General features: G+C 64.2%; 51 protein-coding genes and 1 pseudogene (1 of these 52 running past the window's edge). 31 read left to right on the forward strand and 21 right to left on the reverse strand.

Translation table 11 applies throughout. The annotated features are described in order from the left end of the window. Window positions 1-690: zinc-binding dehydrogenase (locus H290_RS0125935; protein WP_020109781.1), on the forward strand; the 690-nt coding region annotated here is incomplete at its 5' end. A 28-nt stretch (window positions 691-718) separates the two neighbouring features. On the opposite strand, the gene H290_RS0125940 is transcribed toward H290_RS0125935, so the two are convergent. Further along, window positions 719-2,125, reverse strand: coding sequence for an MFS transporter (locus H290_RS0125940; protein WP_051122211.1), 1,407 nt, complete (start codon window positions 2,123-2,125; stop codon window positions 719-721). Between the two features lie 486 nt (window positions 2,126-2,611). Here H290_RS0125940 and H290_RS0125945 point away from each other — a divergent pair, with 486 nt between their 5' ends. Continuing rightward, the gene (locus tag H290_RS0125945; RefSeq protein WP_020109783.1) at window positions 2,612-3,142 is read left to right on the forward strand and encodes a DUF1269 domain-containing protein; all 531 of its coding nucleotides are present in this window, start codon (window positions 2,612-2,614) and stop codon (window positions 3,140-3,142) included. A 96-nt stretch (window positions 3,143-3,238) separates the two neighbouring features. Next, entirely contained in the window at window positions 3,239-4,582 is a 1,344-nt protein-coding gene (locus H290_RS0125950; protein ID WP_020109785.1) for a sodium:proton antiporter, read from the forward strand. A 65-nt stretch (window positions 4,583-4,647) separates the two neighbouring features. Here H290_RS0125950 and H290_RS0125955 read toward each other — a convergent pair whose 3' ends face one another. Next, the gene (locus H290_RS0125955; protein WP_028463708.1) at window positions 4,648-5,328 is read right to left on the reverse strand and encodes a hypothetical protein; all 681 of its coding nucleotides are present in this window, start codon (window positions 5,326-5,328) and stop codon (window positions 4,648-4,650) included. 33 nt (window positions 5,329-5,361) lie between these two features. After that, window positions 5,362-5,919 carry a CsbD family protein gene (locus H290_RS0125960; RefSeq protein ID WP_020109787.1) on the reverse strand — a complete coding sequence of 186 codons (558 nt, stop codon included), beginning with the start codon at window positions 5,917-5,919 and terminating at the stop codon, window positions 5,362-5,364. Between the two features lie 311 nt (window positions 5,920-6,230). Between H290_RS0125960 and H290_RS0125970 the strand changes: the two genes are divergently transcribed. Continuing rightward, window positions 6,231-6,617, forward strand: coding sequence for an ankyrin repeat domain-containing protein (locus H290_RS0125970; RefSeq protein ID WP_020109789.1), 387 nt, complete (start codon window positions 6,231-6,233; stop codon window positions 6,615-6,617). A gap of 7 nt (window positions 6,618-6,624) precedes the next feature. On the opposite strand, the gene H290_RS0125975 is transcribed toward H290_RS0125970, so the two are convergent. The 4 genes from H290_RS0125975 to H290_RS0125990 form a co-directional block, all read right to left on the reverse strand. After that, a complete protein-coding gene (locus H290_RS0125975; protein ID WP_028463709.1) occupies window positions 6,625-8,751 on the reverse strand; it encodes a catalase in 2,127 nt (708 codons plus the stop codon). 242 nt (window positions 8,752-8,993) lie between these two features. Further along, a complete protein-coding gene (locus H290_RS0125980; RefSeq protein WP_020109791.1) occupies window positions 8,994-9,689 on the reverse strand; it encodes a type 1 glutamine amidotransferase domain-containing protein in 696 nt (231 codons plus the stop codon). A gap of 24 nt (window positions 9,690-9,713) precedes the next feature. Continuing rightward, entirely contained in the window at window positions 9,714-10,703 is a 990-nt protein-coding gene (locus H290_RS29830) for a DMT family transporter (protein WP_196809636.1), read from the reverse strand. A gap of 122 nt (window positions 10,704-10,825) precedes the next feature. Beyond that, window positions 10,826-11,875 carry a type III polyketide synthase gene (locus H290_RS0125990; protein WP_020109793.1) on the reverse strand — a complete coding sequence of 350 codons (1,050 nt, stop codon included), beginning with the start codon at window positions 11,873-11,875 and terminating at the stop codon, window positions 10,826-10,828. A 229-nt stretch (window positions 11,876-12,104) separates the two neighbouring features. Between H290_RS0125990 and H290_RS29835 the strand changes: the two genes are divergently transcribed. Genes H290_RS29835 through H290_RS29845 form a run of 3 tightly spaced genes read left to right on the forward strand, consistent with a single transcriptional unit; the run spans window position 12,105 to window position 16,163 of the window. Next, window positions 12,105-13,412, forward strand: coding sequence for a glycosyltransferase (locus tag H290_RS29835; RefSeq protein ID WP_036520357.1), 1,308 nt, complete (start codon window positions 12,105-12,107; stop codon window positions 13,410-13,412). Further along, window positions 13,397-14,947 carry a bifunctional 3-(3-hydroxy-phenyl)propionate/3-hydroxycinnamic acid hydroxylase gene (locus H290_RS29840; protein WP_020109795.1) on the forward strand — a complete coding sequence of 517 codons (1,551 nt, stop codon included), beginning with the start codon at window positions 13,397-13,399 and terminating at the stop codon, window positions 14,945-14,947. The genes H290_RS29835 and H290_RS29840 overlap by 16 nt, the downstream gene beginning before the upstream one ends. A gap of 19 nt (window positions 14,948-14,966) precedes the next feature. After that, complete coding sequence (locus H290_RS29845; RefSeq protein ID WP_155977096.1) at window positions 14,967-16,163, forward strand: lipase family protein; 1,197 nt, start codon at window positions 14,967-14,969, stop codon at window positions 16,161-16,163. Window positions 16,164-16,236: 73 nt separating this feature from the next. On the opposite strand, the gene H290_RS0126010 is transcribed toward H290_RS29845, so the two are convergent. Further along, window positions 16,237-17,205 carry an isopenicillin N synthase family oxygenase gene (locus tag H290_RS0126010; protein WP_020109797.1) on the reverse strand — a complete coding sequence of 323 codons (969 nt, stop codon included), beginning with the start codon at window positions 17,203-17,205 and terminating at the stop codon, window positions 16,237-16,239. A gap of 29 nt (window positions 17,206-17,234) precedes the next feature. Continuing rightward, window positions 17,235-18,410 (reverse strand): hypothetical protein, encoded by a 1,176-nt coding sequence (locus H290_RS0126015; protein ID WP_020109798.1) that lies wholly within the window; start codon window positions 18,408-18,410, stop codon window positions 17,235-17,237. Window positions 18,411-18,760: 350 nt separating this feature from the next. Here H290_RS0126015 and H290_RS0126020 point away from each other — a divergent pair, with 350 nt between their 5' ends. Genes H290_RS0126020 through H290_RS0126040 form a run of 5 tightly spaced genes read left to right on the forward strand, consistent with a single transcriptional unit; the run spans window position 18,761 to window position 23,475 of the window. Then, window positions 18,761-19,543 carry an ABC transporter ATP-binding protein gene (locus H290_RS0126020; protein WP_028463710.1) on the forward strand — a complete coding sequence of 261 codons (783 nt, stop codon included), beginning with the start codon at window positions 18,761-18,763 and terminating at the stop codon, window positions 19,541-19,543. Further along, window positions 19,540-20,424 (forward strand): ABC transporter permease, encoded by an 885-nt coding sequence (locus H290_RS0126025; protein ID WP_028463711.1) that lies wholly within the window; start codon window positions 19,540-19,542, stop codon window positions 20,422-20,424. Before H290_RS0126020 ends, H290_RS0126025 begins: the two co-directional genes overlap by 4 nt. 49 nt (window positions 20,425-20,473) lie before the next feature. Further along, a complete protein-coding gene (locus H290_RS0126030; protein WP_020109800.1) occupies window positions 20,474-21,526 on the forward strand; it encodes an isopenicillin N synthase family oxygenase in 1,053 nt (350 codons plus the stop codon). Between the two features lie 16 nt (window positions 21,527-21,542). Continuing rightward, entirely contained in the window at window positions 21,543-22,187 is a 645-nt protein-coding gene (locus tag H290_RS0126035) for a GntR family transcriptional regulator (protein ID WP_020109801.1), read from the forward strand. A gap of 43 nt (window positions 22,188-22,230) precedes the next feature. Beyond that, complete coding sequence (locus H290_RS0126040; protein WP_020109802.1) at window positions 22,231-23,475, forward strand: amidohydrolase family protein; 1,245 nt, start codon at window positions 22,231-22,233, stop codon at window positions 23,473-23,475. Window positions 23,476-23,564: 89 nt separating this feature from the next. On the opposite strand, the gene H290_RS0126045 is transcribed toward H290_RS0126040, so the two are convergent. Beyond that, complete coding sequence (locus H290_RS0126045; RefSeq protein WP_020109803.1) at window positions 23,565-24,767, reverse strand: PLP-dependent aspartate aminotransferase family protein; 1,203 nt, start codon at window positions 24,765-24,767, stop codon at window positions 23,565-23,567. Between the two features lie 110 nt (window positions 24,768-24,877). Here H290_RS0126045 and H290_RS29850 point away from each other — a divergent pair, with 110 nt between their 5' ends. Further along, window positions 24,878-25,858, forward strand: a complete 981-nt coding sequence (locus H290_RS29850; protein WP_020109804.1) for an NAD(P)H-binding protein — start codon at window positions 24,878-24,880, stop codon at window positions 25,856-25,858. A gap of 63 nt (window positions 25,859-25,921) precedes the next feature. Beyond that, the gene (locus H290_RS29855) at window positions 25,922-27,493 is read left to right on the forward strand and encodes an HNH endonuclease signature motif containing protein (protein WP_020109805.1); all 1,572 of its coding nucleotides are present in this window, start codon (window positions 25,922-25,924) and stop codon (window positions 27,491-27,493) included. Here the strand turns inward: H290_RS29855 and H290_RS0126060 are convergent. Then, window positions 27,490-28,353 carry a LuxR C-terminal-related transcriptional regulator gene (locus tag H290_RS0126060; protein WP_028463712.1) on the reverse strand — a complete coding sequence of 288 codons (864 nt, stop codon included), beginning with the start codon at window positions 28,351-28,353 and terminating at the stop codon, window positions 27,490-27,492. The two genes, H290_RS29855 and H290_RS0126060, sit on opposite strands and share 4 nt — an antisense overlap. 96 nt (window positions 28,354-28,449) lie before the next feature. On the opposite strand from H290_RS0126060, the gene H290_RS0126065 reads away from it, so the two are divergent. After that, window positions 28,450-30,078, forward strand: coding sequence for an AMP-binding protein (locus H290_RS0126065; protein ID WP_036520382.1), 1,629 nt, complete (start codon window positions 28,450-28,452; stop codon window positions 30,076-30,078). Window positions 30,079-30,136: 58 nt separating this feature from the next. Here the strand turns inward: H290_RS0126065 and H290_RS31355 are convergent, their stop codons facing one another. Then, on the reverse strand, window positions 30,137-30,292 hold the full coding sequence (locus H290_RS31355; protein WP_020109808.1) for a hypothetical protein: 156 nt from the start codon (window positions 30,290-30,292) through the stop codon (window positions 30,137-30,139). A gap of 410 nt (window positions 30,293-30,702) precedes the next feature. On the opposite strand from H290_RS31355, the gene H290_RS0126075 reads away from it, so the two are divergent. Continuing rightward, complete coding sequence (locus H290_RS0126075) at window positions 30,703-31,575, forward strand: universal stress protein (protein WP_036520384.1); 873 nt, start codon at window positions 30,703-30,705, stop codon at window positions 31,573-31,575. 6 nt (window positions 31,576-31,581) lie between these two features. Here H290_RS0126075 and H290_RS0126080 read toward each other — a convergent pair whose 3' ends face one another. Beyond that, complete coding sequence (locus H290_RS0126080) at window positions 31,582-32,862, reverse strand: DHA2 family efflux MFS transporter permease subunit (RefSeq protein ID WP_020109810.1); 1,281 nt, start codon at window positions 32,860-32,862, stop codon at window positions 31,582-31,584. A 37-nt stretch (window positions 32,863-32,899) separates the two neighbouring features. After that, the gene (locus H290_RS0126085) at window positions 32,900-33,448 is read right to left on the reverse strand and encodes an NADPH-dependent FMN reductase (RefSeq protein ID WP_369758849.1); all 549 of its coding nucleotides are present in this window, start codon (window positions 33,446-33,448) and stop codon (window positions 32,900-32,902) included. 36 nt (window positions 33,449-33,484) lie between these two features. On the opposite strand from H290_RS0126085, the pseudogene soxR reads away from it, so the two are divergent. Next, window positions 33,485-33,928 (forward strand): annotated as a pseudogene (soxR, locus tag H290_RS29860) (redox-sensitive transcriptional activator SoxR); the annotation flags it as partial. Window positions 33,929-33,988: 60 nt separating this feature from the next. Here the strand turns inward: soxR and H290_RS0126095 are convergent. Next, window positions 33,989-34,471, reverse strand: a complete 483-nt coding sequence (locus tag H290_RS0126095) for a VOC family protein (RefSeq protein ID WP_028463713.1) — start codon at window positions 34,469-34,471, stop codon at window positions 33,989-33,991. Between the two features lie 242 nt (window positions 34,472-34,713). On the opposite strand from H290_RS0126095, the gene H290_RS0126100 reads away from it, so the two are divergent. After that, complete coding sequence (locus H290_RS0126100; RefSeq protein WP_081631731.1) at window positions 34,714-35,718, forward strand: TauD/TfdA family dioxygenase; 1,005 nt, start codon at window positions 34,714-34,716, stop codon at window positions 35,716-35,718. Window positions 35,719-35,735: 17 nt separating this feature from the next. On the opposite strand, the gene H290_RS0126105 is transcribed toward H290_RS0126100, so the two are convergent. Beyond that, window positions 35,736-37,889: a molybdopterin-dependent oxidoreductase gene (locus tag H290_RS0126105; protein WP_020109815.1), complete on the reverse strand. Its 2,154-nt coding sequence runs from the start codon at window positions 37,887-37,889 to the stop codon at window positions 35,736-35,738. Window positions 37,890-37,917: 28 nt separating this feature from the next. Then, a complete protein-coding gene (locus tag H290_RS0126110) occupies window positions 37,918-38,751 on the reverse strand; it encodes an oxygenase MpaB family protein (RefSeq protein ID WP_036520387.1) in 834 nt (277 codons plus the stop codon). 156 nt (window positions 38,752-38,907) lie between these two features. On the opposite strand from H290_RS0126110, the gene H290_RS0126115 reads away from it, so the two are divergent. From H290_RS0126115 to H290_RS0126130, 4 genes are all read left to right on the forward strand, one after another. Further along, window positions 38,908-40,110: an MFS transporter gene (locus tag H290_RS0126115; protein WP_020109817.1), complete on the forward strand. Its 1,203-nt coding sequence runs from the start codon at window positions 38,908-38,910 to the stop codon at window positions 40,108-40,110. 27 nt (window positions 40,111-40,137) lie between these two features. Beyond that, entirely contained in the window at window positions 40,138-41,358 is a 1,221-nt protein-coding gene (locus H290_RS0126120; protein ID WP_028463716.1) for an arginine deiminase, read from the forward strand. 2 nt (window positions 41,359-41,360) lie between these two features. Next, window positions 41,361-41,735: a GntR family transcriptional regulator gene (locus H290_RS0126125; RefSeq protein ID WP_020109819.1), complete on the forward strand. Its 375-nt coding sequence runs from the start codon at window positions 41,361-41,363 to the stop codon at window positions 41,733-41,735. Between the two features lie 106 nt (window positions 41,736-41,841). Beyond that, window positions 41,842-43,524 (forward strand): BCCT family transporter, encoded by a 1,683-nt coding sequence (locus tag H290_RS0126130; protein WP_020109820.1) that lies wholly within the window; start codon window positions 41,842-41,844, stop codon window positions 43,522-43,524. 263 nt (window positions 43,525-43,787) lie between these two features. Here H290_RS0126130 and H290_RS0126140 read toward each other — a convergent pair whose 3' ends face one another. Then, the gene (locus tag H290_RS0126140) at window positions 43,788-45,410 is read right to left on the reverse strand and encodes a glycosyltransferase family 39 protein (protein WP_020109822.1); all 1,623 of its coding nucleotides are present in this window, start codon (window positions 45,408-45,410) and stop codon (window positions 43,788-43,790) included. A gap of 25 nt (window positions 45,411-45,435) precedes the next feature. Here H290_RS0126140 and rsmI point away from each other — a divergent pair, with 25 nt between their 5' ends. Continuing rightward, window positions 45,436-46,287 carry a 16S rRNA (cytidine(1402)-2'-O)-methyltransferase gene (gene rsmI, locus H290_RS0126145; protein ID WP_020109823.1) on the forward strand — a complete coding sequence of 284 codons (852 nt, stop codon included), beginning with the start codon at window positions 45,436-45,438 and terminating at the stop codon, window positions 46,285-46,287. Window positions 46,288-46,311: 24 nt separating this feature from the next. Here rsmI and H290_RS0126150 read toward each other — a convergent pair whose 3' ends face one another. Next, a complete protein-coding gene (locus tag H290_RS0126150; protein ID WP_231373841.1) occupies window positions 46,312-47,514 on the reverse strand; it encodes an aminodeoxychorismate synthase component I in 1,203 nt (400 codons plus the stop codon). A 48-nt stretch (window positions 47,515-47,562) separates the two neighbouring features. Beyond that, window positions 47,563-49,116, reverse strand: coding sequence for a methionine--tRNA ligase (metG, locus tag H290_RS0126155; RefSeq protein ID WP_020109825.1), 1,554 nt, complete (start codon window positions 49,114-49,116; stop codon window positions 47,563-47,565). Between the two features lie 60 nt (window positions 49,117-49,176). Between metG and H290_RS0126160 the strand changes: the two genes are divergently transcribed. Further along, window positions 49,177-49,608, forward strand: coding sequence for a TIGR03668 family PPOX class F420-dependent oxidoreductase (locus H290_RS0126160; protein WP_020109826.1), 432 nt, complete (start codon window positions 49,177-49,179; stop codon window positions 49,606-49,608). On the opposite strand, the gene H290_RS0126165 is transcribed toward H290_RS0126160, so the two are convergent. After that, window positions 49,609-50,457 carry an alpha/beta fold hydrolase gene (locus H290_RS0126165; RefSeq protein ID WP_051122212.1) on the reverse strand — a complete coding sequence of 283 codons (849 nt, stop codon included), beginning with the start codon at window positions 50,455-50,457 and terminating at the stop codon, window positions 49,609-49,611. Window positions 50,458-50,604: 147 nt separating this feature from the next. Between H290_RS0126165 and H290_RS0126170 the strand changes: the two genes are divergently transcribed. The 7 genes in view from H290_RS0126170 to H290_RS0126200 are tightly spaced (at most 48 nt apart) and all read left to right on the forward strand, a layout consistent with a single transcriptional unit that may run on beyond the window. Continuing rightward, on the forward strand, window positions 50,605-51,450 hold the full coding sequence (locus H290_RS0126170) for a PhzF family phenazine biosynthesis protein (RefSeq protein WP_020109828.1): 846 nt from the start codon (window positions 50,605-50,607) through the stop codon (window positions 51,448-51,450). Window position 51,451: 1 nt separating this feature from the next. Then, window positions 51,452-52,351: a TatD family hydrolase gene (locus H290_RS0126175; protein WP_020109829.1), complete on the forward strand. Its 900-nt coding sequence runs from the start codon at window positions 51,452-51,454 to the stop codon at window positions 52,349-52,351. Between the two features lie 46 nt (window positions 52,352-52,397). Next, the gene (locus tag H290_RS0126180) at window positions 52,398-53,519 is read left to right on the forward strand and encodes a resuscitation-promoting factor (protein ID WP_028463720.1); all 1,122 of its coding nucleotides are present in this window, start codon (window positions 52,398-52,400) and stop codon (window positions 53,517-53,519) included. 48 nt (window positions 53,520-53,567) lie between these two features. Further along, window positions 53,568-54,422, forward strand: a complete 855-nt coding sequence (gene rsmA, locus H290_RS0126185) for a 16S rRNA (adenine(1518)-N(6)/adenine(1519)-N(6))-dimethyltransferase RsmA (RefSeq protein ID WP_020109831.1) — start codon at window positions 53,568-53,570, stop codon at window positions 54,420-54,422. Window positions 54,423-54,437: 15 nt separating this feature from the next. Then, window positions 54,438-55,385, forward strand: a complete 948-nt coding sequence (locus H290_RS0126190) for a 4-(cytidine 5'-diphospho)-2-C-methyl-D-erythritol kinase (RefSeq protein WP_020109832.1) — start codon at window positions 54,438-54,440, stop codon at window positions 55,383-55,385. After that, window positions 55,382-57,196: an ABC-F family ATP-binding cassette domain-containing protein gene (locus H290_RS0126195; RefSeq protein ID WP_020109833.1), complete on the forward strand. Its 1,815-nt coding sequence runs from the start codon at window positions 55,382-55,384 to the stop codon at window positions 57,194-57,196. The genes H290_RS0126190 and H290_RS0126195 overlap by 4 nt, the downstream gene beginning before the upstream one ends. Window positions 57,197-57,209: 13 nt before the next feature. After that, window positions 57,210-57,671, forward strand: partial view of an enoyl-CoA hydratase/isomerase family protein gene (locus tag H290_RS0126200; RefSeq protein WP_028463721.1) — the beginning only. The gene runs 540 nt beyond the window's last position; only the first 462 of its 1,002 coding nucleotides appear in the window; the start codon lies at window positions 57,210-57,212; its stop codon lies beyond the right edge, outside the window.

Raw genomic sequence — 57,671 nt, forward strand, 5'->3', positions numbered from 1 at the left:
AATGGCGGCTACTCGGTCAATGGATCGTTCGGTACTCACATGTTGGTCGATTCACGATATGCACCCATCATTCCTGAGAACGTCGACCTGTCGGCGGTCGGACCGATCCTGTGCGCCGGTGTCACGGTCTACAAAGGGTTGAAGGTGACCGACACCCAGCCAGGTCAGTGGGTGCTGATCTCGGGCATCGGAGGCTTGGGTCATATCGCGGTCCAGTATGCGGTTGCGATGGGCCGGCGGGTGGTGGCGATCGACGTCGATGACAGCAAACTCGAGTTGGCCGAGCAGCATGGTGCCGAGGTGACGGTCAATGCCGCAACGGTCGACGATCCGGCTGCAGAGATCATCGAGCGCACCGGTGGTGGTGTCCATGGAGCGCTGGTCACCGCGGTCAACGCTCACGCCTTTCCCCAGGCGGTGGCGAGTCTGCGGCGCGGGGGGACGGTATCGCTCGTTGGTCTGCCGCCTGAGGAGTTTCCTCTCGACATCTTCACCACCGTGCTGTTCGGTCTCACCATCCGGGGTTCGATTGTCGGTACTCGCAGAGACATGGCCGAAGCACTGGACTTTTACGTCCGCGGCCTGATCCATCCCACCTACACGGTGCGGACGTTGCCCGAAATCAATGACATCTTCGCTGAGATGGGCAAGGGAGACATCAACGGGCGAATCGTCCTCGACCTCAACTGAACACAGCGATTGCTCGTTTGCCCGATATTTACTGCACCGTCGACTTGGTACGGGCCTTTTTCGACGGCAGGAACGCGGCGGCGAGCAGGCCGGCAAGACCGATGACCGCCAGGATGATCATCGCCAGTGCGTAAGAGCGGTCCGGTGACGTCAAGCCGGCAACCAGGACGGTGCCCGCCACCGCGGTTCCCAACGAGGAGCCCAGGTTGGAGATGCACCGGGACAAGCCGGAAATCTCGCCCTGTTGCTGTTCCGGAAAGGCGGACTGGACGACGTTCACCGATGGGGTCAGCATTGCCCCCACCCCGATGCCGATGAGCAAGAGACCGGGTACGAACGCCCAGGCTGTGTCCCAGGCGCGAACGAAAAAGAGCAGAACCGCAATGCCGGCAAGGGTTGTGGCGAACCCGGACATGATCAAAGTGCGTTGAGCGTAACGGGCTGTCAATCGCGCGGCGAACAGCGAGGCGGCCAGAATTCCGAGGGTGGCCGGGGTGAACACGATGCCGGTTTCGATTGCGTTGTAGCCGCGGACCACTTGGAGGAAGGCCGAGACCACGAACGAGATACCCATCAACAGCAACCATTGTATGTTCTGTGTGATCAGGGCGAGGTTGGATGTGTGGTTGCGGAGCAACGAGATCGACAGCAGGGGTTCCTTGCCGGCTCGTTCTCTGGAGGCGACGTACGCGAAAAAGACTGCTATGAGGATCAATCCGGTGGTGATCAGGAGGAACATCAGCGTAATATTGTTGTCCGCCTGGAGAATTCCCATCACCAAGCAGACCAGGCCGCCGGCGGACAGCGCAGCTCCCACGTAGTCGAATCGTCTGGTCGGATCCGGTGGCAACGGGTCTTTGATATGCCGGCTCAACACCACGATGACCACAATGATCAGTGCCTGGAAAACAAAAGCCGCTCGCCAGCTGATGCCGGTGGTGATCAGTCCGCCGATCAACGGGCCGGCAGCGGCGCCGATACCGCCCATCCCGGTGATTATTCCGAACGCACGCGCCCGGGACTTCATGTCGTGGAAGAGCAGCGTGGTGAGGATGTACACCGGGGGGATCAGCAACGCGGTGCCGACCCCCTCGAGGATCGAATTGCCGAGGATGAGAACACCGAGGTTGGGCGAGATGGCGCTGAGCAGAGCGCCGATTCCGTACACCACGAGGCCGGCAATGAAGCATCGTTTGCGACCCCACCGATCGGTCAGCTTGCCGCCGGGAATCATCAACGCCGCCATGACCAACAGGAACACGGTGATCGCGGTCTGAACGCCCTGAACCGTGGTGTCCAGATCCTCGCTGATGTCGTTGATCATCACGTTCATGTTCGAGCCGGCGAAACTGCAGATGAACTGAGCCAGCGCGAGTGGGACCAGCATTCGCCGCGCCGCGCTGGGCGGCCGTGTCGTACCGGGTGTCTGGGTCATCTGGTGAACTCCGTTGCGGATTGCATCGTTGGTTTGCCTCGTCGCACCGGTCATCATTCCCTACATCACGGTGATCCGCCGCACGACTGATTTCAGTGCCGGAAAGAGCGGTGCGTGGATCAAAATCAGTCCATACCAATGTGATTGGGCAAGGTTCGACCCAGCGGATCTCGCTCCGCCCAGAGGGCATCGCGTCATTCAATACTTGGTGTCGAAACGTCGTGTGACGAGTACGAATCTCCAGGGTGAAATCTGTACGAACGGACTGGGCCTTGCCGGATGACCGCGAAGCCACGGACGACGGCTGTCGGGATGGGTGGGAGCTGCACGGAGTCGTACCGGTGATTGACACGTGCTCACCCCTTTTGGGCGATGCGCACGCTGCCGTGGATGCAGAGGATGGAAGCCGGACTTCGCGAGCAACCGGATGACGACGCCACCTGGCGTCCACCGGCCCTGCGTCAACCAACATAACTGGAGGAAATCATGGCCCTCGATACATTCGCCCTGCTGGCGGCGATCTACAACTCGGAAGACGCCGCAATCGCCGATTACGACGCGGTACACGAGCTCTACACCGAAGCGGACCTGATCGATACCTACGATGCAGCGGTCATCACCCGAACGGACAAGGGCAAGGTCAAGATCGTCAAGAAGCACGAGCAGCCGACCCGGCAGGGCGCCTGGGGTGGCCTCGGCATCGGCCTGGTCGGGGGTGCGCTTGTTGCACTGTTCCCGGCCGTCGGGATCGGGGCGGGATTATTGGTGGGTGGCGCGGGCGGCGCCGGACTCGGTGCCCTCGGCGGGCATGTCGCGGGCGGGATCAGCCGGTCCGACCTCAAGGAGATCGGTGAGCTGCTCGATGAAGGGGACAGCGGGCTGATCGTCATCGCCGCGACTGACCTCGAGTCGAAGGTCGAGAAAGCCCTCGAACGCGCAGCCAAGGTCACCAAGAAGCAGCTCAAGGCGGATACCGAGCAGGTTGCCAAGGAGATCGACGAGGCATCCAAATCCTGAGAAATACACCGGCAGGTCCGGCCGGGGTGACACTGTAGTGGGCCAACGGTGCCTCGGTGTGCAGACGGCTGGGGCCGTCAGTCGGATCGGGGAGCCGTGAGCGAGCACGACGAGACCATCTTTTCGGCGATTCCACTGGTGCTCGTGGGCGCGGTGTTCGCCTATTCGTTCGTGGCCGCGCGGCTCGACCGGGCCCAGATCAGCGCTCCGATGGTTTTCGTGGCCTTCGGGGTCCTGATCGGGGCGAACGGTCTCGGGCTCATCAAGGTGGATCCGGGCGCCCACTGGTTGCTGACGATCGCCGAGCTCACCCTGGCCCTGCTGTTGTTCTCGGACGCCTCGCACCTGCGATTGCGCGACGTCGAAGGCGATTCGGGACCTCCGAGCCGGCTGTTGTTCATCGGGTTGCCGCTCACTCTGCTCGCGGGCACTGTGCTCGCGTATTGGTTGTTCCCGGATGGCGGCTGGGTGGTGGCCGCTCTGATCGCTGCGTTGCTCGCGCCCACCGACGCCGCACTGGGCGCCGCGGTCGTCAATGACACCCGGGTACCCGCCCGGGTGCGCCGGATCCTGAATCTCGAAAGCGGACTCAACGACGGCCTGGCCACTCCGGTGGTGATGGTGCTGATCACGGTGGTCGCGTCGGACGAGGGACTGCTCGGGGATCGCAGCTGGGTCGTTGAGGCCGCCAAGGCGTTGGCGATCGCAGTGGTGGTGGCGGTCGTCGTCGGTGGTGTTGGTGGCTGGCTGCTGCGCTGGTGCCGTGCACGTGGGTGGACGTCGCCGTTGTCGGAGCAGGTGGCGGTCCTGACGATGGCGCTGTTGTGTTATCTCGTCGCAGTCGAGATCGACGGCAACGGGTTCGTCGCGGCGTTCGCCGGTGGGATGGTTTTCGGGTTCGTGTCGCCGGCGCCGCTGCGGGCGCGGTCCGAGTTCACCGAGACCGTCGGGTTGTTGTCGTCCTATGCGGTGTGGATGGCGTTCGGCGCGGCCATGGTCGGGACAGCGCTGGAACACGCCACCTGGCGCACCGTAGTGATGGCGGTCGGTGCGTTGACGGTCGTCCGGATGGTGCCGGTGGCCATCGCGATGATCGGCCGCCAGTGGCGATGGCCGACGATCCTGTTCGTCGGATGGTTCGGCCCGCGGGGGCTGGCAACAGTGATCTTCGCGATGATTGCGGTGCAGGAGTTGGAGGCAAACGCGGTCACTGATCAGCTGGTCGAGGTCGCCTCGCTGACGGTGGTGCTGTCGATCCTCGCGCACGGCCTCACTGCGTCCCCCTTGGCGGCGCGGTATGGGCGGTGGGCGGCGACCCTTCCCGACGACGCACCCGAGCGGGTGGCGGTCACAGCGGTATCAACCCGGCGAGTGGTGTTGCATGCCGAACCGCGTGGCACAGAACCGAACTCACTCGACGATCGGCCCGAACAGCCGTAGACGAGGAGTACCGGGCGACGTCTGTGTGACGTCACCCGGTACTTCGTCGATGAAGTAGCTGTCTGTCAGCTTTTGTTGTTTGCGCGTTCCGTCTGGCGCTTGTTCTTCTCGGCGTCGGCGAGTTTCTCGATGTGATCGGCCTGACCACGTTTTTCGGCCGCTGCGTCGCGCTTGGCGGCTGCGTCCTTGGCCTTTTCCTGGGCAGCAGCCGTCGCTCGCTCTTCAGCCGCTTTGATCTTCGCCTGCTCATCGCGCTTGGCGGCTTCCGCTGCGCGCGTTCGCTGCGCGGCAACCTCGTCGGCTTTTCGTTTGGCCTCGGCCTTGCGTTCTTCAGCTTCGGCCGCAGCGGTACGTTTGTCGTCCTGAGCCTGTTGTTCGGCCTTCTGGACCTCTGCCTGCTTTGTCTCTCGCGCCACCTTTCGGTCCGCGATCGCGGCGTCTTGCTTGGCTTTCAGCTTCGCGGCGGCCTCTTGCCGCTTCTGTTCGGCGTCAGCGTCCAATTGCGCTGCGCGACCGAGGGCTTCGCTACGCTCGGTGAGCGCCAACCCACGTCGTTCGATTGCCGGATCCCCGAGGAAGCTCCCGACAGTTGCGTCGAGGACGCCCAACGATCGTTCGTAGATGAGTCGGGTGGGCGCCTCGGAATCCAACCGTGACACAATCCGGTCCTCGATGAGCCCCAACGGGAATCGGGCTATCTGGTACTGCATTCGCAGCACAACCAACGGTAGTTCGATGATCTTCATCTTCACTCTCCTGTATCTGTGGCTGCGGTCGTTCTATGGAAGGTCGGCCTGACGGGTGAGACTGTCTGCCTGACGACGAATGCGCTCGGCCTCGGCCTGTGCGCTGTTCGCGTCCTTTACCGACTCGCGATGTTCGTCGGCAGCATCGACCACCTCATCTGCGGCGTCGGCGAGTTCGGCCTTCTCCTCGGCGCGCGCCTTCTGCTTTTTCGCGTCGGCATCGAGTTCGGCCTGAGTCTGTTCGACCGCAAGCTTGCGCTGTTCGTTCTGCTCGGCCGCCCGCTTCTGAGAATGCTGTACGGTTTCGGCCACGCGCTCGACGGTCGCAGCTTCGGCTTCCACCTCCGCGCGCTCTTGCGCACCTTCGACTCGCGCTTCGTTGGCCTCGGATTGGGCCTGCTTGGCCTCCGCGTTGGCGACGGCTTCCACCGCATTGGCTTCTCTACGTTCTTGGGCCTGGGTCTGCTCCAGCTGCCCCTCGGCCGTCAGTGAATCGTTTCCGGTCACGGCGCCGGCAACTTCTTTGGCCTTGCCCTTGACCGAGTCGAAAAGGCCTTTGCGGGCCTGTCCGGCCCTGCTGTCTTCAGTCATCTGTTTCTCCCTTTGCGACATCGACACGGAGCCCCGTTTGAGACGTCCGTCGGGTGCCCACTGACTCGGGGGTTCCCCGTGTTGCCACGTTCGAACCACCCAACCGCCAGAAGTGTGATGGCAGTCACATGAACCCTCTTCCACCTGGGGACGCTATGACCGACGATCGGACCAACCGGATGGTGACGCCTCGCAGTGCGAAACTGGTTGCGCCGCAGCCGTTGAAGGTTCACCGGCAGCAGGGTTGATTGTCGTGGTCCCGGGGTACCTGCAGATCGGGCGGTGCCGCGTTGCCCTGTACGGAGGTAGCTGTGAATCTCACCGACGACGAACTCGAGCTCCTGCGCAGTGCGTTCGACTGGGCGCGACAAGGCGACGCCACCGCGCTGCAATCCTTGCTGGATATCGGCGGTCCCGTAGACCTGACCAACGGCCGCGGCGACACGTTGCTGATCTTGGCTTCTTATTACTGTCATCTCGAATCCGTCAAAGTTCTGCTTGCCGCCGGCGCTGATCTGGACCGGGCGAACGACAACGGTCAAACTGCCTTGGGAGCAGCGGTGTTTCGCCGCTGCGATGGCATCGTCCGGGCGCTGCTGGCGGCAGGTGCTGATCCGCACGCAGGCGCTCGATCAGCGATGGCCGTAGCCGAGTTCTTCGAACTCGACGATATGACCGCTCTGCTGACCGAGCGCTGACTCTCGCCTACTTCTTCTTCCTGGCCGTTCGTCGCTTCGGTGTGGTGCCGGCGGGCGGGACGGCTGAGCTCATGACGGCGGGAGCGCGATCCCAAGCGCGGTGAAGCCCTATTGCGGCGAGCATCTCATCGTGGAACGCCTTGACCGCTGTGCTGCCGATGACGACACCCGGGGCATCGGCACCGATACCCGAGGCCTCGAGCATCGCCACGCCGTCACCCCAGGCCCCCAGCGCTTTACAGTGCCGGAACGCCTCCTGGAGCAGGAGCACCACCTTGATATCTGAGGATGGTGCCGTGCCGGCGGCGACGACCAATGCGTCGAACTCGATGGAACGGACCGTCAGGAACGTTCGCTCGACGACCTGACGTCGTGCGGCCTTGCCGAGGACACCGCCGACGGGTGCGATGACGTGGACGGTCGCGCCGTGGCGCTCCGCGGCTGTTCTCAGCTTTTCGATGCCGGTCAGATCGGAGTTCTGGTCCGCGATCACGCCGATCTTGCGTCCCGAGATCGGTCCGGGATCGACGATGACCTGCGATAGCGCCGGCGATGTGATCACTTTGGACACCGGGTCGCCCTTTGGGGCCGGCAGTCCCAGGCCCGCAGCGACCCGCTCACAGAGGTCTGTGTCGACGTGTGCGAGCACCTGCAGCTCACGTTCCTTGATGGATTGCTCGAACACCTTGCCCAGCTCGAACGTGAATGCCTCGACGACATGGTCTTGTTCCACCGCTGTGAGACTGCGATAGAACATTGCGGGCTGAGTGAAATGGTCATCGAACGAGACCGGATTGGCTCGGACCGCTCGCCCTTCGATCACGCGTTCGGTCTGCACATATCCGCGATCGCCGTCACCGGCGTCGGCTGGTTCGCCGTCGTCAATGCTGTTGTCGCGGTAGGGCGCAAGACCGGTGTGGACGGCAGTCTGATGAAATCCGTCGCGGTGCATGTCGTTGACCGGAGCGTGCGGGCGGTTGATGGGCAGCTGCGCGAAGTTCGGTCCACCGAGCCTGGTGAGCTGGGTGTCGAGATACGAGAACAATCTGGCCTGCATCAGTGGATCGTTGGTGACTTCGATACCTGGGACGAGGTGACCGGTGTGGAACGCAACCTGTTCGGTTTCGGCGAAGTAGTTGGTGGGATTGGCGTCGAGGGTCAGCTTTCCGATCAGTTGAACCGGGGCGAGTTCCTCGGGAACCAGTTTGGTGGGGTCGAGCAGATCGATGCCCTCGAAAGTGTTGGTCCCGTCGTCGGGCATGATCTGGATACCGAGCTCGTACTCCAGCGGCGCCCCGGCCTTGATGCCATCGGCCATATCGCGCCGGTGGAAATCGGGGTCCACCCCGGCCGCGATCTGCGCTTCTTCCCAAACCAGTGAATGGACGCCCGCCACCGGTTTCCAGTGAAACTTCACCAGGCTTGTCGATCCGTTCGCGGCGACAAGCCGGAAGGTGTGGACGCCAAAGCCTTCCATGGTGCGGAACGACCGGGGGATACCGCGGTCGCTCATGTTCCACATGACGTGGTGGGTGGCTTCGGTGTGTAGCGAGACGAAGTCCCAGAACGAATCGTGTGCCGATTGTGCTTGTGGCAGTTCGATATCGGGTTGAGGTTTGCCGGCGTGGATGATGTCGGGGAACTTGATGCCGTCCTGTATGAAGAAGACCGGCATGTTGTTTCCGACCAGATCGAACGTCCCCTCGTCGGTGTAGAACTTGACGGCGAACCCGCGGGTGTCGCGGACGGTGTCGGCCGATCCGCGGGATCCCAAAACGGTTGAGAAACGCACGAACACGTCGGTCTTGCTGTTCTTCTTGGCGAGGAAGCCGGCCTTTGTGACCTTTCGTGCGTTGCCGTAGGACTGAAACGTCCCGTGGGCGGCAGCACCTCGTGCGTGGACGACCCGCTCCGGAATGCGCTCGTGGTCGAAGTGGGTGATCTTCTCGCGTAGGTGAAAGTCCTCGAGGAGTGTGGGTCCTCGGTCTCCGGCTTTCAGGGAATGGTGGGTGTCCGGCAAACGCAAACCCTGGGCAGTGGTCAGAAACTCGCCGTCCTGGGCCCGGTGATCAGGCGACCCGGTTGGACCGTTCGTTGCCGGGGCTGATTGATCCGGACGGGGTGTGGGAGGCATGGGCGCTCGGCTTTCCTCGAAGAGTGTTGCGCTGAACTTCAGACAGTCGGTGACGCGCAGCAATTCGCGGCGCGGATACCGGCTGCGGGCTGATCCTCAACCACGCATTGCCCCTGTACCCAATGAGCTGATTCTTACTCACCCGAATATCCGCACACGAGCCACCTATACGAAGACGAGCCACAGATATGCGGCTCGTCTTCGTATAGGTGGCTCGTGTGCGTGGGTGGGCGTGACCGGGGTCAGGGGAGTGCGGCGAGGACCTCTTTCGCCAGCGGAGCCGATGATGCCGGGTTCTGGCCGGTGAACAGATTACGGTCGACGACGACGTTCGGCTCCCAGGCTGCGCCGTGCTGGTAGTCGATGCCGAGTTCGATGAGGCGGTCCTGAAGCAGCCATTTGGCGTTGGCGGCGAGGCCGGCCTGCTCTTCTTCGGTGTTGGAGAACCCGGTGGCCCGGTAGCCGGCGAAGGTGTGGGATCCGTCAGGACGCGTAGCCGCGAGTAGCGCGGCCGGGGCGTGGCAGACCACGCCGAGCGGGCGGCCCGAATCCAGTGCCTCCGTGAGGAGTTGGCCCGACACCTCGTCGACCGCCAAGTCTTCCATCGGCCCGTGGCCGCCCGGGTAGAACACTGCGGCGTAATCGTCCAGCTTCACTGAATCCAGTGAGATCGGCTGTTGGAGCTCGGTATTCGATCGCACCTTGGCGGCGATCTCGTCGGCTCCGGCCTGCCCGCCGTTGACGTCCGGGCTCAGGCTGCCGTCATCGACCACCGGAACCACACCACCCGGGGTGGCGACGATCACCCGATGGCCGGCGTTCGTGAACTCTTCATACGGCGCCACATACTCTTCGGCCCAGAATCCCGTCGGATGCTTCGTCCCGTCCGCGAGTGTCCAGTGCTTGGCTCCGGTCAGGACGAAAAGAATGTCTGCCACGGTGTGCTCCTTTGCGCGTCGTGTTCACCCCGGTGTCTGCAGGGCACTTCCTGGTTCAAGGTCTTTGGGGCCGGTCGATATTCCTCGACGACCGCCGGCGTTGACGGCCACCAGCCCGGCGAGCAGCACGGTTGCGCCGATGAGCTGGGCGAACGCCATTGTCTGTCCGAGTAGCCACCAGGAGAACAGGGCGGAGGAGACCACCTCGACCAATGCGATGAACGATGCCGGGGTGGCGCCGAGCAGCCGGACGGCCTGAACCCCGGTGACGTACGCCAGGCTGGTGGAGATACCCGCCACCAGCAGGGCCACCAGCCACCAGGGAATCTCAGTGTCGGCGAGGACCACGGGGTCGGTGGCTGCAGACATCGGAAGCACACCGATCGCTCCCGCAACCGCGATCACCACGGTCCCCACCAACAAACCGCCGGCCGCCAACGCCAGCGGGTCCACGCTCTCGCCGGAGCGCGCGAAATCGTCGGTTGCCAGGATGAAGTAGGCGGCGAGCCCGACGGCCGCACCCATGGCCCACAACAGTCCGACGGGATCGACGTCCCCGATGCCCTCACCGCCGAGAATCACCAGCACCAATCCGCCGAGCGCCACCACGCATCCGAGTCCGGTGATCAAGCTCGGCCGACGCTTGCGGACGAGCCAGTCGTACCCGACCACCAAGATGATGCCGGAGTATTCGCAGAGCAGCGCGATCAGGACATCAAGGTAGCGAAGGGCGTTGAAGAAGCTCAACTGCACAACGGCCACTCCGAGAATCCCGTAGGCGAGCACCAGCAAGGGCGCGCGCCGCAGGTTCTGGATGAGGTGGCGGCGCATCAGAACCAGGGGAATCACGAGCAGAAGTGCCCCGAGCCCGAGCCGGACGGCGGTGACCGCGGCCGAGGACCAACCGCTGTCGATCAGTCCTTTGGCCAGTGGGCCAGACGTCCCGAAACAGACGGCGGAGGTCACTGCGACCAGTACGCCGTACGCCGGACGGGCCCCGGTGTCCTGGCGCATCATGCCTCCTCGATCGGTGATCAGTACATCACGCACGCCGCTCGGCCACCGGAATTTGCATCAGCCACCGGCAATGACAGGTGGCTGATGCAAAAACGTGTGGGCGACGGCGGCCCGTGCGATCAGAGACGGAAGAGCATGGTCTCCGCGGTCAGGCCCGGGCCGAAGGCCATCGCGCTGCCCAAACCGGTCGGGCCACCCTCAGCGGCTTGTTTCATCATCTCCGCGAGCACGAAAAGTACTGTGGCCGAAGACATGTTGCCGTAGTTCTGGAGGACGTGGCGTGACACGGCCAGGGCTTCGGGTTCGAGTTCGAGCGCGTTCTCCACGGCGTCGAGAATGGTTCGCCCACCGGGATGGATCGCCCACAGGTCGATGTCGGCGGGTGTGCGGCCACCCAGGATCAGCTTGAGATTCTCCGCGTTGAGCGCTTTGCCGAGCTGTCCGGGGACCTTGCCCGAGAGGACCATGTCGAAGCCCGCGTTGCCGATCCGCCAGGTGATCAGGTCGCGGGTCTCGGGGACCATGACCTGCTTGAACGAATCGAGTTCGAGGCCGGTCGCCTCCGCCGAGATGATTGCTGCCGCGCACCCGTCGCCGAAGATCAGGAACGACAACATCGACTCGAGGCTCTTCGGCTTCTGCAGATGCACCGAGCACAGCTCGACGCTCACGAGCAGGACCTTGGCCGACGGGTTCGCCCGGACGATGTTGTTGGCGGTCTTGAGTCCGGTGATCCCGGCGAAGCACCCCATGAAGCCGATCTGAGTGCGGTCGACGTTCGGGCTGATCCCGCAGTTCTTGATCAGGTCGTAGTCGATGCCCGGCGAGTAGAAGCCCGTGCAGGTGACCAGTACGAGGTGGGTGATCTCTTCGGCCGCATCGCCGAGATTCAGTCCCTCGACGGCCTTTTGGGCCAACTTGGGGGCCTTGTCCTCATACTCGATCATGCGGGTTTCGGTGTCGACGGCACTCGGGTTCAATCCGTAGAAACCTGCCGGATCCTCCACCGCCGACCACCGGTGGTTGATGTGCGCACGCTCGGCCATCCGCTTGAACAGCAGCATCTTGCCGCGTTCCTCGATCAGTTCCGGGGCGTACTCGATGAACATGTCGTGGCAGTCGAGTGCCGGCACCGCGGTACTGATCTGGTTGACGTAGGCAGTGGGCATAGAGGATCCAACCTTGTCTCAAAGTGGTGAGGGAGTCGCGCCATCGATATTGGGTCCGGCCTGAGGTAATGCTACCCTAAGACCGATATGTCACTAATCTAGGACGGATCGATCGACTTTGCAATACGGGTGTCCATCAGATGACTGAAAGGTCATGTCCGCCAAAGTGATAACGCTTGTTGTCATGTCACAATCGCGCTGTGTCGAGTAGGAGCATGGGTATGAAGCGATGAAGGCCGTCCTCTGTAGCGCCCCGCTGACGGGGCACGTGCAGCCGATGATCTCGATCGGCCGGCAGCTGGCCGAAGACGGTTGGGCGGTCACGATATTGACGGGACGTCTATTCCGTGACCGTGTCGTGCGGGCGGGTCTGGAGCACGTTGCACTTTCGCCGTCCTGTGATTACGACGAGCGAGATCTGGACGGGCACTTCCCCGGCCGGGCGCGGATGCCCGGTGTCCTGCGCGCGCGGTTCGACCTCGAGCACATGTTCGCCCGGGCGATCGCCGGGCAGCACGAGGGCCTCGCCGCATTGATAGAGAAGGGCGATGTCGACCTGGTGCTGGCGGAAAACCTGTTCCTCGGGGCGCTTCCGCTGTTGAGCGCGGGGGACCGGGACCGTCCTCGGGTCGGCGCGGTGTGTACGTCGCCCCTGATGGCCAACAGTGCGGACACCGGGCCGTTCGGGCCTGGATTCCCGCCGTCGACAACACGTTTGGGGATGCTGCGGAACCGGTTGCTCACGGCAGGATCCACATCGTTCGTGCTGCGCCGGGCGAACGGCATCGCCAACGACGCCGTCCGCAGTGCGGTCGGCCGCGACGCCGCGTCCTTCGTCCTGGATTGGCCGCTGCTCGCGGACGACGTCTTCGTTCTGACCAGCGCCGGGTTCGAATACCCTCGCCGCGACCTCGACGCGTCCCTCCAGTACGTCGGGCCGGTGCTGGGACGTGGAGGTCCCGAACCTGAACTGCCGGCATGGTGGGACCGCGTCGAGGGTCCCGAGCCCGTGGTGGTGGTGACTCAGGGAACGTTGGACAACGAGGACCTCGGCAGGCTCATCGAGCCGGCCATCGCCGGCCTCGCCGGCACTGATGCGATTGTGGTCGCGACAACAGGTGGACCACCGGCGACATCGGTCAAGGTCCGTGCGCCCAATGCTGTTGTCACAGAGTTTGTTCCATTCGATTTGATGTTTCAGAAAACCGACGTCCTGGTGACCAATGGCGGCTGGGGCGGTGTGCATTTTGCGCTCTCGCACGGTGTGCCCATGGTGATCGCGGGCTCGACGGAGGACAAGAACGAGGTCGCTGCGCGGGTGGTGCGCTCGGGCAGTGGCATCCGCCTCCGGACCACCAGGCCCGCGGCAATCCGGCGCGCGGTGCAGACCGTCCTCGGCGACCCGTCGTATCGGGCGCGGGCCCTGGAGCTGCAAGTGGAACTGGCGGAGATGGACGGTGCCCGCAGCATCAGCGAGGCCTTGACGCGCCCGCCGGCGAACACAACTGAGGCCCCGGGTTCGTGTCGGCCCCGGTGATCATCGTCGGCTCGGGCCCGACGGGACTGACGGCCGCCTGTTTGCTTGCCGGACACGGCATCGAGTCCGTGGTGCTCGATCGCCGACGTGGCGTCTATCCGCTGCCGCGAGCAGTACACCTCGACGACGAGGTGTATCGAATCCTTCAAAGTGCGGGTGCAGCAAGCGATTTCGGTCCATTCGGACGGTCCGCCCGCGGGATGCGTCTCGTCGACGACCGGCACCGGCTGCTGATGCGGTTTCCGCGAGAGAATCCGGTGGGGTACTCCGGGTGGCGCGAGAGCACGATGTTCGACCAGCCCGATCTCGAGCGTGCGCTGCGCGCGGCGGCATCGCGCCGGGCCGGGATCAGATTCCTCGAGGGTTACGCGGCCGAGCGGATCGTGATCGAGCCGGACGGCACCGCGAGTGTTCATGTGCGGTCCGATGAGGGCATCGAGGATGTATTGCGGGCGCGGTACGTGCTGGGATGCGACGGCGCGTCCAGTGCGGTCGGCGCCGAGATCGGCGGGGGCGCCATCGATCTTCGCTTCAACCAGCGATGGCTGGTCGTCGACGTGAAGTCATCGGCGGACCTGAAGATGTGGGAAGGCGTCCACCAGGTGTGCGCCGGGGCGCAGGCCGCGACGTTCATGCGGATCGGCGCAGACCGGTACCGGTGGGAGTTCCGGTTGTCCGACCACGATGAGAACGACGGAAGTGACGAGAGCCCGGACCACAGCTGGGCGACCGAAGCCATCCACGCGCAAGTGGCCAACCCTGCCGACGAGATCGAGATCGTCCGGACCGCGACGTACCGGCATGGTGCCCGCGTTGCCCGCCGGTGGCGCCGGGGGCCGCTCTTTGTGCTCGGCGATGCCGCGCATGTGACGCCGCCGTTCATCGGACAGGGACTGGGCGCCGGACAGCGAGATGCGATGAACTTGGCATGGAAGCTCGCCGCCGTGCTCGACGGCCACGCCGATGAGCAACTCCTCGATACCTATCAGGCCGAACGCAAGCCGCATGTGCTCCGCGCGGTGGCCGCCGCGACTGCGATCGGCCGCCTGATGTCGGTGCGGTCGCCCGCCCGCGGTGCAGTCGATGCTGTCATGCGGGGACTCGACCGGGCGCCGGGATCGGAACAGGCGGGACCGCGCCTGATCTATCCACCGCTGGGGAGGTCCGCGATGCGATTGCGGGACCGTGCCCGGCCAGGCGGCCGCTGGATCGGCAGGCTTTTCCCACAGTTCATCCGGTCAGGTCCGGATGGATCGTTCGAAGGCAGCGACGAGGTACTCGGATCCGGCTATGCGGTGGTCCATGTCGGCCCGGTGAATCCGAGGATGTCGCTCCTGATGCCGGGCATCCGCTACGCAGTTCCGGCCGATTTCGGGTCGGCGTCGCACGAGGTCAGCACGTGGTTGGGCGGCCGCCGCGCCAATGCGGTTCTCTTGCGTCCGGATCGCGTGGTGTGCGCAGTCGAATCGGTCGGCGGCAAGGTCCACGGGGGACCACGCGCCATTCGGACCGACGTCCGTATGCACCGTCGGTAGTCGCTGGTAAGTTGCGGCGGTGGGATTTCCGAGGCGGGGTGTAGCTGCCATCTGCGCCGTATTCGTACTGGCCGGATGCGGCGATGCCTCTTCGGCGTCGATGCCGGATGAAGCATCGCCGGTCACTCAGGTGCTTCCGCAGGTGAAACTACCGATGCCCGGTGACGTGGTGAAGGTCGAGAACTGGGCGTCGTCGAGCACTGCGATCTCGGGGAGCAAGATCCTCTACCGCACCACTGATGTCGAGGACGAACCGCTGATCGTCTCCGGGACGGTGTTCAAACCCGAGGGCATTGCGCCGGCCGGTGGCTGGCCGGTTCTGGCGATCGGGCACGGTTCCACCGGTATCAACGCCAACTGCGCGCCGTCTCTGACCGGCAATCTCTACGGGCTGTCGCCTCTGGTGAAGCGTTACGTCGATGCCGGATTTGCGGTGACGTTCCCCGACTTCTCCGGTCTGGGTACCAACAGTGGCCCGCATCCCTATCTCGATTCGTATGCGGCTGCCCGGACGATGATCGATTCGGTGCGGGCAATCCGCAAGGTCTATCCCGACATCTCGGAAACCTGGGTGTCGTACGGGATCTCACAGGGCGGTGGGACGACGTGGGCGGCCGACGAGATCGCCGGGCAGTATGCGCCGGAACTTCATCTGGCCGGCGCCGTTGCCCAGGTGCCGACGACAACCAAAGTGCCGATGGTCGGCCTCGCGGGGGCGGGGGCGCTGACCCCGGAACAGCAGGGAGTGCTCCAGTGGCTCGAGGAGTCGCTCGCACGCCGCAACCCCGACCTCGACCTGAACCAACTCCGTAGCCCGGCACTTGCTGCGCAATGGGATGCGTTGAGTGGTTGCGGCCTGAGCGCCGGTCGAGATGCCGCTCTGCGGAAGGTCAGTGCCCAGGATTTCCGGCCGGCCACTGCATCCGCCACCGAGAAGCTGAAGTCGCTGCTGCAGCAGATGGCGCTCCCGAAGGCTGGTCTGAGTGCCCCGCTCTACGTCATCTACGGCGGCAACGACCGCTTCAACGATCCACGGTGGACCGCCGGCGCGATCGACCGCGCCTGCCATCTCGGTGGACCGATCACAGTCAACTTTCAGCCCGCGGCCGGACACGGCGACGTGAGCACCGGGGACGTCGAGCAGTACCTCAACAATCGGATCGCGGGGCTGCCGGTCAGAGACGACTGCCATCAGGTGATCGGGTCCACCACCTGATGACGATGGGTCCTGGGGAGCGAAACCGCAGGTCGGCCTCATCGGGGCCAGAACCCATCATCGTCAGGCGCTGCTACTTCGCGAAGTTCGCGGCAATGCGCTGCCGCAGGTAGTCCTCGGCACTGATCGGTGGGTACTTGGCCCGAGGACCCTCGATCAAGACGTCCTTGTTGGCCTGCGCGAAGAACGCGATGGAGTAGCGCGACCCCCGGTCGTCGTTCGGGCCGGGGCTGCGGACGCGATGGAAGTTCGACGGCAGGTCGTCATCGCTCCACCGCATCAGCATGTCGCCGATGTTGCAGGTGATCGCGTCGTCGGAGGGCTGCACCGAGGTCCACACCTGGCTCTCCATCTCCTTGCCCGGACAGACTTGCAGCCCACCCTGGCCCTCGCGCTGGAAAAGCAGTGTCAGGCAATCGAAATCGGTATGGGCCCCGGCTCGCCACATGCCGCCGAGATCGGCGTCCGGCGCGACTGCGAAGTAGTGCAACAACCGCAATGTGCTCTGATAGCCCGGCGATGTGGGTTCGTGTGCGCGCGTGAAGAACTCACGGTCGAACCCGAGCTTGTCGGCGAACATCGACAACAACTCCATCGCCAGCGCCCAGCATTTGTGCTCGAACTCCAGGATCGTCGACGTGAATCCCGCGAGGACATCGTCACCCGGCCAGAGATCATCCATGTTCGACAACGTGACCTGGTACGACTCCTTCTGATCAGGGGTGCCCACGGATGGTCGTATCTGGGTCAGGCTTTCCCAACCCGAGTTGAAGCGTTTGGGGTAGCGCGCCTTGGCCTCGGTCGGGAGCGCGAAGAAGGCTTCTGCCATCGCGAACGCCCGGCGGACCTCTGCCAGGTCGATCCCGTGGTCGACGACCTGGAAGAACCCGATATCCGTCGCTGCAGACCACAATTCGTCCGCGACCTCGGTGCGGCGACCGGGGAGACCCGCCATGGAGATCCGTCGGACTTCTCGATCACTTTCGGTCCCCACCGCGCCCATGCTTCGTTCGCGCTGCAGCTCGGTCATGTCGTACGTCATTGCCGTGTCCTCTCGTTTTGCTCGGCGCGTCAGGAGATCGAGATCGAGATCGCGGGGTCGGTGAACCGGTTTGTGAACATCTGTTCCGCAGTCATGTCCGCCGGGACCTGATTGCCGCCCGATGCCAGCACCGGACCGAGGTCTGCAACGTTGCGGGCCGTGCGGGTTTCGTCGTACACGCCGAACGAGCCGTTGTCCTCGTTGGCGAGCAAGCCCTGGTCCCGGAGCAGATCGGCACTGAATGCTGCTTCGCCCTCACTGTAGGGCGAATACGTCTGGTCCTGCGAGACGACATCCACGATCACGTCGTTGGTGGCATCCGGAGCACTGATGTAGTCGACACCGGACTGCTGGATGATCGGGACGAGCTTCTGCAGGCAGGGCGAGAACTCTTCGAGCTTATCGGCGCGCACCGACATGTTCGACGCGTAGATGTCGTAGCCCGCATCCTTGATCAGGCCGTATCCGACCGGCTTGTTCCAGGCCGGCGTTTCTTCGGAGTAGGTGTACGGCTCGGAGTTCGCAAAGCCCTGCTGCGCGATGGAGGGGTCGCCGACAAAGCGGGCCGGCGCACCGTCGTAGCTGGTGTCGATCTGTGACTCCTTGAGCAGACCCTTGGCAACCATCCACTGGGGGAAGATCTGGTCCTTGGACACCACAACGGTCGCATCGCCGGCACCGACGTCGCCGACGGTCTTCCATTCCGGGTGCGTCGCGGGGTCCCACATCAAGATGGCGGGGCTGAACTTCAGCAGCGGTGTCACGCCGACCACCGGCTGCTCGGCGGCGGCCGAGACCAATTGATCGCCGTGGACAACCCCGAGCATGACGGAGTCGTCGACGTAGAGCTGCGAGGTGACGGACTGGAATCCGATCGCCGGACCACCCGATTTGAGGGTGATGTCGACGCCGGTGTCCTTACCGCCTGCCACCAGTGGACCGGTCACCGACTTGTCGTCGGTGTCCACTACATAGCCGGGTCCGAGCATCTCGAACAGCGCGCCCATGTCGGATTGCGGTTGCCATTGCAACTGGATGCCGACATTTGCCGGACAGACATCGGCAAGGTTCTGCGCTGCGGCCGCAGGTTCGATCGCCACCGACTCGGTCGGCTCTTCAGAGCTGAACGCACACGATGTCAGTCCCAGGGTGGTGGCGGCGATGACGGCGATGCCGATGTGTCGCCCGACGGGTGATCGCTTCATGATTCTCCTAATCCGGTCACATCAACCGGGTATTCGGTGGGGCACTGATGTCCGAATGACGGACGAGACCTGTTGCGGTGGTGTGTGATCCCGCAGCCGCGGGATTCCTTCGGTTGCACTCCCGAAGCACTATTGCATGTAATCAATTGAGTGTTGCGTCGATGTTACGGACCCTGTCATCTTGCCGAAATATGCCGAGAATCCGAGGTAACTGCAGGTGCAATCCGTGAAAGGCGGGACATGTCATCAATTCGTAACGCGAGGCAACCGTATCGTCATGCATGTAATCAATGATGTGAATGCCAGGAAAGACAGAAGTTGCATGTTGGTTGGAAGGTTGAGGCAACACATTGAGACTCGCGGATACGATGCAGGGCGCCGATGCGCGCCGGCTCACCAAGGGCATGCAGATGGTTTTCGACAATGTGGTGAAGACGTTCGACACCGGGACGGTCGCCATCGAGAAGGCCGATCTCGAAGTGCGCCGTGGTGACTTCGTCGCGGTGGTCGGGCCATCGGGATGTGGTAAGTCGACGCTGCTGCGGATGGCGGCCGGACTGGAGGTTCCGACGTCGGGATCTGTTGCCGTGGCCGGTGATTCAGTGGGGTTCATCTTTCAGGAGCCGACGCTGCTGCCATGGCGGAACGTCCGTGCCAACGTCGAACTCGCTGCCGAACTCGGCCATGAGAACAAGGCGGAGTACAAAGCGCGTGCGGCAGAAAGCATTCGGGCGGTCGGACTCGAACAGTTCGCGGACCAGCTCCCGAGAGCACTGTCCGGCGGTATGAAGATGAGAGTGTCGCTGGCACGTGCGCTGACGCTCTCCCCGGATGTGATGTTGCTGGACGAACCTTTCGGGGCGCTCGATGAGATGACCCGGCTCGAGATGCAGGTTGAACTCCAAAGGCTCTATACACAGCGGGAATTCACGGCGATGTTCATCACCCACTCGGTGTCCGAGGCGGTCTACCTCGCGAATCGTGTTGTTGTGATGACCCAGCGACCGGGACGTATCGCGGCGGTTCTGGACATCGACATGCCTTACCCGAGGGAACCCGAATTGCGTTTCGACCCCACGTTCACCGACCATGTCGCCGAGATCTCGGCGATGTTGCACAGGAGCAATCGATGACCGAGATCAATGCCACGCTGGACCTTTCCCGACGTATGCGGGTCGGCCACTTTCGTCAGGCAAACACCGTGACCCGCCGCGAGAGCCGACGCCACCTCCGGAGATTGACCGGGCTGGTGGTCTATCCGCTGCTCTCGCTACTGGGAGCTCTGGCGGCCTGGTCGGCCGTCAGCTACTGGGTGTTGGCCCCGGAAAGGCGTTTTTTGCTGCCACCGCCGATCGACGTGCTGCGGGACTCGCTGATGCAGCCCTCGCACCTGCAACCGATGCTCGAAGCGCTGGCGGTCACCGCCCAGGTTGCACTGGTCGGCTTCGTCGTAGCCGTACTCGTCGGAGTCGGGACCGGCGTGCTGATGAGTCAGGCGAAGTGGATCGAACGGATCGTCTACCCTTATGCCGTTGTACTGCAGGTGATCCCAATACTTGCCATCGTCCCGCTGATCGGATTGTGGTTCGGCTACGGCATGATGTCGCGGACGCTCGTCTGTGTCCTGATCGCCGCCTTCCCGATCATCACGAACACCCACTTCGGCATCGCGTCCGTCGACCGGGGTTTGCACGAACTCTTCACACTGTCGCGGGCCTCTCGCTGGGACCGCCTCGTCAAACTCGAGATGCGGGCAGCCATGCCGGCCATCATGACCGGTGTCCGCACGGCGGCGGGCCTCGTGGTCGTCGGCGCCGTCATCGGCGACATGTTCTTCGCCAAAGGTCAGCCGGGGATCGGCACATTGCTCGATGTGTATCGCGGCCGCCTGCAGTCCGACGATCTGATCGCGGCCATTGTCCTGGCCTCACTGTTCGGGGTTGCGGTCTTTGCGCTCACGGGCTTCTTGGCAAAGCTGGCCGTCGGTCGCTGGCACGAGTCCGGGAAGAACTGACGCGTCGGACCCTGCTGACTCGATGAACTCGATAGGAAAGTGAGAAATCATGGATGACAAGACCTTTCATGTGCCCACAATCGATATCACCTGCTACCGAACCGCTGATGCCCACTCTGATCCCGCGTGCGTCGCAGTCGCGGCCGAGCTCGACCGCGTGTGCCGAGACGTCGGGTTTGTCCAGGTGATCGGACACGGGATCGACGATTCCGTCATCGCTGATCTGATGGGTGCGCTTGATTCGTTCTTCAATCTGCCGCTGGCGGTGAAGAAGGAGTACCGCCGTGAGGCCTGGACGAATCGAGGCTACTCGGCACCGAAGTCGGAGTCGCTGAGCATGAGCCTGGGGATCCCCACCGCCAACCAGATGAACGACTTCTACGAGGCGTTCACAGTCGGTGTCGAGGCTGCGGAGTTCGCCGAGCTCGATCTGCCCGAGGCCAGTTACGCCTCGAACAACTGGCCCGATGCCGCACCGGGTTTCGAACCTGCGGTCCGGCGGTACTTCGCTGCGGCGCAGGAGTTGGCACGCACGTTGATGACCGTCTTCACCGACGCGTTGGGCCTGGAACCGGGATACTTCGACAACCTCATCGACCACTCGATCGAGGCCATGAAGATGAACAACTATGCCTTGCCGGAAGGTGATACCGAGTTCACCGGGGACCTCACCGGAATGGGTGCGCACACCGATTTCGGAATCCTGACGATCCTGTGTGCCGACCAGGTGCCAGGCCTGCAGGTTCTCGACCGCGACGGACGATGGCACGATGTGCAACCGGCCGATGGTGCGCTGTTGATCAACCTCGGCGACGCGATGGCCCGGTGGACAGGTGACCGCTGGATGTCGACGATTCATCGCGTCGACCCCCCGGTGATCGACGGGCAGATCCGGCGCCGGCGATCGGCCGCCTTCTTCTTCGACGGGAATCATGACGCCGTCATCGAGGCGCTGCCCGGGACCCTGGCGGATGGCGAAAAGGGATACGCTCCCATCACGATCGCCGAGAACATCGCGATGAAGGTGGCAGGCCTGCGAACGGGTGTGGCACCGGCAACCGACCTGAGGGAGACCGCTCGCGTGGCGGCCGCCGGAAACTGAAGAGGAGACAACCGCGATGACTGCTTCTGACCGTGCGCTTCTCACCGATTCGGTGCACGACGCGCTGCGAGAGATGATCTTCAACGGCGAACTCGAACCCGATAGCCCACTGAGTGTTCCGGCGCTGGCCGCACGACTGGACGTCAGTCGTACGCCGGTGCGCGAGGCCGTGCAGCAGTTGATCTACGAGGGACTCGCGTCCCACACCCGCAACGCCGGCGCCCGCGTGGCGTCGCTGGATGCCGACACCCTCAAATCGGTGTTCGAGGTGCGAGAGGTCCTCGACGGACTCGCCGCGTTCAACGCCGCGCTCGGGGCGGATAACGCCGCCGTCGACCAGATGCGCAAGATGGTGCAGGTGCAGCGGGAATTGTTGTCCGAGCCTCCCGATCAGCATCGGGATGCCTTGCTGGATCTGCAGTTTCATACCCTGATCCGTGATAACGCGGCCAATCGTCCGTTGAGTGAGGCGCTTTCGCGTCTGGATGGACAGTCGCACCTTTTTCGATCCGATATGTGGGTCACCGACCTGAATCGCCGGCTCGCGGTCTCCGAACACGACCGGATTGTGGCCGCCATCGAAGCCGGCAACGCCACTGCCGCACGCGAGGCCGCAAGCGCCCACGTCGCCGGTATCTACGTCCGGGCGCAACGGCTCTGACCGCTGCGACCCGTCATATTCATCAGATGAGGAAATTTGAACTGTGAAACATGCACTCCCGCAGACGGTGTCGTCCATTCGGGGAGCGACTCTCCCGGATGGGAACATCGTCGACGTCGATGTGGTGCGCGACGGTGACCATGCCGTGGTCGCCGCGCTGCGCACCGCAGATCCTTCCGACGTGGACGTCAGCTCACCGGGTGTGATCGACCTTCGCGGATATGTCCTGATGACCGCGCCCGCCGAGCCGCACGCACATCTGGACAAGGCGTTGTCGTGGGATGTGCTGCAGCCGCCGCTCGGTCATCTGCACGACGCCATCGCGAACTGGAAAGCAGGCAGTGCGGAATTTGACCAGGAGTCGTTTCGCACTCGCGCCCGCGCCGCCGCACTTGCGTTGGTACGCAACGGAACCACCGCCGTCCGTTCCCATGTCGACATCCTTTTCGGGGACGACCCGCTGCGCGGAATCCGCGCGGTCGACGAGGTACGTCGCGAGTTGCGCGGTCTCATCGACATCGAAATCGCCGCGCTGGCCAAGGTGTACGCGAGCGACGATCTCGTACACGCCGCCCTCGATGCCGGTGCCGATCTGGTCGGTGGGTCACCGCACAGCGCGCCGGACCCGATGGGGGACCTTCATCGTCTGCTCGATATCGCCGAACTGCGTGGTGTCGGGGTCGATTTGCATACGGACGAGTTCCTGGAAGGCGATCACCACACGATTGCAGCGTTTGCCGAGCGGGTCCGCAGCTGGCCGGTGGATCGGATCCGCACCGCCGGGCACTGCACCCGGCTGGGAACGATGTCGGCAGACGAACTCGGCGAACTGCTGCCGCTCATCGCATCGAGCGGGATCGGCGTGGTCGCGAATCCGATCACCAATCTCTATCTGCAGGGCCGCGACCACCCTGTTGCCACACCCCGCGGGATCACCGCAATCGGACCCCTGCGCGAGGCCGGGGTCTGTGTCGCGGCCGGCGCGGACAACGTGCGTGACCCGTTCAACCCGCTCGGCCGCAGCGACGCACTGGAAACGGCAGCCCTCGCCGTCGCCGCTGCACACGTACATCCGGACGTCGCGCTGGCGATGGTCACCGACGACGCCCGTCGGGTGATGGGGTTGCCCGTCGCGGGCGCGCGGGTCGGTGCCCGGGCAGAGTTCCTGGCGGTTCGCGGGACAGGAGTCCTCGACGTCATCGCCAACGCACCCGCCGACCGCGTGGTCATCCACGACGGACGTGTCGTGTCGATCAGCGAGACCCAGACCTGGACTGCACTGCCCTGACCGAAGATTCACAAGCGAGCCAGCTGTACAAGGACGAGCCAGAAATATGTGGCTCGTCTTCGTACAGCTGGCTCGTCTGCGGGGTGGGGTCAGGTGAACGTGGCGTCAAGCGCGGCGGCAAGGTCGGCGACGATGTCGTCGGGGTCTTCGAGGCCGATGGAGAACCGGAGATGGCCCCACGTGCGGAACTCTTCCGGATAGTGCTTCACCCGCGGACCACTCGTACCGACGTGGACGATCAGTGATTCATCGTGACCGAGTGAGACCGCTGACGTGATCATCCGCAGGTACGAGACGAACCGGTTCTGGGTGTCCGGATCACCCCTGACCGCGAACGCCATCATCGCGCCGTAGCCCCGTCCGCCGAATTGCCTGGTGGCCAGCTCATGCTGGGGATGGGACGTGAGGCCGGGGTACGCCACGTACGCAACCCGCTCATCGCGATCCAGGAACTCCGCGACCTGCGCGGCCGACTCGAGGTGACGCGCCATCCGCAGCGGCAAGGTGATGGACCCGCGGCTGATCAGCCAGGCATTGAACGGTGAGATCACGCCACCGACATCCACCATGGCGTCGGTCTTGATGGGATCGATCAGAGCCTTGGCGCCGAGTACCGCACCGCCCATGGCATCACCGTGGCCGTTGTAGTACTTCGTCAGCGAGTGCACCACCAGGTCCGCACCCTCGGACAGCGGCCGGTACAGCGGCGGCGGAGTGAAAGTCGAGTCGACGACCACCAGAGCGCCCGCGGCATGCGCGATCTCGGCGACCGCGCCGATATCGGTGACCTTGGTGGTCGGGTTGGCGATCGCTTCGATATGAACCAGGCGAGTGTTGGGGCGCAGCGCCGCCCGCACGGAGTCGAGGTCCGAGGCATCGACGAATGTGGCTTCGATGCCGTACTTGCGTGGCAGGAGCTCGGTGAACAGGCGGAACGTCGCCTCGTAGGTCACGTCGGCGATCAGCACATGATCCCCGGATTCCAGGTGGGTGAAGAACACGGCATGCAGCGCGGCCACCCCCGAGGCCAGGACCACCGCGTCTTCGGCACCTTCGAGGGACGCCAGCTTGTGCTGCAGCGCAATCTGATTGGCGCCGGAGTTACGGGTGTAGAGCGGAATCTCCGTACCCGACCAGCTGACCTGCGACGGGTCATCGGGCAACGCATACGAATTGGCCATCACGATCGGTGTCCGAATTGCCCCGGAGCCCTTGTCGATGCTGTTGCCGGCGTGAACTGCGCGGCTCGAGAAGCCGAGCGTGGAGGGATCGTGGTTGTCCGGGCGTGCCATGTCCTCAGGGTAGGAGGCGGCCGACGTCGCCGGGTGTCGCGACGCGCCCGTCCGGCGCCGATCTAACCCGGAACAGATGACGACGAAGGACGCGTTCGTGGTTGAAGATTGTGTTTGAGGTCGTGGTGAACCTCGACGAATGCAACGGTCGGAGCTGTCATATGAAGATCGCGGTGCTCGGTGCGAATGGTGCTGTCGGGGCGAGAATTGTCGACAAGTTGCGTGGTCGTGGACACGAGGTGGTCCGGGTCGGGCGTAATCCGGACTCGAACGACGTGGTGGTTGACCTTGTCCGGTCCGGCGGGGAGGCGTACCGCGAGGCAGTCGACGGCATGGATGTGGTGGTCAACGCGTCGGGGATCGAGGATCCTGCGCTCGCGAAGGATGCGGGGGCAGCGCGGTTTGTCGACATCAGCGCCACCCCGAGATATCTCGAGACGATCATGGCCGCGCCCGCCGCGGGTGGTGTGCTGACCTGTGTGGGGCTGGCCCCCGGTCTGTCGACCATCATGGCCACGGCGCTTGCGGCCGACTCGACCGACGGCGTCGACATCGGGCTGATGCTCGGAGCGGGTGAACCCCATGGCCGGGGCTCGGTGGAGTGGACGGTCGGACTACTCGGGACGACGTTCACCGATTATGCGTCGGGGGTCAGGATCCGGAACCTGGCCCGGTCAAGGGTGCTGGAAGGTCCCCACGGCAGTCGAAAGCGCTACGTACGCACAAACTTTCCCGACCACCTCGCAATCGATGTCGATGGACCGCACGTGGCCAACTACCTCACACTGAGTTCGGGGCCGGCGACGCTGGCGCTGCGGTTCGCTGCACTTGTACCCAGCCTGGGCCGACCGATGCTGAGGAAGGTTCACCCGCGTGGGAGCGACGAGTGGTCGGTGCTGGTCCGCAACCGCAACACCGGTCGGTGGTTGTACACGTCGGGGCACAATCAGTCCGAGGCGACGGCCACCATCACCGTTGCCGCCATCGAAGCCGCACAGGGACGGATCGATCCGGTGTTGCTGAGCTGCGATGTTCTCGACACCAACGCCCTGCATGCGCACTGGGGCATCATGATTCGAGCGGGCCGCTAGCGGTTTCGACGACCTCGGATTTCCGGCGATCTGGTTGTCGGAGGGCGCTGATAGAAATATTCCATGGGTTCGGGGGTGGCAGATCTGATCAACCGTATCGAGGGCATGGCTCTTGATGCGGAGGAGATCGTTGCTGTCCGTGAGATGTTGTCGCGCAGGCTTGTTGATGTTTCGCTGGCGATGTTGTCGGACAAAGAAACCGTCGAACTCGCGCAAGTTGTGGAGATGCAGACCCGTCGTGATGAAGCCGTGAAGGTCCGGATAGCGGTGGAGTTGCGGGAGCGGTCGGTCGCGGCGAAGCAGGGTCTCAAGCACAACAAGTTCTTGCGTCACCAGCTACGCATCTCGGCGACCCAGGCCAGTGCCCGATCGAAACGCGCTGAACGCGTGGGCCAATGGCACACAACGTCCGGTGAGGTCACGTCGCCGGTGTATCCGAACACCTGGTCCGCGTTGCGGGACGGCGCGATCGGGATCGCCCACTACAACGTCATCGATGAAGTGCTGCGGGCGTTGCCGGGCACAATTCGTAGTGACTTGGCTCTGTGGTCCGAGGGCGAACGGCTGATGGCCGAAGCCGCCCGCACCATGGATCCCGATGAGTTGAAGAGGGTGGGTCTGCATCTGCATGCGTATCTGAATCCGGATGGCGAGTTCGATGATGTCGACCGGGCGCAAAAACGCGACCTGAAAGTGTCCAAACAGGGTGCTGACCATATGGCCGGCATCTCCGGCACTCTCGACCCGGCCACCAAAGCGTTGTGGGACATCGTCGCCGCGAAGTGGGCCGCGCAGGGCATGAACAACCCGAACGATCCGGACTCACCCACCGGCAGCGCAGACAAGGCGGATGCCGAGACGCTCCAGGCCGCAGCGAAACGTGACACCCGTACTCCCGGGCAGCGCAATCATGATGCGTTCACACGGTTGATGGAAATGGTGGTCGGGCAAGGCATCCTCGGTCAGCACCGTGGTCTACCCGCTCAGGTCATCGTCACGATGACCCTGGAGCAACTCGAGGCCGAAGCGGGCCTGGCGACCACCGCCTCCGGCGGGGTGCTGCCGGTCCGCGATGCCCTGCGCCTGGCCGGTGTGAGCCGTAAGTTCCTGGCACTGCTCGACGACAAACACCGCGCCCTGTTCCTAGGCCGGGAAAAACGTTTGGCGACCGCGTATCAACGCCTGGCGTTGATTGCCGCCGAACGGGGATGTTCACGCCCTGGCTGTGATGCGCCCGCGACGGAAACCGCGGTGCATCACATGGTCGAGTACTCCAAAGGTGGTCGCACCGACATCATCGTCCTGACCCTGGTCTGCGGTCCCGATCACGGCCACATCCATGATGGCGATACCGGCTGGATCACCGAGATCATCAACGACGGCACCGGCCCGCCGGGTTGGCAGGGCCGAGTCGGGTGGCGGCAGCGAGGAACCCTGGATTCGCCGCAACCCAACAACACTCATTTCCCGGAGAGGTACTTCACGAATCCGGAGATGTGGAACCCGGACAGCGACGCCGACGCCGAATGGTTCAAACAACGCGCCCGCGCGGCATTCGAGAAGAAGGCCGCCGAGGCACCGGTATACAACATCGACTTCGGGTGGCGAGACTTCGAGTGGCCCAGCGCTGCCTAGGGCAGCAGGTTCATCCGGCGGGCCATGACCACGGCTTCATGCCGGTTGTGGACGTCCAATTTCTGCATCGCGCTGCGCAAGTAGCTCTTCACCGTCTCGGACCGGAGCGAAAGTGTCTTGGCGGCTTCGGCATTGGTGCACCCGAGGGCAACCACCGCCAGAACATCGATCTCCCGCCGGGACAGATTGACGTCCGGTGGTGGTTCGGTCGCGTCACCGCCGAGAACGCGGGCGAGCCGGTCGGACAGTTCGCGGGCCCGGCCCCCTTCGGCAGGTTCGATCCGGGTGGCCAGATCCCGGAGCTGGGCGTGGATGCTGCGAAGTTCCTCGACCATTGACGAATCGGGGAACGTGGCGGTGTTCCCGGCTGCGGAAACCAACATCCGGGTCCGTCGATCCACCTCGTCGCGCACCGCGATCTCCACCGCGAGGCGCCGGCTCGCGGCGATCACCGAGTCGGCGGTCCGGCCGCCGATGGGTGACGCATCGCGCCTCGCCGCGTAGAGCACGGCCCGGGTTGTCGCGTCGACCACCACAGGGACCGCCAGCACCGACCGCAGACCTTCCCCCAGCACCGGTCCGTCGTAGTCGTGAGTGATCGCCGACGCATTGCCGTAGTCGGACACTGCCGCCGCTCGGCGCCGCTCGATCACTCGGCCACCCAGGCCCGACGCCGGGATCACGGTCAGTCCACGCAATCCGTTGGTGCGGACACCGACGAACTCGGTGAGCAGAAGTGTGCCCTCGTGTACCTCGCCGCCGAACAGGACGGGAGTCTCCGATGCCGTCGCCAAAGCCCGCATTGCGTCTCGGAGTGCGTCGGTATCGCGAGGTCGCAGCAGCGGATGTCGGACAGTCATCGGGGGTCACCCCTTTTCGGGGGTAGCGGGAAGATTATTGTGACGTGGATCCTACTCGGGAGAAGTAGTGTCGTGACCAGTGAGGATTCAAAAAACATGATTGCCACAACTGATCGGGTCAGCGAATTGCTGGCGCAGTACGACGTCCCCGAGGCCTGCGCCGCAGACCTCCTGTGTGATCGGCACCCGGCCGACGCCGTGGCGTTCACGGTTGTCGAGACAGACGATGCCGGAAATCTGGTCACCGAAGACCTGACATATGGCCATCTGCGCGAGCAGTCGTCGAAGTTTGCTGCCGCCCTCGCAGCCCTCGGTGTGGAGCCGGGCGACCGGGTGGCAAGCCTGATGAGCAAGTCGGCCGATCTCGTGGTCGCGGCGTTGGGAGTCTGGCGGCGCGGAGCGGTCTACGTCCCGCTGTTCACCGCGTTCGCGTCCCCGGCAATTGCCTTTCGCCTGACCAACAGTGGCGCCAAGATCGTGATCTCCGACCTCGATCAGCTGCACAAGCTGGCCCCGGGTGATGACATGCCTGCTGATGCTCCCTGGCGGGTGATCGCGGCCGGTGAGTCCGCGGACCACGAGCTGCAGCTGGCGACCCTGATCGCGGCCCACGATGCCGACGAGCCGGGCAGCGCGGCGGTCGCGGTCGGTGGCGACGGACCGCTGGTCGAACTGTTCACCAGCGGCACCACCGGACAGCCGAAAGGTGTCCCCATCCCCGTCCGGGCGCTGGCATCGTTCCACGCGTACCAGGAGTTCGGGCTCGACGTGCGTCCCGGTGATGTGTTCTGGAATGCTGCGGATCCGGGCTGGGCCTATGGCCTCTACTACGCGATTCTCGGCCCTCTGGCGAGCGGCACCCGCAGCATCTTGCTGCACGCCGGATTCTCACCGGCCCTGACATGGAAGGTGCTCGAGCAACTCGGCGTCACCAACTTCGCTGCCGCCCCGACCGTTTACCGTGCCTTACGGGCCGACGACGGTGCGGTTCCGTCCATCGCGCTGCGGCGTGCGTCGTCCGCGGGTGAACCGCTGACCCCCGACGTGGTCGGCTGGTCGCAAGAGGTGCTCGGCGTCACAGTGCGCGACCACTACGGGCAGACAGAACACGGCATGTTCATCGTCAACGCCTGGCACGACGATCTGCTGGCCGACGTGCCCGCAGGTTCGATGGGTCGGGCGTTGCCCGGTTGGTCCTGCGCCGTGCTCGAGGAGCACACCGACGCAGTGGCCCCGGCAGGGACTGTGGGCCGGGTTGCGATCGACACCACCGCGAGCGACATGCTCTGGTTCACCGGATACCAGAACGCGCCGGAGAAGACCGCCGGCCGGTACACCGACGACGGTCGCTGGTACATCACCGGGGACTGCGGATCGGTCGACGAGAACGGTTTTTACACCTTCTCGGCCCGCGACGACGATGTGATCATCATGGCCGGTTACCGAATCGGCCCCTTCGACGTGGAAAGTGTCCTCGTCATGCACGAGGCGGTGTCCGAGGCCGCGGTTGTCGGCAAGCCGGACGAACTGCGCGGTGAGGTGCTCGAAGCGTATGTGGTGCTCCGGGATCCGTCAGCGGCGTCGGCCGAACTCGAAAAAGAGCTCCAGCAGCTGGTCAAGACGAAATTTGCGGCCCACGCCTTCCCGCGCAAGGTGCACTTCATCGAGTCGCTGCCCAAGACACCGAGCGGCAAGGTCCAGCGCTTCCTGCTGCGTAAGAGCTGACCGTACAGAGAACACAACAATGGCCCGCCGATATCGGCGGGCCATTGTCATCGGTAGATCAGCGCGGTGTGCGTTCCTGCGCACGTTGCACCGCAGGATCGATCACCTGGTCGGAGAAGATCGGCTGCGGAATCCGCGGCGCGTCCTTGGGGCTCTGTGCGGCGGGCTCGGAACGGATCGTCTCGCGGTGCGAGAACAGTTCGGGTTCGTGCATGGTTACTACTTTCTTCGTGGCGGTGCGGCTCTCGCGGTGTCGTGCGTGCGCACGGGATCTGCGCAAGAGCTGCCGGGTGTCGCCGGCGACCGTGGTCTGGAGAGACTCACTCGAGAATCTCTTCGAGATTCCCCACGGTGCCGGGAAAAATGGTGATCAAACGTCATCCGGCTATCGGCGATTCACAAGGTTCCGAGATGTCGGTTTCGAGGAAGTTCGACGAAAATTGCCGGTGGTGGATGTATCCGACCACTTCAGTGTACGGGTAAACCAGTGGAACCCGCTGTATTGGGCACAACTGCCCTACAGCGGTGCGGCGAAATGTGGTGCAGTAGACGTGCCATAGGCGTTGACCGGTAGATGCCCGGCGCGATTGCATGGAACGCGACGTGAACAAGGAGGTTCTGGCCATGAGCACCACGATTGTCGTCGGAGTAGACGGTTCGGATTCTGCCCTCGAGTCGGTTATCTGGGCGGCGAAAGCTGCGGAGCGGCAACGTAAACCATTGTTGATTGTGGGTGCGTACGAGACTCAGGGTGCACTGTATGCACCGGCACTGGTGATTCCGCAGGATGTCATCGACATCATCCGGCAAGAGGCACACGACAACGTCGACAAGGCGGCCGCGAAGGCTCGGGACATCGCGCCTGGGGTCGACGTGAAAACCAAAGTCGCAGAAGGGCGCGCCGGGACCGTGTTGGTCGAGGAATCGCACCACGCGTCGCTGGTTGTGGTCGGCAGCCGAGGGCTCGGCGGGGTGAAAGGGATCTTTCTCGGTTCAGTGGGTGTGAATCTCGTCGCACACGCCTCATGTCCGGTTCTCGTCTACGCGGGTGCGGGTGGAACAGGGCCGGTTGTGGTCGGTCTCGACGGATCCGCGGTCAGCGAAGGCGCTGTCGCAGCGGCCTTTGAGCAGGCATCATTCCTGAACACGGGCCTTTTGGTGGTCCACACCTGGACGGATCTGGCCTCCGACGCGCTGTACGGCTACGGACTCGAACTCGATCAGCTGCAGGAACTGGCCGACGACGCGCGGGAGGTCGTTGCCGAGCGGGTCGCCGGTTTTGGTGTCGACTATCCCGATGTCGAGGTCACGCGGGTGATCGTGCCCGACGGTCCGGCGCATCAACTCGTCGAACATGCCAAGGATGCCCAGTTGCTGGTGGTCGGAAGTCGCGGTCGTGGCGGTTTTGCGGGTCTGCTCCTCGGATCCACCAGCCAGGCAGTCCTGCACCGGGCCACCTGTCCCGTACTGGTCGTGAAGCCGCCGCCCGAGGGCTGACACGCTTCATCTGCAGGGCTCGGCTGAAAGTTCCTGTTGGTGCCCGATCTGCGCCGGTGTCCGCTCCGCGGGCGCCGGCGTTGCCGGCTGTGGTGGATGCGGCAGTTTCGGCAGGAATGCCGAGATCACCAGGGCCGTAATCAGCAAACCCAGTGTCAGCAGATAGGTGTCGGCGACTGCGCTCGCGAGATCCGGTGCCGCCGTGATCCGTTCGTCGGGTGACAATCGAAGTGCTCCGGCCATGCCGGTGTCGTCGAGCGCTTCGACCCGACCGTTGAACAGGGTGGTCAGAACGGTGGCACTCAGTGCCGCGCCGATCGCCGCCGCAAATTGATTGCCAGTGGTGAGAATGGTTGTGCCCGAGGCGATCGCCGGACCTGAAATGCCGCGGAGCGACGCTGCCATCAGCGGCACCAGTGTGGCGCCGATACCGATACCCATGATCACACCGATGCCGACGAGCGTGAGATGGGGCGTGTCCTCGTCGAGTGTTGTCGTCATCAGGGTCATCGCGACCACCGTGGCGCTGAGCCCGAACCAGACCACCCGGCGCGGATCGATACGATCGACGAGTCTTCCCGCGATTTGAACCACCAGGCCGGTGGTGACCGCCTGGCCGATCACAATCAGTCCGGCTGTCGTGGCGCTGTCGCCGCGGACGGCCTGAATGTAGATGGGCCCGATCAACATTGATCCGAAATAAGCGCCTGCAACCAGGTACAGGCTGCCTGCACCGACGGCCAGTGACCGTCGCTTGAGCAGTCGTAGGTCGAGCAGTGGGCGCTGCGATCGAAGCGTCCGGACCACAAACAGGGCCAGGAGTCCGAGGCCGCAGCCCGCCGGGATCAGGACCTGGGCCGATATCGGATCACCGTGGTCGCCGGCCTGCGCCAACCCGAAGACGAGCAATGCGCCGCCCGGAGCCAGAGCGGCCAGAGCCACCCAGTCGAGACCGGCACGATCGGTTCCCGACTGCCGGGGAAAGAGTCTGGCGGCCAGCGTGATGGCAGCGATTCCGATCGGCACGTTGATCAGGAACAGGGACCGCCAGCCGACGTTGTCCACCAGAAGTCCACCGGCCGTAGGTCCCAGGACGGGGCCGATCAAAAGAGGCAGTGAGAGCCACCCCATCAGCCTGCCGCGATGCCGTTCGTCGACCATCTGAAGGGCAATGGTCATCCCGACCGGTTGCAGGTATCCACCACCGAGTCCTTGAACCGCTCGAAAGGCGATGAGACTCTGGATGTTCCAGGCCAGGCCGGCCAGCGCCGAGCCGCTGACAAACAAGACGAGTGCGCGACCTTCTTCGCGCGGAGATCCATTCTCAGGCGGCTCCTTCGTCGCGTGCCCCGCGTTCGGGTTTGAGTAGTTCGGCCCACCAGATCAATTCGTCCATCGCGCCCCGGGTCGACGCGATCGCGTCTTCGTCGAGGACGAGCCGGCCGTCGGTGATGTGGTCCCACGGGGCATGGACGACCACACCGTTGCGGGTTCCCACCGAATACACCTCGGCGAAGACCGCACGCAGATGTTCAGCTGCACGCAGGCCACCGGACATGCCGCCATAGGACACAATCGTCACCGGCTTGTGCTTCCACTGGGTCCCGTGGGCATCGATCAGGATCTTCAGGTCACCGGGATAGGAGTGGTTGTATTCCGGTGTGACGACGATGAATCCGTCGGCCATCTCCAGTAATTCGGTGGTGTGTGGGCCGGTGGGTTCGGCGAGGTCGATGATTTCGACGTCGATTCCGTATGGAGCCACCTGGTCGACAAACCACTGCGCCACGGTGGGCCCGATGCGGCCGGACCGCACGCTTGCGATGATCAGAATGAATTTGAGTTGTGTCGGTTTCATGCGACCAGTGTTCAAGTTCAAGCTAACTTGAAGTCAAGGTACGATGTGAAAATGGCACTGAAAAAGTTGGAATTGACGGTAGGGGAGTTGGCAATCCGGGCCGGCGTGGCGCCATCGGCCGTGAGATATTACGAGGACCGCGGACTGATTTTCAGCCGCCGCACGTCCGGTAACCAGCGTCGATATCACCGGGCGATGTTGCGGAGGGTGGCGTTCATCCGGGCCTCTCAGGCGGCGGGGATCCCGCTGGCGACCATTGGGTCGGTCCTGGAGGTTCTCGGTGAACACGAGTCGCCGACGAAGGCGATGTGGCACAAGGCGTCGATGCGGTGGGTGGAAGATCTCGACGAGCGGATCGCGCTGCTGCAACGGATGCGCGATCTGATGGACGGCTGTGTCGGGTGTGGCTGCCTGTCCATGCGGGCCTGTCAGCTCCTCAATCCGGGCGATGTCTTCGCCCAGCAGGGAATCGGCACCAACCGGTTGCTCACGCAGGAGTGCGAGGAGAAGCTCGAAGGCGCCGAGCGCGCGGGGTGCGCCACCGTGGCGCCGGGTTCAGCCGGCTGAGTCCGCGCCGGCCTCGAGGTCGGCGATGATCAGCTTGCCGTGGGTTTTCATCATTGCGTCGGTGGCGCCGCGGACACGGGCCGGATTCGGATCCGACAGCAGTTCGTACAGTCGTTCGGGCACGATCTGCCAGCTGAGACCGAAAGGATCCTTCAGCCAGCCACATTCTGACTCGATGCCGCCGTTTGCGGTCAGCGCATTCCAGTAGTAATCGACTTCTTCCTGCGAACTGCACCGGACTGCGAATGACACCGCCTCGGAGAACGTGAACTCCGGTCCGGCATTGATGCCCTCGAATGTATGGCCGGACAACGTGAACGTGGCGGCCAAAATGCTCCCGGCCGGTCCGGGTCCGTCCTCTCCGACATACATGATGTTGTCGATGGACGAATCGGGGAATGTCTCGGTGTACAGCTTCATCGCTGCTTCGATGTTCTGGTTGAACCATAGCGACGGGATGATGGCGGGCATTGTCAGATCCTTCGGGTCATGGCGGACGGATGGACTGCTGGTCACAGATATCGACTGTGCGGTGGCCGAAAAATCATCGGCGATACCTCGGGCGACGTACCCCGGATCGCACCCGATTTCGATGCGGGCCGAATCGTGATCGTCTTGGCCCCGATTCTTGGTCCTTCTCGCACTGTGAGATCCGGAGTTGCGCATTACGCTGTGTGATACCGCATCGGCATTGGATCGGAGGGTGAGCAAATATGAGTGCACAATCGCTTCCCGGACCTGATGAGCGCGTCTGCTGGCCGACAGTGCAGACGGCAAACATCGACGAGTATGCGCAGGTAATAGGCATGCTTGCCGAGAACATTGCGGCCGATTCGTTGTCAGATCCGCAGGACTTCAGCCGTCAGGCCCGCCTCGCCGCGGCGCTGCTGCCGGCGCCGATCCGTGAGCTGCTGCTCGACTTCCTGGTCGAGGGCGATGGCGGACTGCTCCTACAAGGGCTGGACGTCGGGGAGATCGGTGAAACCCCAGCTGCCGCAGTGGGTGCACCGACTCGGCACACCGGCATGGCCAGGCAATCAGCGCTGCTGCTCTCCAGCATCGTGCATCTGGTGGGGTATCGGCCCGAGTGCCGCGGCGAGCTCGTTCAGACCCTGGTGCCCATCCGACGTCATCAGCGCCGTCAGATGTCGACCGGTAGCGCCGTGAACCTCGAAAGTCATACAGAGCAGTGTCACAACCTGCGGACCCGACCTGATTTCATTGCACTCGGGTGCCTGCGGGGCGACCCGACCGCGGCAACATATCTGCTGTCTGCGCGCCAGTTGCAGGATCTGCTTCCGGTCCGGACCGTCGCGCTCCTCCGCGACCCCGTGTTCTACACGCGGGTGGACGGATCGTTTGTCGACGGCGGGGTTCCGGACGAGGTACGTGGACCGATCCCGGTGCTCAGCGGTTCGTGGGAAGACCCGGTGATCACCTATGACGAAGATCTGATGTCGACGGACAGCACCGAACACGCTGCTGCACTGGCCGCGGTGAAGTCCGTGTGGCAGGTGCATCACAGCGAAATTGTTTTGCGCCCAGGCGATTTGTTCATCCTCGACAACAGTCGTGCCATCCACGGGCGTAGTTCCTTTGCCCCGCGGTGGGACGGCAACGATCGTTGGTTGTGCAGGCTTCAGGGCCTGTGCAATTTGGCGGTGTCCCGGTTCGCCCGCGGAGACCGGTCACCGATCATCGAGATCGAAGGCTGCTGACCGGCGCCGGCCCGGGGTCAATCGGTGACGGTTCTGCTCACTGTCACGGGCACGCCGTTGAGAGCCGCATTTCCTGAGAGCTCGTCGAGGCGAAGGGGATCGGTGACATCGTTGACGCTCGGGGCATCGATGAGACCGGCCACGGCGAGGCGAACACCATCCTGATTCTGACCGAAACCATGGGGCAGACTCACCACACCCGGCATGATGTCGTCGCTTTCGGCAACGGTCACCTCCACACTGCCGGCCGCAGATTTCAGCATCACCTGGTCTCCGGAACACAGTCCGCCCGCGGCAAGGTCTTTCGGATGCATCAACAAGTGATACCGCGGGTGGCCCTTGGACAGACGCACTGAGTTGTTCATCCACGAATTGTTCGACCGCAGGTGGCGTCGGCCGATCAGCAACAGTTCGTCGTCGGCGGTCGCCACCAGGTCTGTGTGCATGCGAGCCAGGTCTCCGGTGATCAGCGACGGCGCCAGATCGACTGTGCGCGAGGCTGCCACGAGTTTGCGGCTCAATCCGGGACGAAGTGGCCCGAGATCCCGTCCCGATGGTGCGGCAAGGAGCTTGCGCACCGTCAGATGGCCGGGACCGGTGTGCAGCAACACATTCAGCAACATGCGCGAACTCGCCCTTGCCCGCACGGTCGGGACAAGCTGCTTCGGTAGTCGGCGTAGGCGTTCGATGAACCCCTTGTCCGCGGAGCGGGCCCGTGCCAGGCCACGGCTGAGATCCCCGAAGATCTCCCAATCATGTTTTGCATCACGTGATTTCTCGATCACGGCGGGCGAGAACCTGGCGGTGTTGCGCACGGCGAGTTGGTGGAAGATGAGATCGTAGTGGTCGCGTTCGAGGATCATCGTCGGTGGCAGGATGACATCGGCGTGGCGGGTGGTCTCGTTGACGTAGAAGTCGAGCGACACCATGAAATCGAGTCCGTCGAGTGCTCGCCCCAGACGACCACCGCCGGGGGTCGACGAGACGGGATTGCCGGCGATCGTGATCAGGGTCCGGATCTGGCCGGTGCCTTCGGTCACGATCTCGTCGATGAGTGTGGCAACCGGGAGTTCACCGCCGAACTCGGGCAGGTCCCTGACCCGGCTGCGCCATTTGTCGAAATGGCCTCGGCCGCTGAGCTTTCGGGCGACCAGGTCGATCTCGGGGTCGGTGAGCAATGTGCCGCCGACCCGGTCGAGGTTGCCGGTGACGGCATTGATCACCTGGATCGCCCACTGGCACACTGTTCCGAATCGTTGCGTCGACACCCCCATGCGTCCGTAGATCGCGGCGCGCTGTGCGGTTCCGAAATAGGTTGCCATCGAACGGATGTCGGTGGCGTCGATGCCGGTGATCGGGCCGGCCCACTCGGGGGTGGTGGTCGCGCAGAGTGCCCGGACCTCGTCGAGGCCGGACAACGGCAGGTGTTCGATCCGCTCGGGCGAGATCCCACGCTCGTGGACGAGTACGTGCAACATGGCCATCAGCAGTGCGGCATCGGTGCCGGGACGGATGAAGTGGTGCGTATCCGCGATGGCCGCGGTCTCGGTGCGGCGGGGGTCGATGACAACGAGTTGTCCGCCGCGACGGCGTAGTTCGCGCATCCGGGTACGGAAGTCCGGTGCGGTCATCATCGAGCCGTTCGACACCATCGGGTTGGCCCCGATGACCAGCAGATGTTCGGTGTGGTCGAGGTCGGGTACCGGGATCTGTAACTGGTGGCCGTACATGAGGTGGGCGACCAACTGGATCGGCAGTTGATCGACCGACGTCGCCGAGAACATGTTGCGCGTACCGACCGCCTTCACAAAGGGCAGTCCATGGGTGACGGTTCCCAGACTGTGCACACTCGGGTTGCCCGTGTAGATTCCAACCGCATTGCGGCCGTGTTGTTTCTGGGTCGAGACGATCTTGCCGGCGACCAGTTCGATTGCGGCCTGCCAGCTGATCGGCTCCCAGCCACCGTCGGCTGTTTTGCGTATGGGAGTCCGCAGCCGGTCGGGATCGGCGTGCAGATCGGCGAGCGCGGTGGCCTTGGGACAGATGTGGCCCCGGGACAGCGGATCGTTGCGGTCGCCGCGGATCTCGACGACGCGGTTGCCGTCGGTGGTCACCTGAAGACCGCAGATGGCTTCACAGAGATTGCAGACACTGTGGCTGGTGGACGTCATGTTTCCCTAGTGTAGGCGTGGCGGGGGGTCAGAAGACTGCGATACCGAACCTGCGCCGGATCCGCACGTCGGCGAGCATGACGTCGTTGAGGCCTCGGACGATGCGTGCCATCACCCAGTCGGTCTGGCGGTACACGGCCAGCACCTGGTGGTAGAGCTGATCGTCCCGGGCAGACCATGTCCACCCCATCGCCTCACGGAACGGCGCGGGAAGTGCGCCCTTGGTCATGAACAATTGTGGTCGGCCCAGTGCCTTGTGAAGTGCCTTGCCGCCGATTCCCAGCGGGCCGGTGAGGAAGCTGAGGTCGGCGAGCGAGGTCAGCATCTCGCGCACCGCCGGGTCGATATGGATACCCCGGACCTGTTCTTCCCAGTAGACCTCGAAAGCGGAGCGGTCGGCAGGCCACATCGTCGGACGCACGTTCAGAGTGGTGCCCAGGCGCGCGGCGTCGAGGTAGATGGCATCGGCCGTCTCGGTGTCGAGTGGACCGTACAAGAACTCGTACTGGTCGACGTAGTAGCGGTAGAGGCAGGCGGCCACCCACAGTTGGAGCTCAGGGCTGTTGGCGCTGTAGGAGACCTCGGCCCCCGGCTTCGACGTGACCTGGCTGTGGACGTGATGGAGCTGCTCGCGGATGTAGGCGACGTCGTCGTCGGTGCCGCCGATCGCCACGGCCAGGTACTGGCCGGTGGTGCGGGCTCGCTTGATCGGATGCTCGAACGCACTGCCGCGTTTGACCGGGCTCTCGAGAACGCCATGACCCACGCCGGGCGAGGCGAGCTGCATGATGACGTTGGCGGCGGTCATCGTGCTGCCCAAGGAAGTGATGAGATCCAGGGTTCTCCGGGGTTTTTTCCGCATCACACGCTCCTGGGCCGGGTGCACAGCAATGTGCACACATCGGTTATCAGATGATAACTCAAATCGATAGGGAGCCGGTGGACTTCGACGATTGCGGTGGGCTATCCGCGGGGTCCGGTGTGACCGGCCTCTGGGCGAGGCGGTAGTTTTTGTGCCGTGAAGCAGATACCCCGCGAGATATGGGTTCTGCTCAGCGCCAACGTCGTCATCGCCCTCGGTTTCGGTCTGATCGCCCCGGCGCTGCCGATGTTCGCGCGCAGTTTCAACGTCGGCATCACCGCAGCGGCCGTGGTCATTTCGTCCTTCTCCGTCATGCGACTGTTGTTCGCACCCGTCAGCGGACGGCTCGTGCGATTGCTGGGCGAACGCCGGATCTACCTGACCGGTCTATTGATCGTCGCGGCCTCGACCCTGGCAACCGCCTTTGCGCAGAACTACTGGCAGCTCCTGATCTTCCGCGGGCTCGGTGGCATCGGTTCGACGATGTTCTCGATCTCGGCGACGGCCCTGATGATCCGGCTGGCGCCGCCCGATATCCGCGGACGGGTCTCGGGCTACTTCAGCGCCGGATTCCTCCTCGGCAACATCACCGGTCCCTTGCTCGGCAGCGCATTGATCGGATTCGGGCTGCGGATGCCGTTCGTCGTGTATTCCATCGCTCTGATCGTTGCGTCGACCGTTGTTGCCACCCAGCTTCGGTCGGTGGGTGGCCGACCGCTGCCCGGCAGCGACAGCCACGTCGCGATGCCGATGTCCGAAGCATTGCGAGACAGCGCGTATCGCGCGATCCTGGCCTCCAGCTTCACGCAGGGCTGGGCATCGATGGGTGTTCGTGTCGCCCTGGTGCCACTGTTCATCGTGGAAGATCTCGATCAGCCCCCATCGGTCACCGGGGTGGTGCTGGCCGTGTATGCGGCGGGCAACGTGCTCGCGATCATCGTGGCCGGCCGTCTCTCCGACACTCTGGGGCGACGGCCGATCATGCTCCCCGGACTGCTGTTGATGGGCACCTCGACCGCGGTCCTCGGATACAGCGGCAACATCTGGACCGCCGGAGCCCTGACCTTTGTGGCGGGCATCGGCTCGGGACTGTTTGCCCCGACCCATCAGGCCGCACTCGCCGACGTACTCGCCGGTCGCGGGCAAGGCGGACCGGCACTGGCGACATATCAGATGACTGCGGATGTCGGGGCGATCAGCGGTCCGATCATCGCTGGGTTCATCGCACAACAGTGGGGTTTCGGTCTGGCTTTTGTGGTGACGGGTGGGGTCGCGTTCGTCGCGACGATCTTCTGGGTACTGGCCCGCGAGACCTTGCCCGCACGCATCGCAGACAACCTGCAGGCGAACGAGGTCTGACCGCACTACCGTTGATGTATGTCGCAGATGGGGAGTTCTGAGCAACCGGTTCTGGGTTCCGACTCGGAGGTCGGTCGACTGCGGGCCGTGATGCTGCATCGGCCAGGTGACGAACTCCGACGACTCACGCCCCGAAACAGCGACCAATTGTTGTTCGACGGCCTGCCCTGGGTGGACCGGGCGCAGGAGGAACACGACGCGTTTGCCGACGTGCTGCGCGAACGTGACGTCGAGGTGCTGCTGCTCGGTGATCTGCTGACCGAGACCGTCAAGATCAGCGGCGCGGCCCGGATGCAGGGGATCGCCGCGGCGGTCAGCCCGCGGCGACTCGGCCACCATCTGGCGCAGGATCTGTCCGCCGAATTGCGACGTCTACCGGCGGTTGACCTGGCCCGGGTCCTGATGGCGGGGATGACATTCGACGAGTTGCCCGAATCTGCGGCGACCGTGCGGTCGTCCCTGGTGTGGCGAATGCACCATGGATCCGAGTTCGCGATCGAACCGCTACCGAACCTGTTGTTCACCCGCGACAGTTCGTTCTGGATCGGTGACAGATTCGCGATCACCTCGCTCGCGCTACCGGCCCGGGTGCGCGAGACGTCCCTGACCGACCTCATCTATGCGCACCACCCACGGTTTCTCGGGGTGCGCCGGGCATACGAATCGCACACCGCGCCCGTCGAGGGCGGCGACGTGTTGCTGCTCGCCCCGGGTGTGGTGGCGGTCGGAGTGGGGGAGCGGACCACCCCGGCGGGCGCGGAAGCCCTGGCGCGCAGTCTGTTCGACGATGACCTCGCGCATACGGTGCTGGCGGTGCCGATCGAGCAGCGCCGGGCATCAATGCATCTCGACACCGTGTGCACCATGGTCGACACCGACGCGGTGGTGATGTACGCGGCCATCCAGGATTCGTTGTCCGCGTTCACCATTCGTCGGGGCGAGAACGTGTCGATCACCGGCCCGGAACCATTTGTCGACGCGGCCGCCGTGGCGATGGGCATCGACAAACTCCGGGTGATCGACACCGCACTCGACGCGGTCACCGCCGAACGCGAACAGTGGGACGACGGGAACAACACTCTCGCACTGTCGCCGGGTGTGGTTGTCGCCTACGACCGCAACGTCGAAACCAATCGGCGGCTGGAGGATTCGGGCGTCGAAGTTCTCACCATCGCCGGTAGCGAGCTGGGTTCGGGTCGCGGCGGGCCACGATGTATGTCGTGCCCCGTGTCGCGGGATCGGCTGTAGTCATGGCGGCCGACATCAGCATCGCGCTCACGATCGACCCGGATTCCGATGTGGCGCCGTACGAACAGGTACGTCGCGGTGTCATCCAACTGGTCAACTCCGGTGAACTCCTGGCCGGGAGCCGGATTCCCACGGTCCGGGCGCTGGCATCTGCGCTTGATCTCGCGCCCAATACGGTTGCCCGTTCGTATCGTGAACTCGAGGCCGAGGACATCATCGAAACCCGTGGCCGGAAGGGATCTTTTGTGAAGGCGCACCCGGAATCGACGCTGCAGCGCGCGGGAGAACTGACTGTGGAGTACGTTTCGGCACTGCGACAGCTGGGCGTCGACGATGACCGGATCAAATCGTTGCTGGACAAGGCTTTGCGCAGGTGAACGTGGTGGAGTTGGCTTCGGGGCGTTACGGATGCATGGCCCGCAGCGGATAGCAAATGCATCGCGAGAGTTGATCAATCAGGGTTGAAACTGATCTAGTTGAGTTATGGCACTGACGACCGAAACCTCTGACGCAGTTCCGACACCGGACTCCGGAAGCGCGAAACCGCGGCTCGATCTGGTGGTTTTCGGGGTCACTGCGGTCGCCGTGGTCGGGTTTGTGGTCTGGGGTCTGATCGACGGATCGAATCTGCAGACGGTCACCGAAGACATCCTCGCCTGGATCACCGACAACATGGGCTGGGTTTTCATCCTGTCCTCCACGTTTTTTGTCCTCTTTGCGCTCTACCTGGCGATCAGCAAATACGGCAAGATCCCGCTAGGGCGCGATGGTGAGAAGCCGGAATACCGAACGGTCAGCTGGATCGCGATGATGTTCAGCGCCGGTATGGGTATCGGTCTGATGTTCTTCGGTGCCAACGAGCCGTTGACCCACTACGTCGACGCCCCGCCCGGCACCGACCAGGAGAACGTCGGCGTCGCGATGGCGACCACGATGTTCCACTGGGGATTTCATCCCTGGGCGATGTATGCCGTTGTGGGACTGGCGATTGCCTACAGCACTTACCGGTGTGGTCGCGGCCAGTTGGTCAGCGCGGTGTTCGCGCCGATCTTCGGTCATCGGGCCAACGGCTGGGGCGGCAGGGTCATCGACATTCTCGCCATCTTCGCCACGCTCTTCGGCACCGTCGCGTCGCTGGGACTCGGTGCGGCACAGATCGGCTCGGGTTTCGTCGAGATGGGGTGGCTGAACGAGCCGTCGAAACTGTTGCTGGTGGCGATCATCGCGGTATTGACCGCGGCGTTCGTCGCCTCGGCGGTGTCGGGTGTGGCCAAGGGGATTCAATGGTTGTCGAACACCAACATGGTGCTCGCCCTGATCCTCGCGCTGTTCGTGTTCGTGGTCGGTCCGACCGTGTTCATCCTCAATGTGCTGCCGACCACCATTGGTACCTACCTCAACGACATCACCTCGTTCTCGGCGCGTTCAGGTGCGACCGTGGACAGCGCCGGTGAAGAATGGCTCGCCGGCTGGACGATCTTCTACTGGGCATGGTGGGTGTCGTGGACACCGTTTGTCGGCATGTTCCTGGCAAAGATCAGTCGCGGTAGGACAATTCGGCAGTTTGTGGTCGGGGTGCTGCTGGTGCCCACGATCGTGTCGTTGGTGTGGTTTGCCATCTTCGGCGGTACCGCGATCAAGCAACAGATCGACGGCAAGGGTCTTGCCGAGGCGGGGTCGGCCGAGAGTCAGCTCTTCGACCTGCTCGGAAATCTGCCGCTTACCGGTATCGCCTCGGTACTGGTGATGGGTCTGGTGGCGATCTTCTTCGTCTCGGGCGCCGATGCCGCGTCTTTGGTGATGGGGACGCTGTCGGAGCGCGGAGCCGAGAATCCGAGCCGGTCCGTCACGATCTTCTGGGGAACACTGACCGGTACGGTGGCCGCATTGCTGTTGTGGCTCAGCGGCGACGACGCACTCGAAGGCATCAAGACGATGGCCATCATCGCGGCGCTGCCGTTTGTGATCGTGATGTTGGGGATGTGTCTGTCGCTCTATCTGGATCTGCGGAAAGATCCGCTGATCGTGGCGCAGCGGACCTATGAGGGCACCCTCGAACACAACCTGCGGACCCACGCGAACATCATTGCCACCGAAGACGATTCAAACGACGTCTTGCCCTCCGAGGACTTCCCCGCGATCCGGCCGCAGCAACTCGACATCTAGCCGTCGAGCGGGCACATCCGACCATCGAGCGTGCCGAACCCGCCGTCGAGCGGGCCGAACCCGCCGTCGAGCGGGCCCAAATCGCCGCCGAGCGTGCACATCCGACCATCGAGCGTGCCGATGGTACACGCGTTCAAGCAGTTTCGGCACGGTCGGCGGTGATATCGGCACGGTCGGCGGTTGTTAGGGCACGCTCGACGGTGGGTGCTGGGGTGCTGGGGTGCTGGGTGCTGGGGTGGTGGAGTGACGGGTGGAGTGGTGGGTTAGGACCAGCTGGGGAGCCAGATCTGCATGTTCCAGAGTTCTCGGCTGATCGGGGATCCGGTGAGGATCGGCCACATCCACATGAAGTTCAGCACCACGAGTCCGATGTAGATGCTGACACCGACCGCACCGACGAGTCGCCACTCGTAGGGGTTCTTGCGTGCTCTTCGGCTCGCTGACAGCACATCACCGATGATCAATGCCAGGCCCATGATCAGGAACGGTGCGATCGCGGTGCCGTAGAAGAAGTACATCTGACGGTCGAGGTTGCCGAACCAGGGGAGGAATGCGGCGCCGTAACCGGTCAGGACCACCGCGTACCGCCAGTCGCGCCGGATGAACATACGCCACAGCGCCCAGGCGAGCATCGGCAGCGCCAGCCACCACAGGATGGGGGTGCCGATGAACATCATCGCGCGAACGCAGTCCGATTCACCGCACTTATCGGGGCCGTATTCGATGTAGTACAGCATCGGGCGCAGGCTCATCGGCCACGTCCACGGCTTCGATTCCCAGGGGTGATGGTTGCCGGCGGAGTTGGTCAGGTGCGAGTGGAAGTCGAGTACGCCCGACTCGTAGTACCAGAGCGAGCGCAGGGCATCGGGAACCCAGGTGAACGGCCCGCCGGTCCCGATCTTCCTGCCGACCTCGTATCGGTAGACGGCCGTCTCGGAGGCGAACCACGGGGCAAAAGTGGCGAGGTAGACCAGGATCGGCGTGACACCCAGTGAGAACCCGGTGGGCACGAGATCGCGCACCAGGACGCCGCGCCACGGCCGCCGGACCCCGTACGCGCGCCGCGCCGCGACATCAAAACCGAGCGACAGCACGATGAAGAACATGACGAAGTAGATGCCCGACCACTTGGTTCCGCAGGCCAGGCCGAGCAGGATGGCCGCGCCGAAACGCCACCACCGGAAACCCAATCGGGGGCCGTAGACCGAATCGGCCATCCGGCCTTCGAGGTGGACCCTGTGCATACGGGCCCGCATCTGGTCGCGATCGCACACGATGCAGGAGAGCGCCGCGACCACGAAGAAGATCTGGAAGATGTCGAGCAGACCGGTGCGGGATGCGACAAAGGTCACGCCGTCGCAGATGAGCAGCACGCCGGCGATCGCGCCGACCAGGGTCGACCGGCTGAGCCGGCGGACCAGCCGGATGACGACCAGGATCATCAGCGTCCCGCATACCGCGGACATGAAACGCCAGCCCCAGGCGTCGTAGCCGAAGATCCACTCGCCGATGGCGATCATCCATTTGCCGACCGGTGGATGCACCACCAGGCCGTACGCGGGGTTGTCCTCGAGCCAGTTGTCGCCGGTGAGGACCTGCCAGGCCTGCGGCACGTAGTGCTTCTCGTCGAAGACCGGTGTGCCCTTGTCGGTGGGCGTGCCGAGGTTGATGAAACGGGTCAGCGCACCGATCGCGGTGAGGATCAGGGTGACGATCCAGCCACGCCTACGGTCGGTGGCGCCGAACACCGGGGCCGGCACACTGCGGGCTTTGGCCGGGGTATTGCCGAGGTCTTCGGCATAGGTTCCGGGGAGTTCTCCCGGGATCCGGCGGGTGTTGACCGAGTCCTCCGGCGTGGAGATCTCGAGCGGCGGGGAGAACGTCACGGGGCCAATCGTAGGCTGTGTGGTGATGAACTCTCCGGAACCGCACGGCCAACTGGTACTCGCAGCGACCCCGATGGGTCATCTCGACGACGCTTCACCCCGATTGCGGGAGGCGATGGCCAGTGCAGATGTGGTCGCCGCCGAAGACACCCGCCGGGCGCGGGCCCTGGCCGCGGGCCTCGGTGTGACGATCACCGGGCGGGTCGTGAGCTACTACGACCAGGTGGAGGCGCAGCGGACGCCCGCTCTGGTCGAGGAGGTGCGGTCCGGATCAACGGTGCTCGTGATCACCGACGCGGGGATGCCGTCGGTGTCCGACCCCGGCTACCGGCTGGTGGTGGCCTGTATCGAGGCGCAGCTGAAGATCACGTGCCTGCCGGGCCCCTCTGCGGTGACCACAGCGCTGGCTTTGTCCGGACTGCCGGTCGAACGGTTCTGCTTCGACGGCTTTGCACCGCGCAAGCCGGGACAACGCAAGACGTGGTTGTCGGCCTATCGCGAGGAGCCGCGCACGGCGGTGTTCTTCGAGGCGCCACACCGGCTCGCCGAATGCCTCGGCGACGCGGTGGAGGTACTCGGACCCGATCGCCGGGCAGCGGTGTGCCGCGAACTCACCAAGACATATGAGGAAGTGCGCCGCGGGACGTTGGCAGAGCTGGCGTTGTGGGCCGCCGACGGTGTTCGCGGGGAGATCACAGTGGTCCTCGAGGGCGCGGTCGCCGGAGAACCCGATATCGACGACCTGGTGGCTCAGGCCGAAGAACTCGTGGCCTCGGGTACGCGGCTGAAAGAGGCCTGCGCGCAGTTGGCGCTGCGCTCCGGCGCGTCGAAACGCGAACTCTATGAAGCGGTGCTGGCCGCACGCTCGGTCGAATAGCGACGGATGGCAGACCCGATCGGATCAGTCGTCGACGTGGATCTGATCGGTCCGGGGGCGCAGACCGATGATCGCGGCGGCTTTGTCCAGGCACTCCTGCCACTCACTCGCCGGGTCCGAGTCGATGGTGATGCCGCCGCCGACCCCGAGATGGGCAGATCCGTCCGGTGACACCTGGACCGTCCGGATCGCGACGTTGAGGTCGAGGTCGCCGTCGGGGGCAGCCACCCCGATGGCGCCGCAATACACGCCGCGCGGAAATTGCTCCCAGTCGGAAAGTAGTTGGCGGGCACGTATTTTGGGTGTTCCGGTGACCGAGGCGGGGGGAAATGTTGCATCGATGAGTTCGCCGTTGGTAACCGCCTGGCCGAGCGTGGCCTGCACCGTCGACACCAGATGCCAGACGCCCGGCGCCGGGTGAACCTTCAGCAATTCGGTGACCGTGACCGTACCCGGGACGGCAACGCGGCCGAGGTCATTGCGGACCAGGTCGACGATCATGATGTTCTCTGCCACGTCTTTGGCGGAGTCGAGCAGTTGCCTCGGGTCGAGGTCGATCGGAAGTGTCCCCTTGATGGGGCTCGACCGGACCACCGATCCGTGTCTGGTCAGATACGTCTCCGGTGAGAACGACACCACCGAACCCCAATCACCCTGCAGGAAAGCAGATTTCCTGGGCCGGGTGACATCGACCCCGTCGGCGTAGAAGTGTGCGACCGATCCCTCGACCTGCCCGGTGAACCGCGTGCAGATGCAGGCCTGGTACACCTCACCCGCGCGGATGGCGTCGAGGCAGTCCTCGATCGCTGCGACGTGCGGTGTCTGCTGTGGCGGCGACCAGCGCACGGACCAATCACGGTGGTGATTCTCGCCGAGCGCTGCTCGAACCCAATCAGGACAGGGCTGACCGGTGACCGACGTCCACCACCAGGTACCCAGACGATCCTGATGCAGGATGGCGTCCGTCGATCCACCCGCTGCCGCCGGAAGCGGGCCGTCGCCGGCGCGATCCGGAAAACCCAGGTACCCGAACCAGAACTGATCCGGGTGGTCGGGAACCGTGCCGCCCTCGGTCACCGTGATCGAGGGCGCGATGACGGCATCGGCGCCGAGCCAATCTCCGATCAGTGCAGCCGGACCGGGCAGGCCCACCCGACGCGTGTGGAAGTCGAGCGCCCGCAGCACATCCGGGGCCGTTGCGCTGCCGAGTTCAATGCTGCGCAACACACCGCCCGCCCCGATCTGCGTTGGTGGTGGGCAGCCCGGGCATGTCGTTCAGCTCTTCGGTGCTTCGTAGCGTGGGAAGATCGGCGTCGGCTTGGGGAGGGTGGTCCCGGCGGTGAGACGCTGCGCGATGGCCTCGAAGTTGCGCGAATCCGGTTTGACCACAAGCTGATCGAGCAGGCGCGATGACGAATCCGGCATGGCCGGTTGCGTGAGCAACGCCGCGATCCGGACCACCTCGGCGCAGATGTACAACACGGTGCCGGTGCGTTCGAGGTCGGTTTTCGCCAACTTCCACGGCTCTTCGACCGAGATGTACTTGTTCGTGTCGCCGAGAACTTCCCAGATCTTCTCGAGCGCGGAATGGATTGCCTGCTGGTCGAATTCGGTACGAACACGGTCGAGCAGCCCATCGGCCTTCGCCAGCAACTCGTTATCCGAGTCGGTGAGGTTCACCGGGGCGGGGAGCACACCGTCGAAGTACTTGCCGACCATCGACAGCGTGCGCTGGGCGAGGTTGCCGAGTTCGTTGGACAAGTCGGCATTCACGCGCGAGATTATCGCGTCGTGGCTGTATGACCCGTCCTGACCGTAGGGCACCTCACGCAGACAGAAGAACCGGATCGGGTCGAGTCCGAATTCGCGGATCAGGGTGGCGGGGTCGACAACGTTACCCAGCGACTTACTCATCTTCTCGCCGCTGTTGAGCAGGAAGCCGTGGGCGAAAACGCGCTTGGGCAACTCGATCCCGGCGCTCATCAGGAACGCGGGCCAGTACACACAGTGGAACCGGATGATGTCTTTGCCGATGATATGGAGGTCGGCCGGCCAGAACTTCTTGAACTTCTCCGAGTCGACGTCGGGGAAGCCGGCAGCGGTGAGGTAGTTCGTCAGCGCATCGACCCAGACGTACATGACGTGGCCGTCGTCGCCGGGCACCTTCACACCCCAGTCGAAGGTGGTGCGTGAGATCGACAGATCGCGGAGGCCGCCGCGGACAAAGCTGGAGACCTCGTTGCGGCGCGTGGCCGGTCCGATGAACTCCGGATGCTCGTCGTAGAGCGCGAGGAGTTTGTCCTGATACGCCGAGAGGCGGAAGAAGTACGAGGCCTCTTCGGTCCAGTCGACGGGCGTACCGCTCTCGGTGGCGATCCGGCTGCCGTCCTCGAGCACGGTCAGTTCGGAATCGGCGTAGAACGCTTCGTCGCGGACGGAGTACCAGCCCGAGAACTTGTCCAGGTAGATGTCGCCGTTCGCCTTCATCCGCTCCCAGATGGCACGGGATGCGACGTGGTGATCGGCGTCGGTCGTGCGGATGAACCGGTCGAAGCTGCTGCCCAGCATCTCCTGGAGTTCGCGGAAGGCGGCCGAGTTGCGATCGGCCAGCGCGCGGGTTTCGACGCCCTCGTTCTCGGCGGTCTGCTGCATCTTCTGGCCGTGCTCGTCGGTGCCGGTGACAAACAGCACCTCGTGGCCGTCGAGTCGCTTGAATCGCGCCAGCGTGTCGGCAGAGATGTACTCGTAGGCGTGCCCGATATGCGGTGCCCCGTTGGGGTATGCGATGGCCGTGGTGATGTAGAACGGCGGTTTTGTTGCAGAAGCCATGGTGACGACAGCTTATCGGGAGAACCTTCCGGCGCGGACTCGGCACTACAGTTGCCCGGTATGGGTGACGTGACCGGAACGCGCGTGAGTGCCGAGCGATTCGCCACGGCCCGGTCGGCGCGACTGGCAACCGTGTCTGCCGCCGGTAGTCCGCACCTGGTCCCGGTCGTTTTCGCCGTCGACGAACAGACGATATATACGGCCGTCGACGGCAAACCGAAGTCCACCCAACGGCTGCGGCGGCTGGCGAACATCGAGGCGAATCCCCAGGTCTGTCTGCTGGTCGACGAGTATTCAGAAACCTGGGAGCAGCTGTGGTGGGTGCGCGCCGACGGTCAGGCATCAATCCATACCGCCGGCGCCCTGGTGGATCGGGCCTATGAACTCCTGCGTGCCAAATATGCTCAGTACCGCAGTGTTTCGCTCGACGGCCCCGTCATCGCGGTAAACGTGACCAAGTGGGCGGCCTGGAGTGCATCTGATCGCTCGTGACTAGGTGGCGCGGCTGAAATTCTCGGTCAGCTCCGAGATGATCTGTGGCCACAGTGGTTCGGGGATGTCGTGGGCCATGTCCTTGATCAGGACGAACTTCGACCCCTTCACCGCCCGGGCGATCGCCTTGCCACCCGAGGGGCGCATCAGACCGTCCGCGCTGCCGTGGATGACAACCGTGGGCGCGGTGATGGCGACTGCGTACGGCTTGAGACTGCCGGTCCCCATCACGGCGGCCGACTGACGCACGATGCCGGCCGGATCGTGCGCACGGTCGTAGGCGAGGGTCGCACGGCGCACCGACTCTTCCCACGGCAGCGCGAACTTCCGGCTGCCGATGGTGCGCGCGGCCTGCGCGGCGGTCTCGATGTACTGCTCGCGGGTGGCTCCCTTGCCCGGACCCGACAACAACGCCTTGAGTTTGCGGGGATCCGGCGGCGGCAGGAATGCCTGGTTGGTGCTGGAGAACAAGATCCCCAGCGACAACACGCGGTCGGCGTACTTGCCGGCCAGAATCTGGGCGATCATCCCGCCCATCGAACCGCCGACGATGTGGGCTTGACGGATCTCGAGGGCGTCGAGCAGTCCGACGGCATCTGCGGCCATGTCGACCAGGGTGTAGGGCACATCGCTGGGCTTCCCGAGTTCGTGGTTCGCCAGCCGCTTGAGCAGCGAACCGCCGACTTTGACGCCGTCCAGGTGCGTCGAGAGCCCGATGTCACGGTTGTCGAACCGGATGACCCGGTAGCCCTGATCGACGATGTTCATGCAGAAAGCGGTCTGCCAGAACGTCAGCTGGGCACTGAGGCCCATGATCAGCAGCACGGCGGGGTCATCGGGGTCACCCATGTCCTCATAGGCGATCCTGATGTCGCCGACCTGCTCGATACCCACCCGGTGATTGATCTCGGTCACAACCCGAACCTTAGTGGACCTGTGCGCAGCGCTTTCGATGTCCATTGGCCACCGCCGGGGCGGGCAGGCACAATCCACCACATGCCTCCCCGTCCGTTCCAGCAAGTCGACGTGTTCGTGTCCGGGCCACTGACCGGCAATCCGGTTGCCGTGGTGTTCGACGCCGACGGCCTCACCGATGACCAGATGCGCACGTTTGCGCGATGGACCAATCTGTCCGAGACCACGTTTGTCTGCACCCCGTCGGATCCGGCGGCGGACTACCTCCTCCGGATCTTCACACCGGGTGGGGAATTGCCTTTCGCCGGTCACCCGACTCTCGGCTCGGCGCACGCCTGGCTGCAGGCCGGCGGTGAGCCCAAGGGCGAGAAGATCATTCAGGAATGTGGCGTCGGGTTGGTCAGTATTCGCCACGACGGCGGCGCCCTCGCGTTTGCGGCGCCCCCACTGATCCGGTCCGGTGAGGTCGATGCTGCGGACCTCGATGCCATCCGGCAGGCACTGGGTTTGCGGCCGTCCGATGTTGTCGCGGCGAACTGGGTGGACAACGGACCCGGCTGGATCGGGCTGCTGCTGGCAACGGGGCACCAGGTACTCGGCATCGAACCGGACTTCGCCGCCCTGGGCGACTTCAAGGTCGGTCTCATCGGTCCGTACCTCGGCGATACGGGACCGCATGATCGACCGGACTACGAGGTCAGGGCTTTTGCTCCAGGTATCGGTGTGCCCGAGGATCCGGTGACCGGCAGCCTCAACGCCGGCCTCGCGTGCTGGCTGCGCGGACAGGAAATCGCGCCGTCGACCTACGTCGCGGCGCAGGGCGCTGCACTCGACCGGGCCGGCCGAGTCCTCATCACCGACGACAACACCGATATCTGGGTGGGCGGCCGCAGCACGACGGTGATCGCCGGCGAGGTCGAACTCTGACATGACAGATCAGGCTGCCCCGGACAAGACCAGTGACGAGAAGAGCAACAAGGAGCTCAAGAAGGAGCGCCGGCGGACGCCACCCCCCGATCCCGAGGCGTTGATCCCACTGATCGACTCCCACACACATCTGGCCGCCTGTGGTGGGCGTGACGCGGAGTCGGTGCGGAAGATCCTCGACCACGCAGAGGCGGTCGGTGTTCGCGCGGTGGTGACGGTCGCCGACGACATCATCGACGCGCGCTGGGCCGTGGACGCGGCGCGGTGGGATTCGCGGGCGTACGCCGCCGTCGCGCTGCACCCGACCCATGCGCATCAACTCGACGACGCCACCAAGGCCGAACTCGAAGAGATGCTCACCGACCCCCGCGTCGTCTCGGTGGGGGAAACAGGTCTCGACTACTACTGGCCCGGAAAGTCGGACGACTGTGCGACGGTCCCGCAGCAGCATGAGGCATTCGCCTGGCACATCGATCTCGCCAAGCGGATCGGCAAACCGTTGATGATCCACAACCGCGAGGCGGACCGCGATCTCCTCGACGTCCTCGAACGAGAAGGTGCGCCCGAGACGGTGATCATGCACTGCTTCTCCGGGGACGAACGGGTCGCCGCCGAGTGTGTGGAACGTGGATATCTGCTCAGTTTTGCCGGCACGGTGAGCTTCAAGAACTCCACCGTCTTGCAGGCCGCTGCCCGGCTGGTCCCCGACGATCAGCTCCTGATCGAGACGGACGCCCCGTTCCTGACGCCGCACCCGTATCGGGGACAGCCGAACCAGTCGTACGTTCTTCCCTACACGGCGCGAGCACTCGCCGAAGTACGGGGGCAGGCTCCAGAGGCCTTAGCCCAATCTGTTACCAAGAACGCGATTCGCGCTTACGGCTTGGACCTGCAGCTTTAGCGTTCGCTTTGCACAACCCACACCATGTCGTTACCTTGTTGTGATCATGTCTGTGCTTTCACGTATCAACGAATCGACCTCACGCGCCCCTCGCATCGCCATTGCGCTACTGCTCGCAGTACTCGTCGCCGGTGGTGTGATGGGCATCGCCGCCTACAAAAACGTCAAGATCGACGTCGACGGCAAGGTGGTTCAAGTCTCCACGATGCGGGGCTCGGTCGAGAGCATCCTCGAAGAGCAGGGCTACGACCCGGCCGACGGCGACCTCGTGCTGCCGGCACCGGACAACGGCGTGGATGACGGCGAGACCATCACGCTGCACCGCCTCAAAACGCTGACGGTCAACGTCGACGGACAACCCCGCGAGATCCAGACCACCGCGGTCACCGTCGAGCAGGCACTGGCTCAGGTCGATCTCGCGTCGGACGCCAATGACATCGAGGGCCCCGCCACCGATCAGCTGCCGGTCTCCGGTGGCACCGTGAACGTCGTGCTCCCCAAAAAGGTGAAGCTCACCGACGGCCCGCAGACGACCACCCCGCAGATCGCGGCGAAGACCGTCGCCGAGCTGCTCGCGGACACCGGCAATCCGCTGGCCCCGACCGACAAAGTCACCCCGGCTGCCGACGCACCGGTGACCAACAACATGGACATCACCGTCACGCGGATCCGCACCGAGACCGTGACCGTCACCGAACCGGTGGCACCGCCGGAGAACAAGATCGATGACCCGGAACTCGTCTCCGGTCGCACGATCGTCAAAGATCCCGGCCAGCCCGGTTCCGCGCAGGTCACCTATGAGGTGACCACCGTCAACGGCCAAGAGACCGAAAAGAAGAAGCTCGACTCCCTTGTGCAGGTCGAGCCGAAGCCGGCGACTGTGACCGTGGGCACCAAGCCGGGCGCGCCGTACGTCGCGCCGGGTTCGGTCTGGGACCGGCTCGCGCAGTGTGAGGCCACCGGAAACTGGGCCATCAACACCGGTAACGGTTTCTACGGCGGCGTGCAGTTCGACCAGAACACCTGGGACCGCTGGGGCGGCCAGGAATACGCACCCCGCGCCGACCTCGCGACCCGCGAGGAACAGATCGCAATTGCAAGCAAGACCCAGGCCGCGCAAGGATGGGGTGCATGGCCTTCTTGCTCGTCCAAACTCGGACTCGGTTGATCGATCGCAGCGCGACTGCACTCGTGGGCGGACAACACTCTGAGTAACGTGCCCGCGCTGCTCGGTCCGGCGGAGATCCGCGAGCTCGCGGCCGAGCTCGACATCCGCCCCACCAAGACCCTCGGCCAGAACTTTGTGCACGATGCCAACACGGTGCGTCGCATCGTCACCGCCTCGGGTATCGGCGACGACGATGTCGTGGTCGAAGTCGGGCCGGGGCTCGGATCGCTGACCCTGGGTTTGCTGGCGGTGGCCAAGGAAGTGATCGCCGTCGAGATCGATCCCAGACTCGCCGGGCGACTGCCCACCACCGTCGCGAACCGGGCTCCCGATCAGGCCGATGCGCTCACCGTGGTCACCAAGGACGCGCTGCGAGTCACCGCGGATGATCTGCCGACTGCTCCGACCGCCCTGGTCGCCAACCTGCCGTACAACGTCGCGGTGCCGGTGTTGCTGCACCTGATGTCCGAGTTCCCGAGCATTCGCACCGCGTTGGTGATGGTGCAACTCGAGGTCGCTCAGCGGCTTGCCGCCGGTCCCGGCGGGCGCATCTACGGGGTGCCCAGCGTCAAGGCGCGGTTCTTCGGGGAGGTCTCACAGGCCGGCTCGGTGGGACGTCACGTGTTCTGGCCCGAACCCAAGGTCGAATCCGGTCTGGTCCGGATCAACCGGTACGCCGAGCCGCCATGGCCGGTGGACGAAACCCATCGTCGTCGTGTCTTCTCGGTGATCGACGCGGCATTTGCTCAGCGGCGCAAGACGTTACGTGCCGCACTGTCAGGTCTTGCGGGTTCGGCCCCGGCCGCCGAGGACCTGCTGACCGCCGCCGGCATCGATCCAGGGCTCCGGGGTGAACGCCTGGCCATCGAGGACTACGTGGCGCTGGCCGCGCAGCTCGATTAGCCGGTCCGCTTAGACTTGGAGATCGTGTTGTCTGTTGTCCCACGTCCCGTCACGGTTCGGGTACCCGCCAAGGTGAATCTGCACCTCGGTGTCGGCCTGCCCCGTCGTGACGGCTATCACGAGCTGACCACCGTGTTTCAGGCGCTGTCCTTGCACGACACCGTCTCGGTCGCCCCGGCCGGCAAACTGTCGATCGTTGTCACGGGGGACAGTGTTCGCGAGGTCCCGCTCGACTCGAGCAATCTGGCGTGGCGCGCGGCCGAGGTGATGTCGCGGGTTGCCGGTCGGCCACCCGAGGTGACGATCACCATCAACAAGGGGATCCCGGTCGCCGGGGGTATGGCCGGTGGCTCGGCCGACGCCGCCGGCACGCTGCTGGCGTTGTCCCGACTGTGGCGCCTCGACATCGACCGCGACACCATGCTGACCCTCGCCGCCGAATTGGGAAGCGACGTACCGTTTTCCCTGCGCGGCGGCACCGCGCTCGGCACCGGCCGGGGCGAAAAGCTCAACACCGTCCTGTCCCGGGGTGAGTACCACTGGGTACTGGCCGTGGCCAAGGAAGGCCTGAGTACCGCGCAGGTGTACCGCGAACTCGACCGGTTGCGCGAGACGAACTCGTCCGCCGACGACACCGGCACCTACACCGAATCTCCCGACGAGCTCCTGCAGGCGCTCGCATCGGGTGACCCACAGAGAGTTGCGACATTGCTACACAACGACATGCAACCGGCAGCGCTGTCCATGCGCCCGGCTCTGCGCCGAACATTGCGCGCCGGGGTCGACGCCGGCGCACTGTCCGGAATCGTCTCCGGATCAGGGCCTACGGTTGCGTTTCTGTGCGCCGATGAGTCCGCCGCGGTGACCACCGCTGCCGAGTTGTCGGGTGCGGGCGTCTGCCGCGGGGTCCGGACCGCATCCGGTCCGGTGGGCGGCGCACGCGTGATCGAGGCGCCGCTGTGACCGCGCCCGGAAAACGGCAGGGTGCCAACCTCATCTCTGTCGAGAAGATCAGCAAGTCGTTCGGCATCAAACCGCTGCTCGAATCGGTGAGTCTGGGCGTGCAAGAGGGCGACCGCATCGGTGTGGTCGGACTCAACGGTGGCGGTAAGACCACGATGCTGGAGATCCTGGCCGGAATCGAGCCGCCCGACGAAGGTCGTGTGGCCCGCGGCACCGGGATGCGGATGGCGGTGGTGACCCAGCGGGGACACCTGCCTCCCGACCAGACCATCGGCCAGATCGTCCTCGGTCCCCTCGATGTCGCCGAACACGAATGGGCCGGAGACGCCCGGATCCGGGCTGTGCTCGCCGGTATCGGCATTGGAGAGCTCGGCTTGGACACCCCGGTCACGGAGTTGTCGGGTGGACAGAGGCGCCGCGTCGCGCTCGCGGCGGCGCTGGTGCAGGAACTCGATCTGCTGATCCTCGACGAGCCGACCAACCACCTCGACCTCGAGGGCATCGCCTGGCTCGCCAACCATCTGGTCAACCGGCGCAGTGCCCTGGTTGTCGTCACCCACGACCGCTGGTTCCTCGACACGGTCGCGACCACCACGTGGGAGGTGCAGAACGGCAAGGTCGAAAGCTACGAGGGTGGCTACAACGACTGGGTGTACGCCCGCGCCGAACGCGGCCGGCTCGCCGATGCCGCCGAAGAACGCCGACAGAACCTGGCGCGCAAAGAACTTGCCTGGCTGCGACGTGGCCCGCCGGCCCGCACATCCAAGCCGAAGTACCGGATCCAGGCTGCCGAAAAACTGATCGCCGATGTCCCTCCGCCGCGAGATTCGGTGGCGCTGGCCAGTTTTGCAAAACGACGTCTCGGAAAAGTCGTCATCGAACTCGAGGACGCGAAGCTCACCACCCCCGACGGCCGCGTCCTGATCGACGATCTGACCTGGCGTCTGGCGCCGGGCGAGCGCATCGGTCTGGTGGGTGTCAACGGTTCGGGTAAGTCGACCATGCTGCGGACCCTTGCCGGCGAACTGCCGCCGGCGACGGGGCGACGCATCGAAGGCCAGACGGTCTCGATCGGCTGGCTGCGTCAGGAACTCGACGACCTACCGGTCGGCATGCGGGTGATCGAGGCGGTCGAAGATGTTGCCGGACATATCGAATTGGGTGGCAAGGACATGTCGGCCGGACAATTGGCCGAACGTCTCGGATTCAGCCCCGCCCGGCAGCGCACACCGGTGGGTGACCTCTCCGGTGGCGAGCGTCGCCGACTGCAGTTGACACGGGTGCTGATGGCGCAACCGAATGTGCTGCTGCTCGACGAGCCCACCAACGACCTCGACATCGACACCCTGCAACAGCTCGAGGATCTCCTCGACAACTGGGCGGGAACGCTGGTGGTCATCAGTCACGACCGGTTCCTGATCGAGCGGATCTGTGAGAGCACCTGGGCGCTGTTCGGTGACGGCAAACTCACCAATCTGCCCGGTGGCATCGAGCAATATCTGACGAAGCTGGCAAACGGGCCGGCTTCGGCGTCGGCAGTACCCTCGACAGGTTCGGCCAAGACCTCCGGCTCCGCCGGCGGACCCGCCAAAGGTTCTGGTGCACAGCGTGATATGGAGAAGGCGCTCAAGAAGGTCGAGCGTCAGGTGCAGCGCCTTGTTGCGCAGGAGGCCGAGATCCACGCCAAGCTCGCTGACGCGGCCACCGCGCAGGACCAGCTCATCGCACTGGGTGTAGAACTGAAATCTGTTGTAGCGCAACGTGAAGCGGCTGAAGAGTCGTGGATGGAACTTGCCGAAGAGCTCGGCTGACGAGGAGAAATCGGTGTCGTTCATCCGTACCAGGGTTGGCAATGGTGTCGGCGAGATCATCCTCGATCGTCCCAAAGCGCTCAACGCGCTCGACCAGACGATGGTCGACGACATGTTTGTCGTCCTGCAGGACTGGGCCGACAATCCCGAGGTGCAGACCGTGCTCGTCACATCGGCGAGCGACCGGGCCTTCTGCGCGGGCGGCGACATCCGGGCAATCCGTGATGCCGTGCTCGCCGGGGACCACACATCCGTGACCCGGTACTTCAGTGCGGAGTATGAACTCGATCAGTTGGTCGCCGACTTCCCGAAGCCGTACATCGCGTTGATCGACGGCCCCGCGCTCGGTGGTGGTCTAGGGATCAGCGTGCACGGCGAGGTCCGGGTGGTCAGTGAGAAGGCGATGATCGCGATGCCGGAAACGGCTATCGGGTTCATGCCGGACGTCGGCTCCACGCACTTCCTGCCGCGACTG

This window comes from Nocardia sp. 348MFTsu5.1 (genome assembly GCF_000383535.1).
Lineage (GTDB): Bacteria > Actinomycetota > Actinomycetes > Mycobacteriales > Mycobacteriaceae > Williamsia > Williamsia faeni.

What these genes read in the sequence shown, in the direction of transcription:
- H290_RS0126100 (WP_081631731.1), top strand. Translation starts at nt 34,714, where the DNA reads ATGAGTGCACAATCGCTTCCCGGACCTGATGAGCGCGTCTGCTGGCCG.
- H290_RS0126180 (WP_028463720.1), top strand. Translation starts at nt 52,398, where the DNA reads ATGTCTGTGCTTTCACGTATCAACGAATCGACCTCACGCGCCCCTCGC.
- H290_RS0125975 (WP_028463709.1), bottom strand. Translation starts at nt 8,751, where the DNA reads ATGCCTCCCACACCCCGTCCGGATCAATCAGCCCCGGCAACGAACGGT.
- H290_RS0126160 (WP_020109826.1), top strand. Translation starts at nt 49,177, where the DNA reads ATGGGTGACGTGACCGGAACGCGCGTGAGTGCCGAGCGATTCGCCACG.
- H290_RS0126120 (WP_028463716.1), top strand. Translation starts at nt 40,138, where the DNA reads ATGGGGAGTTCTGAGCAACCGGTTCTGGGTTCCGACTCGGAGGTCGGT.
- metG (WP_020109825.1), bottom strand. Translation starts at nt 49,116, where the DNA reads ATGGCTTCTGCAACAAAACCGCCGTTCTACATCACCACGGCCATCGCA.
- H290_RS0126035 (WP_020109801.1), top strand. Translation starts at nt 21,543, where the DNA reads ATGACTGCTTCTGACCGTGCGCTTCTCACCGATTCGGTGCACGACGCG.
- H290_RS0126130 (WP_020109820.1), top strand. Translation starts at nt 41,842, where the DNA reads ATGGCACTGACGACCGAAACCTCTGACGCAGTTCCGACACCGGACTCC.
- H290_RS0126125 (WP_020109819.1), top strand. Translation starts at nt 41,361, where the DNA reads ATGGCGGCCGACATCAGCATCGCGCTCACGATCGACCCGGATTCCGAT.
- H290_RS0126105 (WP_020109815.1), bottom strand. Translation starts at nt 37,889, where the DNA reads ATGACGTCCACCAGCCACAGTGTCTGCAATCTCTGTGAAGCCATCTGC.
- H290_RS0126025 (WP_028463711.1), top strand. Translation starts at nt 19,540, where the DNA reads ATGACCGAGATCAATGCCACGCTGGACCTTTCCCGACGTATGCGGGTC.
- H290_RS0126075 (WP_036520384.1), top strand. Translation starts at nt 30,703, where the DNA reads ATGAGCACCACGATTGTCGTCGGAGTAGACGGTTCGGATTCTGCCCTC.
- H290_RS31355 (WP_020109808.1), bottom strand. Translation starts at nt 30,292, where the DNA reads ATGCACGAACCCGAACTGTTCTCGCACCGCGAGACGATCCGTTCCGAG.
- H290_RS0125990 (WP_020109793.1), bottom strand. Translation starts at nt 11,875, where the DNA reads ATGCCCACTGCCTACGTCAACCAGATCAGTACCGCGGTGCCGGCACTC.
- H290_RS29830 (WP_196809636.1), bottom strand. Translation starts at nt 10,703, where the DNA reads ATGCGCCAGGACACCGGGGCCCGTCCGGCGTACGGCGTACTGGTCGCA.
- rsmI (WP_020109823.1), top strand. Translation starts at nt 45,436, where the DNA reads ATGAACTCTCCGGAACCGCACGGCCAACTGGTACTCGCAGCGACCCCG.
- H290_RS0126015 (WP_020109798.1), bottom strand. Translation starts at nt 18,410, where the DNA reads ATGAAGCGATCACCCGTCGGGCGACACATCGGCATCGCCGTCATCGCC.
- H290_RS0126165 (WP_051122212.1), bottom strand. Translation starts at nt 50,457, where the DNA reads ATGGGTGACCCCGATGACCCCGCCGTGCTGCTGATCATGGGCCTCAGT.
- H290_RS0126095 (WP_028463713.1), bottom strand. Translation starts at nt 34,471, where the DNA reads ATGCCCGCCATCATCCCGTCGCTATGGTTCAACCAGAACATCGAAGCA.
- H290_RS0126170 (WP_020109828.1), top strand. Translation starts at nt 50,605, where the DNA reads ATGCCTCCCCGTCCGTTCCAGCAAGTCGACGTGTTCGTGTCCGGGCCA.
- H290_RS0126175 (WP_020109829.1), top strand. Translation starts at nt 51,452, where the DNA reads ATGACAGATCAGGCTGCCCCGGACAAGACCAGTGACGAGAAGAGCAAC.
- H290_RS0126010 (WP_020109797.1), bottom strand. Translation starts at nt 17,205, where the DNA reads ATGACGTACGACATGACCGAGCTGCAGCGCGAACGAAGCATGGGCGCG.
- H290_RS0126110 (WP_036520387.1), bottom strand. Translation starts at nt 38,751, where the DNA reads ATGCGGAAAAAACCCCGGAGAACCCTGGATCTCATCACTTCCTTGGGC.
- H290_RS0125945 (WP_020109783.1), top strand. Translation starts at nt 2,612, where the DNA reads ATGGCCCTCGATACATTCGCCCTGCTGGCGGCGATCTACAACTCGGAA.
- H290_RS29835 (WP_036520357.1), top strand. Translation starts at nt 12,105, where the DNA reads ATGAAGGCCGTCCTCTGTAGCGCCCCGCTGACGGGGCACGTGCAGCCG.
- H290_RS0126060 (WP_028463712.1), bottom strand. Translation starts at nt 28,353, where the DNA reads ATGACTGTCCGACATCCGCTGCTGCGACCTCGCGATACCGACGCACTC.
- H290_RS0126065 (WP_036520382.1), top strand. Translation starts at nt 28,450, where the DNA reads ATGATTGCCACAACTGATCGGGTCAGCGAATTGCTGGCGCAGTACGAC.
- H290_RS0125955 (WP_028463708.1), bottom strand. Translation starts at nt 5,328, where the DNA reads ATGAAGATCATCGAACTACCGTTGGTTGTGCTGCGAATGCAGTACCAG.
- H290_RS0126030 (WP_020109800.1), top strand. Translation starts at nt 20,474, where the DNA reads ATGGATGACAAGACCTTTCATGTGCCCACAATCGATATCACCTGCTAC.
- H290_RS29855 (WP_020109805.1), top strand. Translation starts at nt 25,922, where the DNA reads ATGGGTTCGGGGGTGGCAGATCTGATCAACCGTATCGAGGGCATGGCT.
- H290_RS0125940 (WP_051122211.1), bottom strand. Translation starts at nt 2,125, where the DNA reads ATGACCCAGACACCCGGTACGACACGGCCGCCCAGCGCGGCGCGGCGA.
- H290_RS0126045 (WP_020109803.1), bottom strand. Translation starts at nt 24,767, where the DNA reads ATGGCACGCCCGGACAACCACGATCCCTCCACGCTCGGCTTCTCGAGC.
- H290_RS0125960 (WP_020109787.1), bottom strand. Translation starts at nt 5,919, where the DNA reads ATGACTGAAGACAGCAGGGCCGGACAGGCCCGCAAAGGCCTTTTCGAC.